The organism is Thalassospira tepidiphila MCCC 1A03514, from assembly GCF_001662875.1.
Classification (GTDB): Bacteria; Pseudomonadota; Alphaproteobacteria; order Rhodospirillales; family Thalassospiraceae; genus Thalassospira; species Thalassospira tepidiphila.
Window position 1 is genome coordinate 749,132 of sequence record NZ_JPVZ01000001.1, and the last position, 57,671, is coordinate 806,802.

Annotated in this window: 44 protein-coding genes, 1 tRNA gene and 1 riboswitch (2 of these 46 running past the window's edge); of the genes, 24 read left to right on the top strand and 21 right to left on the bottom strand. The window is 55.0% G+C overall.

What is annotated here, in order from left to right:
* From TH4_RS03360 to TH4_RS03375, 4 genes are all read left to right on the top strand, one after another.
* Nucleotides 1–684 carry the end of an ABC transporter substrate-binding protein gene (locus TH4_RS03360; protein WP_083996956.1) on the top strand. The gene continues 1,221 nt to the left of window position 1, outside the view, so 684 of the gene's 1,905 nt are visible here — the last part of the coding sequence; the start codon falls outside the window, past its left edge; it ends in the stop codon at nt 682–684.
* 45 nt (nt 685–729) lie between these two features.
* Entirely contained in the window at nt 730–3,090 is a 2,361-nt protein-coding gene (locus TH4_RS03365) for an ATP-binding protein (protein ID WP_064779895.1), read from the top strand.
* Between the two features lie 271 nt (nt 3,091–3,361).
* Nucleotides 3,362–3,586: a hypothetical protein gene (locus tag TH4_RS03370; RefSeq protein WP_008888352.1), complete on the top strand. Its 225-nt coding sequence runs from the start codon at nt 3,362–3,364 to the stop codon at nt 3,584–3,586.
* A gap of 156 nt (nt 3,587–3,742) precedes the next feature.
* On the top strand, nt 3,743–3,970 hold the full coding sequence (locus TH4_RS03375; protein ID WP_008888353.1) for a hypothetical protein: 228 nt from the start codon (nt 3,743–3,745) through the stop codon (nt 3,968–3,970).
* A 181-nt stretch (nt 3,971–4,151) separates the two neighbouring features.
* Here TH4_RS03375 and gltB read toward each other — a convergent pair whose 3' ends face one another.
* Nucleotides 4,152–8,717, bottom strand: coding sequence for a glutamate synthase large subunit (gene gltB / locus TH4_RS03380; protein WP_008888354.1), 4,566 nt, complete (start codon nt 8,715–8,717; stop codon nt 4,152–4,154).
* 29 nt (nt 8,718–8,746) lie between these two features.
* Entirely contained in the window at nt 8,747–10,177 is a 1,431-nt protein-coding gene (locus TH4_RS03385; protein WP_008888355.1) for an NAD(P)-dependent oxidoreductase, read from the bottom strand.
* 265 nt (nt 10,178–10,442) lie between these two features.
* Here TH4_RS03385 and TH4_RS03390 point away from each other — a divergent pair, with 265 nt between their 5' ends.
* Nucleotides 10,443–11,273 carry an undecaprenyl-diphosphate phosphatase gene (locus TH4_RS03390; RefSeq protein WP_008888356.1) on the top strand — a complete coding sequence of 277 codons (831 nt, stop codon included), beginning with the start codon at nt 10,443–10,445 and terminating at the stop codon, nt 11,271–11,273.
* A 41-nt stretch (nt 11,274–11,314) separates the two neighbouring features.
* Nucleotides 11,315–11,854, top strand: coding sequence for a GNAT family N-acetyltransferase (locus tag TH4_RS03395; RefSeq protein WP_064779896.1), 540 nt, complete (start codon nt 11,315–11,317; stop codon nt 11,852–11,854).
* A 23-nt stretch (nt 11,855–11,877) separates the two neighbouring features.
* Here TH4_RS03395 and TH4_RS03400 read toward each other — a convergent pair whose 3' ends face one another.
* The 4 genes from TH4_RS03400 to TH4_RS03415 form a co-directional block, all read right to left on the bottom strand.
* Complete coding sequence (locus tag TH4_RS03400) at nt 11,878–12,153, bottom strand: DUF3572 domain-containing protein (RefSeq protein WP_008888358.1); 276 nt, start codon at nt 12,151–12,153, stop codon at nt 11,878–11,880.
* Nucleotides 12,154–12,181: 28 nt separating this feature from the next.
* A complete protein-coding gene (locus TH4_RS03405) occupies nt 12,182–12,574 on the bottom strand; it encodes a hypothetical protein (RefSeq protein WP_008888359.1) in 393 nt (130 codons plus the stop codon).
* A gap of 70 nt (nt 12,575–12,644) precedes the next feature.
* A complete protein-coding gene (locus TH4_RS03410; protein WP_064779897.1) occupies nt 12,645–15,386 on the bottom strand; it encodes a cation-transporting P-type ATPase in 2,742 nt (913 codons plus the stop codon).
* A 295-nt stretch (nt 15,387–15,681) separates the two neighbouring features.
* Nucleotides 15,682–15,768: transfer RNA gene (locus TH4_RS03415), tRNA-Leu, on the bottom strand.
* 200 nt (nt 15,769–15,968) lie between these two features.
* Between TH4_RS03415 and TH4_RS03420 the strand changes: the two genes are divergently transcribed.
* The 3 genes from TH4_RS03420 to TH4_RS03430 all read left to right on the top strand — a co-directional run bounded on the left by TH4_RS03420 (nt 15,969) and on the right by TH4_RS03430 (nt 18,485).
* Entirely contained in the window at nt 15,969–17,372 is a 1,404-nt protein-coding gene (locus tag TH4_RS03420; protein ID WP_209272099.1) for an autotransporter domain-containing protein, read from the top strand.
* 135 nt (nt 17,373–17,507) lie between these two features.
* On the top strand, nt 17,508–18,194 hold the full coding sequence (gene bluB, locus TH4_RS03425) for a 5,6-dimethylbenzimidazole synthase (RefSeq protein ID WP_082923349.1): 687 nt from the start codon (nt 17,508–17,510) through the stop codon (nt 18,192–18,194).
* A gap of 36 nt (nt 18,195–18,230) precedes the next feature.
* The gene (locus TH4_RS03430) at nt 18,231–18,485 is read left to right on the top strand and encodes a hypothetical protein (RefSeq protein WP_008888363.1); all 255 of its coding nucleotides are present in this window, start codon (nt 18,231–18,233) and stop codon (nt 18,483–18,485) included.
* Nucleotides 18,486–18,532: 47 nt separating this feature from the next.
* Here the strand turns inward: TH4_RS03430 and TH4_RS03435 are convergent, their stop codons facing one another.
* From TH4_RS03435 to TH4_RS03455, 5 genes are all read right to left on the bottom strand, one after another.
* Complete coding sequence (locus TH4_RS03435) at nt 18,533–18,877, bottom strand: hypothetical protein (protein ID WP_063088499.1); 345 nt, start codon at nt 18,875–18,877, stop codon at nt 18,533–18,535.
* Nucleotides 18,878–18,969: 92 nt separating this feature from the next.
* On the bottom strand, nt 18,970–19,731 hold the full coding sequence (locus TH4_RS03440) for a competence/damage-inducible protein A (protein ID WP_083996957.1): 762 nt from the start codon (nt 19,729–19,731) through the stop codon (nt 18,970–18,972).
* A gap of 62 nt (nt 19,732–19,793) precedes the next feature.
* Nucleotides 19,794–20,225, bottom strand: coding sequence for an 8-oxo-dGTP diphosphatase MutT (gene mutT, locus TH4_RS03445; protein ID WP_063088498.1), 432 nt, complete (start codon nt 20,223–20,225; stop codon nt 19,794–19,796).
* An 84-nt stretch (nt 20,226–20,309) separates the two neighbouring features.
* Nucleotides 20,310–22,196, bottom strand: a complete 1,887-nt coding sequence (locus TH4_RS03450) for an O-linked N-acetylglucosamine transferase, SPINDLY family protein (protein WP_064779899.1) — start codon at nt 22,194–22,196, stop codon at nt 20,310–20,312.
* 39 nt (nt 22,197–22,235) lie between these two features.
* Nucleotides 22,236–24,278, bottom strand: a complete 2,043-nt coding sequence (locus TH4_RS03455; RefSeq protein ID WP_064779900.1) for an O-linked N-acetylglucosamine transferase, SPINDLY family protein — start codon at nt 24,276–24,278, stop codon at nt 22,236–22,238.
* A 266-nt stretch (nt 24,279–24,544) separates the two neighbouring features.
* Between TH4_RS03455 and TH4_RS03460 the strand changes: the two genes are divergently transcribed.
* Entirely contained in the window at nt 24,545–25,402 is an 858-nt protein-coding gene (locus TH4_RS03460) for an alpha/beta hydrolase (RefSeq protein WP_064780029.1), read from the top strand.
* Between the two features lie 61 nt (nt 25,403–25,463).
* On the opposite strand, the gene secA is transcribed toward TH4_RS03460, so the two are convergent.
* Complete coding sequence (secA, locus tag TH4_RS03465) at nt 25,464–28,172, bottom strand: preprotein translocase subunit SecA (protein WP_064779901.1); 2,709 nt, start codon at nt 28,170–28,172, stop codon at nt 25,464–25,466.
* Nucleotides 28,173–28,507: 335 nt separating this feature from the next.
* Here secA and TH4_RS03470 point away from each other — a divergent pair, with 335 nt between their 5' ends.
* From TH4_RS03470 to argJ, 4 genes are all read left to right on the top strand, one after another.
* Nucleotides 28,508–29,614, top strand: coding sequence for a hypothetical protein (locus tag TH4_RS03470; RefSeq protein WP_064779902.1), 1,107 nt, complete (start codon nt 28,508–28,510; stop codon nt 29,612–29,614).
* Nucleotides 29,615–29,669: 55 nt separating this feature from the next.
* A complete protein-coding gene (locus TH4_RS03475; RefSeq protein WP_064779903.1) occupies nt 29,670–30,782 on the top strand; it encodes a hypothetical protein in 1,113 nt (370 codons plus the stop codon).
* Nucleotides 30,783–31,040: 258 nt separating this feature from the next.
* Nucleotides 31,041–31,907, top strand: coding sequence for a peptidylprolyl isomerase (locus TH4_RS03480; RefSeq protein ID WP_008888374.1), 867 nt, complete (start codon nt 31,041–31,043; stop codon nt 31,905–31,907).
* 188 nt (nt 31,908–32,095) lie between these two features.
* Nucleotides 32,096–33,325: a bifunctional glutamate N-acetyltransferase/amino-acid acetyltransferase ArgJ gene (gene argJ / locus TH4_RS03485; RefSeq protein ID WP_064779904.1), complete on the top strand. Its 1,230-nt coding sequence runs from the start codon at nt 32,096–32,098 to the stop codon at nt 33,323–33,325.
* An 83-nt stretch (nt 33,326–33,408) separates the two neighbouring features.
* Here the strand turns inward: argJ and TH4_RS03490 are convergent, their stop codons facing one another.
* Together TH4_RS03490 and TH4_RS03495 are read right to left on the bottom strand one after the other, a co-directional pair.
* Nucleotides 33,409–34,683, bottom strand: coding sequence for a pentapeptide repeat-containing protein (locus TH4_RS03490; protein WP_064779905.1), 1,275 nt, complete (start codon nt 34,681–34,683; stop codon nt 33,409–33,411).
* Nucleotides 34,684–34,866: 183 nt separating this feature from the next.
* Nucleotides 34,867–36,138: a pentapeptide repeat-containing protein gene (locus tag TH4_RS03495; RefSeq protein ID WP_064780030.1), complete on the bottom strand. Its 1,272-nt coding sequence runs from the start codon at nt 36,136–36,138 to the stop codon at nt 34,867–34,869.
* 355 nt (nt 36,139–36,493) lie between these two features.
* Here TH4_RS03495 and TH4_RS03500 point away from each other — a divergent pair, with 355 nt between their 5' ends.
* From TH4_RS03500 to TH4_RS03515, 4 genes are all read left to right on the top strand, one after another.
* Nucleotides 36,494–37,717, top strand: a complete 1,224-nt coding sequence (locus TH4_RS03500) for a response regulator (protein ID WP_064779906.1) — start codon at nt 36,494–36,496, stop codon at nt 37,715–37,717.
* Between the two features lie 131 nt (nt 37,718–37,848).
* Nucleotides 37,849–39,072, top strand: coding sequence for a response regulator (locus tag TH4_RS03505; RefSeq protein ID WP_064780031.1), 1,224 nt, complete (start codon nt 37,849–37,851; stop codon nt 39,070–39,072).
* 12 nt (nt 39,073–39,084) lie between these two features.
* Complete coding sequence (locus TH4_RS03510) at nt 39,085–40,287, top strand: HD domain-containing phosphohydrolase (RefSeq protein ID WP_064780032.1); 1,203 nt, start codon at nt 39,085–39,087, stop codon at nt 40,285–40,287.
* Nucleotides 40,287–41,708, top strand: coding sequence for a two-component system sensor histidine kinase NtrB (locus TH4_RS03515; protein WP_064779907.1), 1,422 nt, complete (start codon nt 40,287–40,289; stop codon nt 41,706–41,708). The genes TH4_RS03510 and TH4_RS03515 overlap by 1 nt, the downstream gene beginning before the upstream one ends.
* Here the strand turns inward: TH4_RS03515 and TH4_RS03520 are convergent.
* The 3 genes from TH4_RS03520 to TH4_RS03530 form a co-directional block, all read right to left on the bottom strand.
* Nucleotides 41,705–42,025, bottom strand: coding sequence for a YnfA family protein (locus TH4_RS03520; protein ID WP_064779908.1), 321 nt, complete (start codon nt 42,023–42,025; stop codon nt 41,705–41,707). The genes TH4_RS03515 and TH4_RS03520 overlap by 4 nt on opposite strands.
* Nucleotides 42,026–42,041: 16 nt before the next feature.
* On the bottom strand, nt 42,042–43,052 hold the full coding sequence (locus TH4_RS03525; protein ID WP_064779909.1) for an asparaginase: 1,011 nt from the start codon (nt 43,050–43,052) through the stop codon (nt 42,042–42,044).
* Between the two features lie 111 nt (nt 43,053–43,163).
* The gene (locus TH4_RS03530) at nt 43,164–43,643 is read right to left on the bottom strand and encodes an Lrp/AsnC family transcriptional regulator (protein ID WP_064779910.1); all 480 of its coding nucleotides are present in this window, start codon (nt 43,641–43,643) and stop codon (nt 43,164–43,166) included.
* Between the two features lie 140 nt (nt 43,644–43,783).
* Here TH4_RS03530 and phhA point away from each other — a divergent pair, with 140 nt between their 5' ends.
* Nucleotides 43,784–44,683 (top strand): phenylalanine 4-monooxygenase, encoded by a 900-nt coding sequence (gene phhA, locus TH4_RS03535; protein WP_064779911.1) that lies wholly within the window; start codon nt 43,784–43,786, stop codon nt 44,681–44,683.
* 58 nt (nt 44,684–44,741) lie between these two features.
* Here the strand turns inward: phhA and TH4_RS03540 are convergent, their stop codons facing one another.
* Complete coding sequence (locus TH4_RS03540) at nt 44,742–45,164, bottom strand: response regulator (protein ID WP_008888386.1); 423 nt, start codon at nt 45,162–45,164, stop codon at nt 44,742–44,744.
* Nucleotides 45,165–45,450: 286 nt separating this feature from the next.
* Nucleotides 45,451–45,629: riboswitch (cobalamin riboswitch) on the top strand.
* A 136-nt stretch (nt 45,630–45,765) separates the two neighbouring features.
* Here TH4_RS03540 and TH4_RS03545 point away from each other — a divergent pair.
* From TH4_RS03545 to TH4_RS03560, 4 genes are all read left to right on the top strand, one after another.
* On the top strand, nt 45,766–47,814 hold the full coding sequence (locus TH4_RS03545; protein WP_064779912.1) for a methylmalonyl-CoA mutase family protein: 2,049 nt from the start codon (nt 45,766–45,768) through the stop codon (nt 47,812–47,814).
* 2 nt (nt 47,815–47,816) lie between these two features.
* A complete protein-coding gene (scpA, locus tag TH4_RS03550) occupies nt 47,817–49,970 on the top strand; it encodes a methylmalonyl-CoA mutase (protein ID WP_064779913.1) in 2,154 nt (717 codons plus the stop codon).
* Between the two features lie 69 nt (nt 49,971–50,039).
* Entirely contained in the window at nt 50,040–51,089 is a 1,050-nt protein-coding gene (meaB, locus tag TH4_RS03555) for a methylmalonyl Co-A mutase-associated GTPase MeaB (protein WP_083996966.1), read from the top strand.
* A gap of 104 nt (nt 51,090–51,193) precedes the next feature.
* On the top strand, nt 51,194–52,354 hold the full coding sequence (locus TH4_RS03560) for a protein kinase family protein (RefSeq protein ID WP_064779914.1): 1,161 nt from the start codon (nt 51,194–51,196) through the stop codon (nt 52,352–52,354).
* Between the two features lie 53 nt (nt 52,355–52,407).
* On the opposite strand, the gene TH4_RS20605 is transcribed toward TH4_RS03560, so the two are convergent.
* Both TH4_RS20605 and TH4_RS20610 read right to left on the bottom strand, forming a co-directional pair.
* A complete protein-coding gene (locus tag TH4_RS20605; RefSeq protein ID WP_157097701.1) occupies nt 52,408–52,560 on the bottom strand; it encodes a hypothetical protein in 153 nt (50 codons plus the stop codon).
* A gap of 144 nt (nt 52,561–52,704) precedes the next feature.
* Nucleotides 52,705–52,854, bottom strand: a complete 150-nt coding sequence (locus TH4_RS20610; RefSeq protein ID WP_157097702.1) for a hypothetical protein — start codon at nt 52,852–52,854, stop codon at nt 52,705–52,707.
* A 203-nt stretch (nt 52,855–53,057) separates the two neighbouring features.
* Between TH4_RS20610 and TH4_RS03565 the strand changes: the two genes are divergently transcribed.
* On the top strand, nt 53,058–54,056 hold the full coding sequence (locus tag TH4_RS03565; protein ID WP_064779915.1) for a tRNA dihydrouridine synthase: 999 nt from the start codon (nt 53,058–53,060) through the stop codon (nt 54,054–54,056).
* A gap of 86 nt (nt 54,057–54,142) precedes the next feature.
* Here the strand turns inward: TH4_RS03565 and TH4_RS03570 are convergent, their stop codons facing one another.
* On the bottom strand, nt 54,143–57,671 hold the end of the coding sequence (locus TH4_RS03570; protein ID WP_064779916.1) for a M10 family metallopeptidase C-terminal domain-containing protein. It continues 18,332 nt past the right edge of the window; only the last 3,529 of its 21,861 coding nucleotides appear in the window; its start codon lies beyond the right edge, outside the window; the stop codon is at nt 54,143–54,145.

The window sequence follows — 57,671 nt, forward strand, 5'->3', positions numbered from 1 at the left end:
CAATATCACACGGTGCTGGCGCGACAGTTCATGGCATATAATGTCGAACTGGCGCGGAGCTATATTGCGAAAGCGGGACTGACCACCATCAATGATGACGGCATCCTGTTGCGTCCGGATGGCAAGCCGCTTTCATTCACGATTGATACCGAGGGTGCGGAACGCTTTCAGATGCTCGATGCGGTCATGGGGTATTGGCGCGAACTTGGCATCGATGTCAGGGCCCGGAACCTTGCACGTGACGAGTTTGTCGCGTTGCGCGAACGCAATGAACACAATGCCAGTGCGTGGGGCGGTGACGGCGGCCTTGATGCGATGCTCATCCCGATCAATTACCTGCCGATGTCTTCTGAATCGTCCTGGTTTGCAACCGGATGGGCCAACTGGTACCTGAACCCGGAAAGCCCCGATGCCATCACCCCGCCCCAGGATGTTCAGGATCAGCTTGCGCTTTATGACCAGCTGAAAGCGACAGCAAATGCGGAAAAACAAAATCAACTGATGCGCGATATTCTCGACATCAGTGCAAATCAGTTTTACCTTATGGGAATTGCATTACCGCCAAACAGAAAAGGCGTGGTGGCACGGGACTTCCACAACGTTCCCAAGGTCATGCCTGCCGCCTGGAGTTATGCGACACCTGCACCGACCAATCCAAGTCAGTATTTTATTCAGCCCGAGTAAAATCCACGACAAACACGCATCATTCTGAATGGGGGCAGAATTAACTTGAGGACGCTGTTTGACCGACTGATCGGCAGTCTGGTTTTCAAGATCGCATTTGCGATCATTGTTGTGGAAACCATCCTTTTTGGTCTGTTTGGCGGTTATTATGTGAACTATTTCGGGGCCGAAATTGACCGCAGGATTGCGGAACAGATCAGCACACCCGGACGGCTTATTCAGCAGGAACAACTCAAGGTCTCTATTCTGAGCGACCCCGAGCAGATGGAACTTCTGCTTGGACGGCATTTGCAGCAAGCGCTGGCTGTCGGTTTTGACGGCACCATTTATCATTCAACCGACCCTTTGATGATCGGCGCATCGATCAGCTCGTTACCCGACTTCCCGACCGAACAGCTTCGCGCCGACATGAGAGAGCAGACCCTGTTCACGGTTGATGACGATACCGGGTCCAGCATGGTCAGCATCACGCCGATCTTTGCCCTGAATGCCAATCAGCCCTTCATGTATGTCTATCTCAAGGTGTCGACCAAGGGCCTTGAAGAAAGCCAGCGCCAGATGCAGTCGGTGCTTGTGATCGGTTCCATCCTTTGTGTGTTGCTGACCTCCGCGCTGATTTTCCTGTTTACCCAGCACACGGTGCTTAAGCGCCTGATCACAGCCGCACAGTTTGTTAACAAGATCCAGGTCGGCAAGCTGAGTTCACGGCTGACACCGATGGGACGTGACGAAATCGGCATTCTCGAGCGCGGCCTGAACGCCATGGCCGAAAGTCTGGAACGCCGCACCCAGCAACATCAGGCGGCCCAGAATGCCTTGCGCGACAGTGAAGAGCGTTTCCGCGACTTTACCCTGTCTTCCGCCGACTGGTACTGGGAGATGGGCAGCGATTTCAAAATCGCCTTTGCGTCGTACAAGTTTTATCAGCTGATCGAGGAAATCAACGGCTCCCCGCAGGGGCAGTCGTTTGACAAACTTGGGCTTCATCCGGAACACCCGGAGGGGTGGCAATATCTGCAACGCCATCTTGATGAACATACCGCGTTCTATAACGTCGAATTCTCCTGGACATCGCGGGATGGTGAAAAGCAGTTCGGGCGGATCAATGGCGTGCCGGTCTTTGCGCTGGATGGCAGTTTCAACGGCTATCGCGGGACGGGCAGCAACATTACCGAACAGCATCGCGCCGCCGAGGAACAACAAGCCTTGCAGCGCCAGCTTGCCACATCGCAAAAGCTTGAGGCGGTTGGCCAGATGGCCGGTGGTGTCGCCCATGAATTCAACAATTGCCTTGCTGGTATCCTGAGTTTCGCCGAAGTGGCACGTGCCAAGATTGATGATCCCGAACGGGTCAAAGAATATATCGATCACGTCATTTCGCTTGGCGAACGCGCGACCGGTGTTGCCGATCAGCTTTTGATGTTCTCGCGCCGCAGGATCGATCAGCCGAAAAATGTCCGGGTTGAAAGCATCTTTGCGGAGATGGAAAAGCTGCTGGTGACCTTGCTTGAGCACCGGATTGATTTGCAAATCTGGGCCGATGAGGCCGACCTTCATACAAGGGTGGATCCGACGCAATTGTCGGCCTGTATCCTTAACCTCGCGATCAATGCGCGCGATGCGATGCCCGATGGCGGCACGCTTCAGATTTCATGCAGCAGTGCCGATATTCCGCCACTGGCACAGCGCGACGCCGATGAGGACGAGGATATCTATCCGCCAGAGGTGGAAGGCCAGTTTGTTGTCATCACCGTGCAGGATACCGGCACCGGGATTCCCGAGGATGTGATCGATCATATCTTCGAGCCCTTCTTCTCGACCAAGGAACCGGGCAAGGGTACCGGACTTGGGCTTTCGATTGTTCATAGCTGGGTCGAAGAGGCCCACGGCTTTATCAATCTTGAAAGTGTCGAGGGCGAAGGCACGACGTTCTCGATCTATCTGCCGCGTTCGGAACCGGGTGCGGAGCCGGAGGACGAAGTTGACGAGATCGGCGTGTTCCCCGGCAATGGCGAGCGTGTTCTGATTGTCGATGATGAACAGGCCCTGCGCACCACTGCCCAAATCATCCTCGAAGATGCCGGTTATCGCACCGAGATCGCGAAAAGCACCGAAGAAGCGTTGGTGATCCTGCAAACCAACACGGGTGATGCGGCATTTGATGTGATTGTGACCGACGTCGTGTTGCCCGGTCGCAGTGGCCCGCAACTGATCATCGAAGCATTGCGCCAGAACCCGCGCTATGGCGTGGTGTTCATGTCCGGTTACCCGGCGCGATCGCGCAAGGAACTGGATAATCTTTTGGGCAATTACGTGTTTGTCAAAAAGCCGTTCCGCCCCGGCAAGTTGCAAAAAGCGGTTCATGATGCGCTCAAACTCGCATCCGAACGGGCGCAGTCGAGCTGACATCGCTGCTCAACTGGTCGAGTCCCCAACCCTGACCATCGCGAAATCGCGGAATTTTCGCCAAATGGTTAAAAAAATCTTACCCGCCTATATTAGTTAAAATGCTTGCAAACCAAGCAATTGGCGGGGTTTGGATTGCGACGGCACTGGATAGTGTGACAACCATCACTTATATCAACCTAACAAGCCCATACCGTGAACTTCAGACAGATTTGAAGAACCCGGTAAAGAGTGATGGGCATCGCCCACCCGGACAGATAAAGAGGTCAGGATGATCGGCTCAGTTCAAGGTTCAGGACTTGGTTCAGCGGCACAGGCCGTGAATGATGCAATTACGCCCAAAGGTGGTGCAGACCCGTCTTTGCCTTTCGCAGCCGCAGAAGGCGCGATCAAAAAGGCAACCGGTCTTGCCAAGGTGATCGGCTCGATCGTCACCGAACACCAGCCGCTTGAAACCAGCGGCAATCGTGGCACCAAGGTTAATATCCTAACGTGATTTTTCCCTCTCGTTAGCTTCCTCCGGGGTGGTCTTGTATGGCCACCCTTCTTTCTGTCTGGATCACGGATTGCGCTTTAATGCTGCCGTCACGCGATCATGACAAACGTCTGACCACGTGCTAGGGTAAGCCCAACATCAATCGTGGACGATCAGATGACCACCAACAGAATTGGCACAGGCTCCTCCCAGACAGGCCTTCAGGATGCGCGCGCGCGTCCGCAGGGCGGTATGGTTTCGCGGGGTCGGGTTGGTGCCAATTCCGATCAGCCGTCATCGGACAGTTTCATCGCATCCCAGCTTGCCCGCCTGCGCAACCTGATCGCCACCGATCAGATTGACCATAATGCGCGGCGCGGGACTTACCTGAACATCGTACTTTAACCAGCAGTGCCGCAGATCGTTACGTCCTGACGTTCCCTTAAGGAACGCGGGCATTTGACGTGCCTTTGCGGGTTCAACCATGGCAACTTCCCCAAAAGAAAAAAGCCCCGTACCGAAGTACGGGGCGAGTTCGTTTGTCCAGGTGTGTTGGACAAGGGAGCTTGCGCAAAAGCGTGAGGGATCACGCAGTTGCCTGGTTTTCGCTCTCGGAGCGAATGGGGTGTTCCAGCTTGTCGACGATTTCCTTTGGCACGATCTGCCAGAAGTTGCCGCGTTCACGGTCCCAGTTATCGAGGATGGTGCGCGCGAAACCACTTTCGGTTTCGGCCACATGTTCTTCGATCAGAGAACGGCAATGTTCGTCCCAATGCTGGGTTTCAATGCGCTGATACAGGATCGAGCCATCATTGACGACATCGGCAAAGGTATTGTCGCGGTCATAGATGAAGGCCATGCCACCGGTCATGCCGGCACCGAAGTTTTCACCAACGGAGCCAAGAATGACAGCCGTGCCACCGGTCATATATTCACAACCGTTCGAGCCACAGCCTTCGACCACAACGGTCGCACCGGAGTTACGCACACAGAAACGTTCACCGGCCTGACCCGCGGCAAACAGCTTGCCGGCGGTCGCACCATACAAAATGGTGTTGCCGATGATGGTGTTTTCGTTGGTCTTAAGCGAGCTGCTTGGGCGCGGACGCAGAACAATCGTTCCGCCAGAAAGGCCCTTGCCGACATAGTCGTTGGCATCGCCCTGGACTTCGATCTTGAGCCCCTGCACAGCAAAGGCACCAAGCGACTGACCAGCCGAGCCCCGCAGACGGACATGGAGATGGCCCGGTTTCAGGCCGGTCATGCCGTATTTCTGCGTGATCAGTGACGACATCCGGGTCCCAATCGCACGCTGGGTGTTCTGGATGTTGTACTGCAGCTGCATCTTTTCGCCGTCTTCCAGAAGCGGACGGGCATCCTTGATCATCTGGGCATCAAGGGTATCCGGTACTTCGTTACGGCCTTCGATGGTGCAGAAGCGGGCATGATCGCCAGCATCTGCCTGTGCCAGAAGCGGGTTAAGGTCAAGGTCAACAAGGTCCTTGGCACCACGGTGAACCTGCTGAAGCAGGTCTGATCGGCCAATAACCTCTTCGAGGCGGGTGTAGCCAAGCTCGGCCAGAACGTCTTTGACTTCCTCGGCCATGAAGGTGAACAGGTTTACCAGCTTGTCTGCGGTACCAACGAACTTGGCACGCAGTGCCGGATCCTGGGTACAGACACCCACCGGACAGGTGTTCGAATGGCACTGACGGACCATGATGCAGCCAAGTGCGATCAGGGATGCGGTGCCGATACCGAATTCCTCGGCACCGAGCATGGCACCGATCACCACGTCGCGGCCGGTTTTGAAACCACCGTCAACGCGCAGCTTGACCTTGTCACGCAGGTTGTTGAGCGTGAGCACCTGGTTGACTTCCGACAGGCCCATTTCCCATGGAACGCCGGCATATTTGATCGAGGTCTGCGGGCTTGCGCCCGTACCACCGTCATAACCGGAAATCAGGATCACGTCGGCTTTTGCCTTGGCAACACCAGCGGCAATCGTCCCGACACCCGAACGCGACACCAGCTTGACGCAGACGCGGCAACGCGGGTTGATCTGTTTGAGGTCATAGATCAGCTGTGCCAGATCTTCGATCGAGTAGATGTCATGGTGCGGCGGCGGCGAAATCAGGGTCACACCCGGCGTTGCATGACGCAGCTGGGCGATTTCCACCGTGACCTTGAAGCCCGGCAGCTGACCACCTTCGCCCGGTTTTGCACCCTGGGCGACCTTGATCTGGATTTCTTCGCAGTTGTTGAGGTATTCGGCGGTGACACCGAAACGCCCCGATGCGACCTGCTTGATCGAGGAACGCGCATTGTCACCGTTCGCACGCGGACGGAAACGTTCACGCGATTCACCACCTTCACCGGAGTTCGATTTCGCACCGATGCGGTTCATGGCAATCGCCAGAGCTTCGTGCGCCTCGGTCGAGAGCGCCCCGTGGGACATGCCCGGGGTTACGAAACGCTTGCGGATTTCGGTGATGCTTTCGACCTTGTCCTGATGAACAGGGCTATGGTCACTGCGGAAATCAAGAAGATCGCGCAGATGAAGCGGTTCACGCGACCGCAGACCTTCGGAGAACTTGCGGAAGGTGTTGTAGCTGCCAGACGTCACAGCGGACTGCAAGGTATGGATCAGCGGACCCGTCCAGACGTGACGTTCGCCACTGCGACGGTATTTATACAGACCACCCACCGGAAGCGTCACGACATTGCCGTTGAAGGCTTCCTTGTGCTGGGCGATGGTGCGGCGCTGAATACCCTGAAGGCCGATCCCCGAAATGCGCGACGGCATGCCCGGGAAGAATTCAGCCACCAGCGACCGCGACAGACCGATGCTTTCGAAGTTATAGCCACCACGATAGGAGCTGATGATCGAGATGCCCATTTTCGACATGATCTTGAGCAAACCGGCATCAATTGCGGCCTTGAAGCGCTGCATGACTTCGGCGGTGCTGTTCACATTCGGGAACAGGCCACGCGCATAACGATCCAGCAGACCTTCCTGTGCGAGATAGGCGTTGACCGTCGTTGCACCGACACCGATCAGAACGGCAAAGTAATGCACATCCATACATTCAGCCGAGCGCACGTTCAGCGAGATATAGGTGCGCAGCGACGTCTTAACCAGGTAGCTGTGAACGCCACCGGTCGCAAGAATCATCGGGATCGCGGCACGGGTTTCGGAAATGCCTTCGTCGGTCAGGATGATGTGCAGGGCACCGCCGCGCACAGCTTCCTCGGCTTCGCGCTGGATGCGGGTGATCGCATCACGCAGGGCCGTCTGCCCACCACTGATGTCAAAGGTGGTGTCGATTTCAACAGCACTGTCGCCCATATAGCCGCGCATGGCGTCATATTCGGCGTTGGTCAGAACCGGGCTTTCGAGCTGCAGCAAGTCACACTGGCTTTCATCCTCGTCCAGGATGTTGCCAAGGTTGCCCAGACGGGTTTTCAGGCTCATGACGCGCGCTTCACGAAGACTGTCGATCGGCGGGTTGGTGACCTGCGAGAAGTTCTGACGGAAGAAGTGATGCAATCCACGATAACGGTCCGACAGGATCGCAAGCGGGGTGTCATCACCCATCGAGCCGATGGCTTCCTTGCCGTCCTCACCCATCGGGTGGAGGATCAGTTCAAGGTCTTCGTGGGAAAGTCCCATCGCCTTTTGCATACGCAGCAGACGTTCTTTTTCGAAATGGGCCGGTTCGGCATGTTCCGGAGAAATCAGATCATCGAGCACCTTGGTGCGGCCAACCCATTTCGACCAGTCGCGACGTGCTGCGAGCTGATCTTTAAGCTCGGCATCATGCAGCAGTTTGCCTTCTGCAAGGTTGACGGCAATCATCTGGCCCGGGCCGAGGCGGCCTTTTTCGACGCAGGCTTCTTCGTCGATATGAACCATACCGGCCTCGGAACCGGCGATCAGAAGACCATTGCCCGTCACCGCATAACGCAGCGGACGCAGACCGTTACGGTCGGTGCCACCCATCAGCCATTTGCCGCCATAGGCTGCAAGGGCGGCCGGGCCGTCCCACGGTTCCATCACAGCGTTGCAATAGGCATAGAGGTTTTTATAGCTGTCTGGCGTGGAGGCCTTTTTCGACCAGGCTTCAGGCACCATCATGGTTTTGACCATCGGAAGGTCACGACCCGAACGCACCATCAGTTCGAACACGGCATCAAGGGCGGCCGAGTCAGACGAGCCCGGCTGGATCACCGGTTTGAGGTCATCGATGCTGTCGGCATAGGCATCATGTGCCATGCGTGCTTCGTGGCTTTTCATCCAGTTGACGTTACCGCGCAGCGTGTTGATTTCGCCGTTATGGGCGAGAACACGGAACGGCTGCGCCAACGGCCAGCTCGGGAAGGTGTTGGTCGAGTAGCGCTGATGATAGACGCAGAAGTTCGAGATGAAGCGATCATCACGCAGATCGGGATAGAAGGTATCGACGTCTTCGGCCAGGAACATGCCCTTGTAGATCACCGAACGGCACGACATCGAGCAGATGTAGAAATCCTTGATCGCCTCGGAAAGAACGGCCTTCTCGATACGGCGACGGATGGCATAAAGGTCGATCTCGAATTTTTCTTCGTCGACGTCATCACGGACACCGATCAGAACCTGTTCGATTTCCGGGCGGGTCTGGTTGGCTTTTTCGCCGATGACCGATACATCAACCGGCACCTGACGCCAGCCGAGAATGCCGTAACCCTGTTTGAGGATTTCGGTTTCAACAATCGCGCGGCAACGTTCCTGTGCGGCCATGTCGATACGCGGCAGGAAGACCTGACCAACAGCGATCAGGCTGTCCGGGGCTTCCTGGTTGATGACCTTGAGATATGCCTTGAAGAAATCCTGCGGGATCTGAAGGTGGATACCTGCGCCATCACCGGTCTTGCCGTCGGCATCAACAGCACCACGGTGCCAGATGGCTTTCAGCGCCTCGATACCGGCTTCGACAACTTCGCGACGCGGTTTGCCGTCGATGGCGCCGACCAGACCCACACCACAGTTGGCGTGTTCTTCGGCCGGGTCATACATGCCACTGGCTTCAAGATGTGCTGCGTTCTTTTCAAAACGGGCGATGTCGGCAGCGCCACGGTTCTGATCCATTTTATCCTGAACGATCTTGTTCATATCGTCTCTCTCCTAATGCGGCAGCGGGCTTAAGCAGCAGCTTCTTTGCGCGCCAGCAAATACTCATCAATCCGGTCAGCCGCATCACGGCCATCGCGAATTGCCCAGACCACAAGCGAAGCACCACGGGCAATATCACCCGCAGCAAACACGCCATCGAGATTGGTCATCATGGTGCGGAAGTCGATCTTGACCGTGCCCCAGCGCGACACACCCAGTTCCGGTGCATCAAACAGGGTCGGCAGGTCTTCGGGTTCGAAACCAAGCGCCAGGATGACCATGTCGGCATCCATGGTGTAGCTGGAACCTTCGATGATTTCCGGGCTCTGACGGCCACCGGCATCCGGGGCACCAAGGCGCATCTTGACCGCACGCACACCGGTTACCTTGTCATCGCCGACAAAGGCTTCGGGGTTGGTCAGCCAAACAAACTCGACACCTTCTTCCTCGGCATTGGCCACTTCGCGCTGCGAGCCCGGCATGTTTGCACGGTCACGGCGATAGAGACACTTAACCGATTTGGCACCCTGACGGATCGCGGTACGGACACAGTCCATGGCGGTATCACCACCACCGATCACGACAACATTCTTGTCCTTGGCGTTCAGCGTTCCGTCTTCGTAAGCCGGAACCGTGTCACCCAGGCCGTGGCGATTGGACGTGGTCAGGTATTCAAGTGCCGGATAGACGTTGCCAAGACCGGCACCGGGCAGCTTCAATTCGCGGGCCTTGTAAACGCCGGTTGCGATCAGAACGCTGTCATGTTTCTTGCGCAGGTCATCAAGGGTCGCATCGCGGCCAACCTCGAATTCGGTGTGCATGACAACACCACCTTCTTCGAGAAGCTTCACACGGCGTTCGACGACATCCTTTTCAAGCTTGAAGCCCGGAATACCATAAACCAGCAGCCCGCCCATGCGGTCATAACGGTCATAGATATGGACTTCATATCCTTTGAGGCGCAGCTGTTCGGCCGCGGCCATACCACCCGGACCACCGCCGATGATGCCAACCGACATGCCATTTTCCTTGGCCGGTTTCGGCGGTTTCACCCAGCCATTCGCAAAGGCGGTGTCGGTGATGTATTTTTCAACAGACCCGATGGTAACAGCGCCGTGGGTCGACTGTTCGATCACACAGTTGCCTTCACACAGGCGGTCCTGCGGGCAGATGCGGCCGGTGACTTCCGGCATGTTGTTGGTTGCAGCCGAGATGGCATAAGCCTCTTCAAGGCGACCTTCGGTGGTCAGGCGCAGCCAATCGGGGATGTTATTATAAAGCGGGCAATGCGCCTGGCAGAACGGCACACCACACTGCGAGCAGCGCGATGACTGATCGGCGGCACTATTGTCATCAAACGGTGCATAAATTTCGTTGAAATCCGTGCGGCGCTCGGACGCTTCTCTTTTGTGCGGATATTTTTGTTCAAGATGAACAAATGTCAGCATCTTTTCTGTCATGACGGCCCTCTGGAAGGGTTTTATGTTGCGGGTTTTGCTCTGTATACGTGTCGAACAGGCAAGAATCCAGCACAAAATATCATTTAGGTCAATATTGCTGACTTAAATATCCGGACAAATTTTCCGGTTTTTCAAAGAGAGCCTCGGAAAATGACCGCAATATTGTTTCAATAGTACCATAATGGTACTATTTATGCGTTTCGCCAAAATGGGCTAAACTGCTATAAGCGATCAGTTTTTGCAGCGAACAGCCACAGAGGCGGGCGTGACCCTACAGCACATTATTCTTCTGGCGATCGTTCAAGGGATCACCGAATTTCTCCCGATCAGTTCATCTGGCCACCTTGTCCTGGCCCCTGCCCTTACCGGCAGCGCGGATCAGGGTTTGTTGGTAGACGTTGCGGTGCATGTCGGTACTTTGGCTGCTGTTTTGATCTATTTCTGGCGTGATGTGTTTGCCATGCTTGGCGGATTCGTCCGGCTGTTTACCGGGCGAATCAACCCCGGTGCCCGTCTTGCCCTTCATATCGTGCTTGCCACCATCCCGGTGATTGCCGTCGGATTCTATTTCAAGGTTTCCGGGATCGAGGAACAGCTGCGCTCTGTTGAAATCATTGCCTGGACCACGCTTGGCTTTGGCATCTTGCTTTGGCTTGCCGACAAGGTGGGTATGACGATCAACCGTCTTGAACATATGCGCTGGGGCGGTGCCCTGTTTATCGGGCTTGCACAGGTTCTGGCCCTTGTGCCGGGTACCAGCCGGTCGGGCATCACCATGACGGCTGCGCGCTTCATGGGGTATGAACGATCGGACGCAGCACAGTTTTCAATGCTGATGTCGATCCCGGTCATTCTCGGTGCCGGGTTGCTGGCAGGGATCGATTTGCATCAGACGGGTGACATCAACCTGACCGAAGACGTTCTGCTTGCAGCGGGTCTGTCATTTATCACCGCCCTGATTGCCATTGCCCTTCTGATGAGCTGGCTGAAACGATCCAGCTTCACGCCATTTGCGATCTATCGCATTTTGCTGGGTGGCGGACTTCTGGTGTGGATTTACGTCTATGGCGGTGCGCCCCTTCCGTTCCTGAGCTGATCAACGACCACCACCGTCCAACGCAGACCCAAGAGCCCCACATGTTTTTACGTCCCCTTGACCCGGCGGCAGATGGCGCCGCATTGCACCGCATTTTTGGTGATCCGGATTGCTGCCTGTGGCTCCCAGAACCAGCTACCCCGGACATTGAAACCACCGTCGCGAAGCTTAAGGAATGGTACGCCGGGTTTAAAGATACTTCATGGGTCGTTTGCGAAACGCCCGATGGACCGGCCCTTGGCGTTATTGCCTTTTATAACACCGGGCGGGATGCGGATATCTGGGAAGCGGCCTGCATGGTGACCCCGGCCGCGCGCGGTCGGAATTACGCCGCACGTGGTCTTTATGCCGCGATCCGGTATCTGTTTGAAAATACCACTGCACGCCGGGTGTTTGCCGATATCGATCCGGACAATCACGCGTCAATCAGAACATTTGAAAAGCTGGGCTTCACCCGCGAGGGTGTTCTGCGCGGCGAGTGGCAAACCCATATCGGCATTCGTGATTCTGTGATTTTCGGGCTGCTGCGTACTGACAGCCTGACCGATATTGCCAACCCGCCTGAATTGATCACCGCCTAGACTGGTGTTTTTCCGGGCCGGGCTCAGTCCTGCCAGATCGGACCGCCGGACAAAACGATCTGGGCGCGCGCCGGATCTTCGGGGGCATAATCCGACTCCTCGACAAAGCGCATCAGAAACGGTTCGTGCGACAGCAGGAATTCAAGCGCACCACACTGCACCTCGTTCGAGGCGATCCCGGCTTTGAGATCATCAAGCCCCATGCCGGTTTGCGCGATCAACCCCTGAAGCAATTCGTCATCGCCGGCGATATGAGCGATGGCGCGAATGGCGAGAGTTTCGGCTGCTTCCTTGTTCATATGTACGAATGCCTGCGTGATAGAACTGTTATTTAAACCATTTTGCCTTGGACAAGGCGCGCCAGACAACAAGACCGGCAATCACGATGACGCCAGCGGCAATTGCGCCCAAGCCATTGCCCGCCACCAGCACCAGCCCCCAGAAGCCAACCGTACCAAAGCCAATTGCCAAACTGAGGAAGGCGGACTTGGTCAGGGTGTCCTGATTTTTCTGGGCCATTTCGGCGCGCTTGATTTCATCGACGATCTCATACCAGGCCAGTTGCTGCCAACGGGAATATTTCAGCCCCTTGCTCGGCCCCTTGCGGAGGAATTCATCAAGCTGTTTGACGATATTGGCTGCGCGCTCTTCGGGGGCAACATATTTGCCAATCCGTTCCTTCTTGCGCGGGCCTTCGTCTTCTTGGTCTGGTAACGGCATAGGGCAGCCTGACACGTGATTGCGGCGATGCGTTATGGATAGGCGGCATCTGCTTTACATCCGGTAAACATTACCCGGTCTGGCGTTTCTGCCAGTGTCGCAGGCAAGCCTTTTCAATCTCGACCAGCACAAAGACGCTGAACCCGACCCCGACGGCCATCGCCCAGCCAAGCGGCGGGATGGCGACACTTTCAAACAGATACTGCATCGGCGGGGCATAGGTGTAGATCAGCTGGAAAAGCACGACCAGTGCCACCGCAATCAATACCGGTCGACTGCCCAAAAGCCCTTGTCTGTTGAATGCCGATGCGGTCAGGAAACGCGCGTTGAACAGATAGAACAGTTCAAACATCACAAGCGTGTTGACCGCGACCGTGCGCGACACTTCAAGATCGGCCCCGCGGTTCTGGGACCAGACAAACACGCCGTACACACCGGCCACAAGAATGAGCGAGACAAAAATCGTCCGCCAGATCAGAAAGCCCGATAGCAACGGCGCTTCGCGCCTGCGCGGTTGACGCTTCATGACATTGTCTTCAGCGGGCTCAAAGGCAAGGGCGAGGGCGAGCGTCACCGCGGTGATCATATTAACCCACAGGATTTGCGGGGCGGTGATCGGCAACAATTGGCCCAGGGCCAGCGCCATAACAATGGTCAGGGCCTCCCCACCGCTGCTGGGCAGGATGAACAGGATCGATTTGACCAAATTGTCGTAAACCGTTCGGCCTTCTTCGACCGCGGCGGCGATCGAGGCAAAATTGTCATCCACCAACACCATTTCGGCGGCTTCCTTGGCCGCCTCGTTGCCCTTTTGGCCCATGGCGACGCCAACATCGGCGCGCTTGAGCGCCGGGGCGTCATTCACCCCGTCGCCGGTCATGGCAACGACATGGCCCTCTGCCTGCAGGGCCTTGACCAGACGCAGTTTATGTTCGGGACTGGTGCGGGCGAAAACATGGGACTTTTGGGCGACGGCGCGCAATGCGTCGTCATCAAGCCCATCCAGTTCATGGCCGCTGACCACAGGTTCACCATCGCCAAGGCCGAGTTGCCGGGCAATGGCCCCCGCCGTGATCGCATGGTCGCCCGTGATCATTTTAACGGCAATCCCGGCAGCACGGCATTTGGCAACAGCAGCAATGGCTTCGTCACGCGGCGGATCAACCAAACCATAAAGGCCGATCAACACCAGATCCTGTTTGACGTCATCAAACACCAGCTGGTGATGGCCGTTATGAGTCGGGCGGAAGGCAAGTGCCAGCACCCGTTGACCATTTTCGGCCATTTCCTGCATGCGGGCTTCCCAATAGGGACGATCAAGGACTTCCTGATAATCCGGTCCGCCCTGAGAGTTGCACATGGCAAGGATACGTTCGGGCGCGCCTTTGACATAGATGAAGCCATGCCCCTTTGCATGGTGATGCAGGGTCGCCATGAAACGATGTTCGGATTCAAACGGGATGACGTCATGACGCGGCAGTTGACGGTTTTCGGTGCCGGGTTCCAGTTCCGCCTTCATGGCAAGGGCCACCAGCGCGCCTTCGGTCGGGTCGCCATCAACCGACCATTGACCGTCACTTTCATGCAGACCGGCATCACTGCACAAAAGTGCCCCACGTGCCATTTCGGTCAGGCCCGGATGGTCATCCGGTTTGACCGGCTTGCCATCAAGTTCAAAACCACCTTCGGGTCTGTATCCGGTGCCGGTGACGGCATAAAGATGCTTGCCGGTGGCGAGCGACTGCACCGTCATTTCGTTGCGCGTCAGTGTGCCGGTCTTGTCCGAGCAGATGACGCTGACCGATCCCAATGCCTCCACCACTGGCAGGCGGCGAATAATAGCGCGCCGTGCGGCCATGCGCTGCACGCCGGTGGCAAGGGCGATGGTCATGATGGCAGGCAGACCTTCGGGGATGGCGGCGACGGCGAGCGCGACCGCACCGACAAACATGTCAGCCGCCCCGCGCCCATGCACCCAGACACCAATGGCAAAGGTCACAAAGGCCACCGCCATGATGGCGGCACTGAGTTTACGCCCGAAGGTCGACATTTGCCGCAGAAGTGGCGTGGTAAGCGTGCTGACCTCGGACAGAAGCGCACTGATGCGGCCGATTTCGGTTTTTGCCCCGGTGGCAACAACCACGCCGCAGCCCTGCCCATGGGTAACCATGGTACCGGAATAGGCCATGGAAAAACGATCACCAAGCGCCGCGTCCGCGGCCACGGGGGAAACCGCCTTATCGACGGGGACAGATTCGCCCGTCAGGATGGCTTCCTGAATTTGCAGACCCTTGACCCGGATCAGGCGCAAATCCGCCGGAACCTTGTCACCCGATTGCAAATGGATGATATCGCCGGGTACGACGTCTTCGGCGAGGATTTCGATTTTACGCCCGGCCCGCTCGACGATGGCGGCAAGCGACAGCATATTTCGGATTGCTTCAAGCGCGCTTTCGGCCCGGCCTTCCTGCACAAAGCCGATGATGGCATTAATCACGACCACCGCCAGAATGACCGACGTGTCGACCCAATGCGCCAGTGCCGCCGTGACGACAGCTGCCAGCAGCAGGACATAAATCAGCACATTGTTGAATTGGGCCAGAAACCGGATCAGCGGCCCACGCCGACGCGGCGGATCAAGCCGGTTGGGGCCATATTGCGCCAGACGTTCGGATGCTTGGTCTGGATCAAGGCCTTGCGGGTTTGTTTGGAAATCTTCAAGGGCCTGATCGGCGGGTAGTGCGTGCCATGCGCCGTCCTGCTGGATCGGGGCACCCGAAAGTTCTGTGGCTTTGGCAGCGACTTTGTTCATGGCAATGCTGGCCTGTTGATGGCGTGAATACGCACACCACAGATCCTATCGCACTGCAGCATCTCATACAAGAAGTCACCGATTGATCATCAGGTTACGACCAGTGCGGCGGCGGCAATGACACCAATGGCGATCAAGTGAACCATCTTCATTCTCCTGCATTGGGGATGAAATAACATCCACAGCAAACCTGTGCCGGGATGTTCGCAGGATGAAATACAAAGCAGAGGATTTGATGACAGGAATTCGGCAATTTGGTGCCGGGACCGTAAACAGGGTCCGTTTGCCGATGCGCTGGTGCGGGCGGCCGGACTTGAACCGGCAAAGCCTTAGGGCTGACGGATTTTAAGTCCGCTGCGTTTACCAATTTCGCCACGCCCGCGACGCGCGTTAGGACCGGCCAAAGCCGGTGCAAAGCGTTCTAGCGCGGCTTGGTTTTTGACGCAACATTCTATTGGCGCTAATCGGCACCTTTGCGCGGCTAAACAGCAATGGGGCAGAACTGCCCGTGTTTCTCCATATTCCGTGCATTTTCGTCTGTCATGCTGGACCACTGACCCAAACAGTCACGTTTAAAGTCAGATGCACAGGCGTTTTCAAGCTGCCGTGATTGCCACGGTCTGTCTGGCGGCCGTTACCTATATCCTTCGACGGGAGATAAGCCAGCCGCCCATAATACCGCAGGCCTTTGCCCGCGATGATGCCGCGCGGCCTGATGCACCGGTATTGCGCAACAAGACAACCACCCGGACCGAAAATCAGCAGCGCCACATGAACCGCCTGTATGACAAGATGGACGAAGATCTTTATGACAGCCGGGTGGCGCCCTTGTTGTTTGATGGCTTCCTTTCTCCACCTCAACAGGCCACCGAACATCTGCAATTTGGCATGGGCACACCAACACCCAGCGAGATTCTGGCCGGGCGTAATGCGCTTTCATCGCTTGCGCGCAAGCTTGACCTTGATAGTGCGGCGGGGACGTTCCCGACCCAATCGCGCAGCGTGCATGCGCCGATCAGTATCTGGCTTGCGGGCAACCATTCAGAGCTTGAAAACCGTATCACCGGGTCGGGCTATGATCCGGGCTTGAGTGGCGACACCATCTCGATTGATAGCGGTGTGGATTATCTGATTGATGACGGGCTTGTCCTTGGCATCGGGGTTGGCTGGGGCAGCACGGTTGGCGAATCCGGCACCCGGCAATTGGGCTATCGCGAGAACAATCTTGCCCTGTCGCCCTATTTCGTCTCGCGGGTGACAGACTGGTTTAACCTGCGCGGCAGCATCAGCGTTGGTCAAAGCACAATCCGCCAATCCCCGATTGGACCGGTGCCAGATAACCTGCGCTATGCCGAACGGCTTGATAGTACCAGCATTTCAAACAGCATCGGTTTTGGCACCGACTATGAATTCGGGGCGGTGCCGCTGCGCATCCAGCTTGATGGCGACATCACGACTGCGCGGGAATATGTCGATGCGGCGCGCGCCACCAGTGGCGGACTTGTACCGGGAAGCATCGCAACCACACAGCTTTTTGATGCCTCGGTCGAGGCGCGCTATCGCCTTGGTTTTGGCAATCATGAAATCATTCCGTTTGCCGGACAGGACGAAACCATATCGCTTCTGAACCAGAATTACGGGCGCAGCGGATCAACGCGCTATTATGCAGGTGCCGATTATGCCTATGACCCGCTGAGTTTTGATCTCAGCATTCAGGGGTTTCGCGATATCGCCACCGGGACTGAGGACATTACCGGCATTCGATCGGAGTTTTCCCTGATCCATGATGTCGCACAATCATCGATGACGCTTGAGCCGTTTGTCAGCATTGAAAGCACCAATCTTTATCTTGATACCGGGGGCGGCATTACGCAGCAATGGGGCAGTTTCCCGGCCAGTGTCAGTTTCGAGCTGCGGCGAAAACTGAGTTATGAAGTGTCGCACGGCAACTATACCGGTTTTCTGACCATAGATGTGCCTTTCTAGGCTTACGCAGGCGCATGGTGCGCAAAAATCGGCTGTGATGGATCGATGTGATCATCTTGCTATTGGCGATAGCGACGCTGACAGGTAGGGTGCAAAACAATTGAGATTTACCTCGCATTTCATCAGGCCCGCGCCATGACCAAACCAGATCAGATTGCCACAAACAGCGCCCCGGAAACGGACCTGACGCCGCCGGTTTTTGACCAGGCCTTTCAAAAGCAGTTCATCAATCTTTTGCTGTGGCGGCGCGATGTCCGGCGTTTTCGCACCGACCCGATCCCCAAGGGCGATATCGATGATCTGATCAAGGAAGCCTGCCTGGCGCCGTCTGTCGGCAATTGCCAGCCATGGCGCTTTGTGAAGGTCAATGACCCGAAACGCCGCAAATCAATTCGCGACAGTTTCGAGCGTGCCAATAACGAAGCACTTAATGACTATCACGGTGAGCGCGCCAAGCTTTATGCGTCGCTGAAGCTTCAGGGCATGGATCAGGCCCCGGTACAGTTGGCCGTGTTTGCCGATGAAGAAACCGAAGCCGGTATGGGCCTTGGGCGCAAGACCATGCCCGAGATGCTTGATTATTCTGCGGTCGCCGCCGTGCAGTTGCTGTGGCTGGCCGCACGTGTGAAGGGCATCGGGGTTGGCTGGGTTTCGATCCTTGAGCCGGATGTGGTTGGCAAGACGCTTGATGTGCCCGACCATTGGCGGCTGATTGCCTATCTTTGTATCGGATATCCGGAAGAAGATCACGTCGTGCCCGAACTGGTGCGCGAAGGCTGGCAGGATCGCATTGATCCCGACGCGCTGACACTTGAACGCTGATTGCCAAACCATATTTCAGAACGCAAGGAATACCGAATGTCTGGCGAACCAAGCCAACCAAACAACCCCGAACAGCCGCCGCAAAAAAAGGGGCTGTCGAACGGGGTCTATTTCAAGATCATGGGCTATCTTCTGACCGCGGGTTGGGTCGGGATCATTTTGGCCGCGTCGGGCGGGGATTCGAGCCACCCGTTATTTGATTACATTTTCATCGTGCCGTTGGCGGGCTGGATCATCGGGATGCTTGTTGCCCGCGTGATCGCCAAGAAATCCGGTGCAGACCGGCCATAAGGCAGGTTTTCATAATCCCAGAAAGGCACCCTTGATCGGCGCCTTTCTTATTTTCTGTCATCTGAATTGCGGTTGCGGGTGCGTTCATCGCGATAGCGGTCATCATCGGAAAAGCCGCCAAGCGTCATGATCCCGATGCCCAGACTAATGCTGCCAAAGGTCACAAACAGGCCGAAAAACAGCAGGAAGATAAAGATCGGCGCATCGCGCGATGACGTCGCAAGACTGTAAATCCCGCCAATATCGAAATACAGAACCAACGCCCCGAACACCAGCGCGCCAAACCCGCCATAAGCTGTGTGTTCGATCATGAATTTCACAATCGACCGGGCTTCGCGGGCGGCCTGACTGTTGCGCGCGTCATTGTGCGGATCATGGTTCTGATCGGTCATGTTGTCTTCCCGTAAAAGGTCAGAACAATTCTAGACACAGCCCGAAGACATTACCTTGATCAAACGCAATTCAAGGCCACCGCCTAAGGCGATCAGACAGCACCGGTATCTTCGATCACATCCTTGCCGCCGTCGATGATGGCCAGACGAATACGATCTGATGCCTGATTGACGTCATCGGGCTTCTCACCACGCACCACCAATGTGGTGCCAAGCTTGCCTTCACGTAAAAACGGATAGGACCCGATGTCGGTTTGCGGGAAATCGCCCTGAATTTCGCCCAGAACCTTGGCGATTGAACCTTCGGGGATGTAGCCGCCGACAGAACGCGACACCATCGGCTTGCCGCCGATCAATTGATGTTTGATGCCCTGGAACATGGCCTGCATGATCATGGGTACACCGGCCATGACATAGACGTTTTCCATGCGAAATCCCGGTGCCTTGGAAATCGGGTTTTCGATCAGTTCCGCCCCGACCGGAATGCGCGCCATACGCAGGCGGGCTTCATTGAGGTCTTCGGGGTTTTCATAATGGCTTTTAAGCAAGTCGTGGGCGTCTGCATTCAGTTCGATCGCCACCCCGAATGCCTTGGCGACACATTCCGACGTGATGTCATCATGGGTCGGGCCGATGCCGCCGGTGGTGAAGACATAATCAAATTTTGCCCGGCATTCATTGACCGTGGCAATGATGGTGTCTTCGATATCGGGGATGACGCGGGTTTCGGCCAGGCGCACACCCAGCGTGTTCAGTTCTTCGGCCAGACAGGGCAGGTTCTTGTCATGGGTGCGGCCAGACAGGATTTCATTGCCGATAATAATCAGACAGGCACGGACCGGATCAGACATCATATCCCCACAACATCGTTCAAACTTCAATGCGCGATCTCATACGCCACAAACGGGCAGATGGCTCACAGAAAATCGCGTAGCATTGCCACAAGCGGCACATCAGCCGGCGGCATCGGATAATCGCCCAGACGGACCGGGCGCACCCATTTCACCTGCTGACCTTCCATCGGGGTGATTTCACCCTTCCAGACGCGACACAGATAAAGCGGCATCATCAGATGGAAATCATCATAAGTGAAGGATGCAAAGGTAAAGGGTGCCAGGCAGCTTTCGGTGATATCAATGCCAAGCTCTTCCTTGAGCTCGCGCACCAGCGCCATTTCGGGGGTTTCACCCGCCTCGACCTTGCCGCCGGGGAATTCCCACAGGCCCGCCATGGATTTGCCTTCCGGGCGCTGAGCGATCAGCACACGATGATCGATATCGACCAGTGCGACCGCACTGACGAACACGGTTTTTTCCGGGATTTTGCCCTGACGCAGGTCAACCGACATGCAGCCTTTATCTGGTTGTTGTATTGTCATGGCACTGTTTTATCGCGCCATCAAACCTTCGCCAAGTGCAGAAAGCATCGACGGTCACTTTGCGCTGGTAAGATCAATGTCATCCGGAGCAAGGCCCTGCAGGTATCGGTCATATGCGGCTTCGAATGCAGCTTCGATGTCTCGTGTATAGGTGACCGTATCAAACAGCGGACAGGTCTTGATCTGTTCCTGTAATTTCTGCTTCAAGGCCGCGGTCTTTTCGGGATGAAGCGCCAGATCCAGTGCAATGGCTTCATAGTCCGCTTCATCCTTGGCAATCAGCTCAGGCAGATTGGCTGCCGTCAAAATGCTGGCCGCCACACGAGCGGCAAATTGCTCTCCGGGCAAGGTCACAAGTGGCAAGCCTGCCCAAAGCGCATCACTCGCCGTCGTGTGCGCGTTGACATTAAAGGTATCAAGCAACAGGTCGGCATGCTTGTGCCGTGCGAGATGTTCCGGTTCCGGCATCTTGTCGGCAAAGACCAAACGATCGGGATCAATGCCGCGCTTTTGCGCTTCCTTGCGCAGGTTTTCGGCGGCGTAATCGTTGCCCTTGAACAACCAAAGAACCGAGCCCTCAACCTTACTCAGAAGCCGCATCCAGATATCAAATTCCCGCGGGGTTATCTTGTAGGTGTTGTTGAAACTACAGAATACAAAGCCGGTTTCTGGAAGGCCGAAATCCTTGCGCGTTGTGTTCGTCGTCGGAATTCGGCGCTGATCATCATTGGGCTGATAGCAATTTGGCAGATAGATCGGCTTTTCAGACAAATACTTTTTGTGCGTTTCAGGCACTGTGACCTTATCAATAATCATATATTCGATGAAGTCAGCCCCGATGGAGCCCGGATTGCCAAGATAATTGATCTGAACCGGGGCGATGCGCCGGGCAAAGATACCAATCCGCCCCATCCGCGTGTGGCCCTTAAGGTCGATGGCAATATCGATATTCTTTTCACGCGCGAGCTGCACAATCGCCTCGTCCGAGGAACCCGAGACATCTGAGAAACTATCAAAATAGTTTATCGCCTCATCAAGGCTCCGGCTTTCCTTCACCACCCCATATGAGAAGCCATGAATTTCGAATTTGTCGTGATCATGATTTCGGAGAAGCCCCATCATCAGCGATAGTGTCGCATGGTCATGGAAGTCGGCTGAAAAATAGCCGATACGCAACTTCGCCGGGCGCGCTGATGGAACGCCCCCTTGCCACGTCGCCCCTTGCCCGAATTTGGCCGAGACAAATTTTTGACATCGGGCCAATTGCCTTTCCGGCGCGTCTTCAAGGGGTAGCAGCGAAAATGGTGTTACTTCTTCGCCCTCGATTCCCAGTGTCTTGGCGACACGCGAAAAGGCATCAAGCCAGGACCAATCGCACATCATCGCCAAACTATAGAACCGGTTTGCCACGGCACTTTTCAGATCCGGGTTCAGAGCATTGGCCTCGGCGTAGCTTTGGGCTGCTGCGGGTAATTGTCCCTTGCTAAAAAACACATGGGCCAAGTTGCTATAGGCGTCGGCGAATTGCGGGTCGAGCTGAAGCGCCTTGGCAAAATACTGCTGGGCAGTATCAAGCTGCCCAACTGTCATCAGGACAATGCCGGCTCCATTATAGGCCGGGGCATAGTTGGCGTCGCAACTTGCCGCGCGCTGATAGCATTGAAGTGCTTCGTTGAACTTGCCGATGCTTTGATAAAACACGCCAAGATTTTGATGAGACTTGGGGTTTTGCGGCGCAAGTTCGACAACCTTCTCGAAACATATTGCTGCCTGCCCATTATCCTTTTTGAGGAAATGGGCGTTTGCCAAAACATCCCAGAGCACAACTGCGTCGGGTTCGGTTTGCAGATGTTCTGTGCACATGGAAATGGCCAGATCCGGCTGATTATTCGCCATCGCCTTTTTTGCAAGTGACACCACCTGTTCCACCGCAATGCTCAAAGCTTCTTCCTCATTCCCGGTGCAAAATTTGCCATCACGTTATTGGCTGACAAGCTCAATGTCCCCCGGCGCCTGTTGGCAGAGATAGCGCTCATAAGCTGCGTCATAGCCTCGTTCCAGATCACGGGTATATGACTTGGTATCAAACAGCGGACAGGCTTTGACGTTATCTTTGACCTTTGCCTTCATTGAAGCGGTCTTTTCCGGGTGCAAAGCCAGGTCAAGGGCAATTGCTTCATACTCTTCTTCGGATTTGGCAATCAGTTCGGGCAGGTTTGCCGCCTTTAGAACACTTGCGGCGACCCGGGCGGCAAATTGTTTTCCGGGAAGAGTTACAAGCGGCAACCCGGTCCAAAGCGCGTCACTTGCCGTGGTATGAGCATTCACATTAAAGGTATCCAGGAACAGGTCGGCATGTTTGTGACGGGCGAGGTGTTGTTCCTCGGGCAGATAGCCTGCAAAGACAAGGCGGGCTGGGTCTACGCCGCGATTTCCGGCTTCCTTGCGAAGGTTGAGCATCGCGTCCTCGCTGCCTTCGAACAGCCACAGGACAGAACCATCTACCTTCTTAAGCAAGCGCATCCAGATATCGAACTCACGCGGCGAAATCTTGTAATTGGCATTGAACGAACAGAACACGAAGCCATTTTCCGGCAAGCCCAACTCCGTGCGTGCTTGGGTGTTTTCCGGGAACTCTCGACCGCCGTCATTGGGCTGATAGCAATGCGGCATGTAGATGATTTTTTCGCTATAGGCATTCTTGTATTCGTCGGGGATGATGGTGTGATCTGCGATCAGATAGTCGATGTAGTCGGCCCCCAAAGTCCCCGGATAACCAACATAGTTGATCTGGATCGGCGCCATCCGATAGGCAAATAGCTGCGGCCGCCCTGATTGGGTGTAGCCCTTTAGATCAATCGCAATATCGATCCCTTGGTCACGTGCATGCTGAACGATTTCCCGGTCCGAAAAACTACGGACATCCCAGTTTTTATCGACCAGTTTTTGCAGCTGAGCGCGACGCCAGCCATCTGTAACGCCGCCATAACTGTAGGTGTGTATTTCAAAGCGGCTTTTATCGTGGTCCCCGAAAAGCCCCATCATCAGGGAAAGCGTCGCATGATTGTGAAAGTCCGCCGAAAAATAACCGATTTTCAGTTTCTGTGGACGGGACCCCGGTCGCCGGAATTGCGGGAAACTGTCGCGTACGGCCAGTTCCCCAGCTCTGTTCTCTGAACGCTTTTTCTGCGCGTATGGGTCGTCTTCAAAATGCAATAAGGAAAACGGCGAAACACAGTTCCCCGGATTGCCGATCGCCTTTACGTTTTGAAATTCGGGCGCAAGAAGAGACCAGTCACAAATTTGCGCACGTGCATACAAAAAGTCAGACAGTGCCGACATACTATTTGGATGAAGTTTAGCAACTTTTTCAAATGCTTGTTTAGCAGCAGCACGTTTTTTGTTTCGATATAGAATGACGGCAAGATTATGGTATGCATCGGCAAAATTTGGGTCGTTGGTAATCGCCTGCACGCAGAATCTTTCGGCCTCGTCAAAACGCTGCATTTCCATCAGAACGGTCGCGCAGCTATTCAAGATGTTGGCGTTTTTGGCCTGAAGATAGCTGGCGTTTTGATAGGCTTGCAGCGCTAGGCCTAATTTCTTCTGGGATGAAAACAGGTTTCCAATATTAACCCAAGCGGTCGCAAAGTTTTTGTCGAGCTCAATTGCCTTACGCAGGCATTTTTCTGCTTCTACCGGCTTTTGATCCCGAGCGTAGGCAAACCCCAACAGGTTCCAAACCTGAGCACTTTCCGGAGCACTTTCGACAAGTTGCTTTGCCAGTTCAATCGCCCTTGCAAACGCGCCCTGCTCAATCAGCTGCGAGGTTTTCATGAAAGCCTGTTGCGCGGAAATACCATTTCCGGATGCGGAATCACGCAATTTCTCAAGAGCGGCTTTCGCGCGTGTGTTTTTCGGGTAGTCCTGAAGAAACTGTTCGTACAGCTTGATCGCTTCGTCAATCTGGCCCTGATTTTCGAGCTTTTTTGCGCGTTTGGACAGTTGATCGAATGTGGACACTTTGACGGGATCTCCGAATTTGAACTTTGCCCGGAAAGTCTAGGGAGCAGGCAATTAAGGACTGATAAACACATCTCAACAATACACATGCGACGTGCTGCGTTACAGGTCTGGATTGCCAAAATCCGGGGACATTGCCGGTGTCGTCAGCGCAAACATCCTTTTGATTGTTTTAAACGGAATTCAGTGCGCTAACGTATTGACTATATAAACGATAATTTTTGCATAGATCGGCACCCCGAATGTTTCCCAAAAAGTTTCTGAGCATGACGACCAACTCCGTTGTCGCAATGGTGCTTCTGGCCGGATGTGACAAGCTTGGTGCTTACAATCATTGGCAGGCGGGTGATTTAGAACCCGATATCGCGGCACTTTCCTATGGACCGGATGAGCGGCAGGTTATGGATCTTTATCTGCCCGATCCATCACTTCTGCCGGCCCCACTTGTGATCTGGTTTTATGGCGGGTCCTGGGATTCTGGTGATCGCGGCAAGTACGCCTTTATTGCCAAACGTTTTACCGAATTTGGCTATGCGGTCGCGATCCATGATTACCGATTGGTCCCCGATGTTCGTTTTCCGGACTTTATCGAGGACGGGGCGTCTGCGATTGCCTTTATGAAAAGCTATGCTGGGCAAAACCCCGGGCAGATCAAGGATGTGCCGATTATGTTGGCCGGTCATTCCGCCGGGGCCTATAACGCCGTTCAACTGGTTGCAGACCAACAATATCTGCAAGCTGTCGGGCTTGATGCCGATGACATTGCCGGCATCATCGGGCTTTCGGGCCCGTATGATTTTTATCCCTATGATGTTGCGGCCACCCGGAATGCGTTTGGCGAGACACCGGCCAATCAAAGCCAGCCGGTCAAGATGGATCTGGCGCATATGCCACCGCTTTTGTTGATTACGGGCACCCGTGACCACACAGTCTTTCCGCGCAATTCGAGGAAGCTTGCAGAACTTGCCCCGAGCGCGGAACTTGTCGAAGTCCCCGAAACGGGTCATGCCGGAACCCTGATTGCACTTGGGTTCTATCTGACAACCGATGATGCGGTGTTGGGTCCGGTCAAAGAGTTCCTGCAAAGCCATCTGCCAGCCAAGGCCCTGACGGCAAGCAACTGACAAACAAAAAGCGCGCATCCCGAAGGAGCGCGCTTTTTGTTTCAATTCATGGCCAATACGATCAGTTCAACTGACCGTGGCAATGCTTGTATTTCTTGCCAGATCCGCACGGGCAGGCCTGGTTCCGGGCAACACGACCCCAGGTCGACGGATCATTGGGATCGAAATTGCCCGGCTGACGCGACTGAACGGTTGCGGTATCGACACCCTGCTCGGTTGCGTCAAGTTCGTCGCGGTTTTCACGCATTTCCTGTTGCGGACGCCGCGGTGCTTCGAGGTCTTCGGGACGCGGGGTCGATTGCAGTTCGACATGCGACAGCATCTGGGTCACGCGTTCGCGCAAGGATACCAGCATGGCTTCGAACATGTTGAAGGCTTCGCGCTTGAACTCGTTGAGCGGATCGCGCTGACCATAGGCGCGAAGGCCGATGCCCTGACGCAGGTGATCAAGGGCAAGAAGATGCTCTTTCCAAGACTGATCAAGGAGCTGCAGCACGAGGCTTTTTTCGACCTGGCGCATGATATCGGCACCATAGTTGGCAACCTTGGCCGCCATTTTCGCATCTGCGGCCTTTTCCAGGCGTTCGCGCATGACTTCCTGATCGATGCCTTCTTCCTTGACCCAATCAGAAATCGGCAGATCAAGACCCAGAAGACGGGTAACTTCTTCGTGCAGGCTGGCGGCTTCCCACTGCTCCGGATAGACCTTGGCCGGGCAATATTTGTCGACCATGTCTTCGATGACTTCGGCGCGCATGTCGGCAACGTCTTCGGCAACGTTCTTGGCCTGCATCAGATCACGGCGCTGTTCATAGACGACCTTACGCTGGTCGTTCATGACATCGTCAAATTTCAGAACGTTCTTACGAATGTCGAAGTTGCGTGCCTCGACTTTCTGCTGGGCTTTCTCAAGCGCCTTGTTGATCCACGGATGGTAAATTGCTTCACCTTCCTGCAGACCAAGTTTCTGCAGCATGCCGTCCATGCGCTCGGAACCAAAGATGCGCATCAGGTCATCTTCAAGCGAAAGATAGAATTTCGATCCACCCGGGTCACCCTGACGACCGGAACGACCACGCAGCTGATTATCCACACGACGTGATTCGTGGCGTTCTGTCCCGATCACAAACAGGCCTCCAGCCGCCAGAACTTTTTCCTGATCAGCTTTGACTTCGGCTTTGATCTTTTCAATTGCGGCCGCACGTTTGGCTTCGTCAGTGACATTGGCCAGTTCATGTTCAACGCGCATTTCAACGTTGCCACCAAGTTTGATGTCGGTACCACGACCGGCCATGTTGGTGGCAATCGTGATCGCACCTGGCGCACCGGCCTGGGCCACGATCAAGGCTTCGCGTTCATGCTGCTTGGCGTTGAGAACTTCGTGCGGGATTTTCTTCTTTTTCAGAAGATCGGACAGAATTTCCGATTTCTCGATCGAGACCGTTCCGACAAGTGCCGGCTGGCCGCGCTTGTGGCAATCTTCAAGCTGTTCGGAGATCGCAATCCACTTTTCGTTGGCGGTGCGATAGATCTCGTCATCGGCATCTTTACGGGCAATCGGGCGATGGGTCGGGATTTCGACAACCTGAAGGTTGTAGATTTCCTCGAATTCTTCGGCTTCGGTCATTGCCGTACCGGTCATCCCGGCAAGGGTCGGATAAAGACGGAAATAGTTCTGGAAGGTGATCGAGGCCAGAGTCTGGTTTTCGTTCTGGATCTTGACCTTTTCCTTGGCTTCCAGCGCCTGGTGCAGGCCATCGGAATAACGGCGGCCTTCCATCATACGACCGGTAAATTCATCAATGATGACGACCTTGTCGTCCTTGACGATATAGTCGGTGTCTTTCTGGAACAGCTTGTGCGCACGCAGAGCCTGATTGACGTGATGGACCAGATGAACGTTGGCAACGTCATAAAGCGTGCCTTCGGTCAGGATGCCCATTTCCATCAGAAGCTGTTCGGCATGTTCGGTGCCTTCTTCGGTCAGGGTAACCGCGCGCGCCTTTTCGTCCTTTTCGAAGTCTTCTTCGATCAGTTTCGGGATCAGCGCATCAATCGAGCGGTAAAGTTCTGAGCTGTCTTCGGCAGGGCCTGAAATGATCAGCGGGGTACGGGCTTCGTCAATCAGGATCGAGTCGACTTCATCGACGATCGCAAAGTTGAACGGTCGCTGCACCATATCTTCGAGACGGAACTTCATGTTATCGCGCAGATAATCAAAGCCGAGCTCGTTATTCGTCGCATAGGTGATGTCACAGGCATAAGCCGCACGGCGCTGATCATCGGTCATACCATGCATGATCACGCCCACGGTCAGACCAAGGAAGCCATAGACCTCGCCCATCCATTCCGCGTCACGACTTGCCAGATAGTCGTTGACCGTCACCACATGAACGCCCTTGCCTTCAAGCGCATTCAGATAAACCGGCAAGGTCGAAACCAGGGTTTTACCTTCACCGGTTTTCATCTCGGCAATTTTGCCGGATGTCAGAACCATGCCACCCAGAAGCTGCACATCATAATGACGTTCACCACGGACACGTTTGGACGCCTCGCGGATGGTGGCAAAGGTATCAGGAAGGATGTCGGTCAAAGTCTCGCCATTCTTGAGACGTTCGCGCAGCCAATCGGTCCGGGCGCGCAGTTCGTCATCAGTAAGCTTTTCGACTTCGGGTTCCAGGGCATTGATTTGCTCGACCGTGGCCCGCAGGGCTTTGACTTCACGATCGTTAGCTGAACCGAAAATTTTCCGGGCAATAGCGCCGAGCATTAATACGTTCCTGAACAAATAAATTAAGACACAATGAGGCCCGACAGAAAGCGGAGCCCGATCACAGATAGAACCCTGCCTGCCATCTGTCAACGGAACGAGCCAATATCGCTAATGTTGGGCTGAAAATTACCGGTTTTCGCCGCAGTCCCCCGACACATCCGGACGGTTTCACGTTTTCGTTTTTGGTTGTTGATCCCTTCTTGCTTGAGAAATGCGAGAAATCGGCGTACCATTCGCCTAATAGTTTTAAACCCTAACAGAGCATGTAGCTCGTTTTGGCACGCAGGGTTGCCCCGAAAGCGCTGCCAAATCACATCCTCAGGAGGAGGATTATGGTCGATTTCTCAGCGCTTAATCCATTTCGTCAGGGCCAATCCGCCCTTCAGGATGCGCGTCAGCCCATTTCAAAAAGTAGTCCCGATGCCGGTGACAGTGCCGCACAGGCGCGAACTGATGCCCGCAATCAGGTTGATCCGGTTGCGTTGTCAGACAATGCGCTTGCCGCACATAATGACAGCCAGAAGCTTGCCCCGGCGGCAGGCAAGTCGCTGTCGAACAAGTCCCTGACAACCGTAGAACTGTTTGAACGCGCCCTTGATGCGTCGCTTGAGATGATTCGCGGCAGTGTCGAGGAAATGTTCGCACTGTCGGGTATGTCCGAACAAGAAGCGATTGTCGCGACCGAGGCCATGTTCACTGGCATTCGCGATGCTGCCAGCGGGCAGGACCAATTTGAATTTTCCTTTGATCAGGCGATCGCCAGCCACAGCAAGACCGCCATTTCCTATGCCGGGGCCAATGGTAGCGCGGTTGGCGTATCGGAATCCGCCATGATGGCGGTCCAGTCGCTTGATATCAGCATCAACAACGAAACCGGCGAGTTCTCGTTTAATTACGAGGCTGCCAAGATCGAAGTTGTAAAGACCCAAGCCATCGCAATTGGCAACAGCGCCGGTGCAGCCCTTGGCGCACTTGGTGCGGTGATGGATGGACTGGGTGGCGGGTCGCTTGTGGATATGCTGGGCAACCCGGCCAGTGCCGAGAATGGCGGTCTTCTGTTTGATATCAATGACAACGGAGTCGCTGAATTCATTCGTGAATTGATGAATGCAACAGTCGGTTCTGATGATACATCCGAAGAGGGTGAATCGGCCGTTGCTGCGCAGACCAATGGTCAGGCGCTTGCGGCGGAACGGATGGCGGCCCTGAACGCCCAGATCACCGAACATTTCATGGAACAGGCAACCCTGATCGTACGCAGCATCAATCAGCCGGTTGACGGTGCTGGCGAGGCTGCCGGTCCGCTTCAGCTGACCGTTGATATGATGATGCCGATGGGCCTCTTTGGTCAGGATGATGGCAAGGCCACCTTCACGTTCCCGAATGGTGAAACCGTGTCCGTCATTGACCCGACACAGGAACAGGATGTTCTGATTTAACTGCGACGGGATGTCGTGACCGGCATCCCGCAGCCCTTCAGGAAGGAGGTGCTGTATGTTTGATTCCTCGACACTCTCAAATCCGACCGCCGCCCAGAATGCAGCGGCCCTTGCCGCTTCACGTGCCGCGACAAATGGTGCCGTCAGTTCGGATACCGATGGAAATCACGATGGCGAACTGTCCCAGCAACGCGCCATCATCGACCAGATTGATCTTAGTATCGAAGCCAACCAACGCATCGAACAAGCAATGGGTTCATTCCAGCACCCGGTTCTGGAATTCGAGACCGATGTGCTTGAGATCTATAAGGGGCTGAAACCCGCATTAGATGATGCACAGACGCGCCTGAACCGCGAAGCTTTCATCGTTCTTGCCATGATGGGCATTCCGCCAGCCAAGGCGCGCGCGATGGCCAATGCCATGACGGGTGGTGATCCGGGTGATCTGAAACTTGCCAATACCACTGGCAGCGGCGGAGTTGACTCCGTTCATGATCTGGCGGTCAGCATGTCGCACGGCAAGGCCAAGGTTAATCTTGGGCAGGTGTCGGTTAGTTCCCGCCAGGTCGAGATCGATTTCTCATCGATTGAAACCCGGTTTGCCAAGACCGCCGGGAAAATCGATATTTCCGTCTCCGAGTTCAAGGCCCATATCGAAATGATCCGGGTTGAAATCGCGCAAGCGTTTCAGAAGGATCCACTGATCCTTGATCTGGATGGCAGTGGCATCGACATCACCAGTCTTGAAGATGGCGCAACGTTTGACATTGATGGTGATGGATCGCTTGACCAAACCGCCTGGGTCAGTGGCGGGGATGCGTTGTTGGCACTTGATCGCAACGGGGATGGTAAAATTAACGACGGCACTGAACTGTTTGGCGATCAAAACGGGGCCAAAGACGGCTTTGCCGAATTGGCCAAATATGATGACAACCAGGATGGCGTGATTGATGAAAGTGATGCTGTGTTCAGCTCGCTCGTTTTGCTGCGCGCAAATGGAAGCCAGACAAATCTGGCAAGCGAGGGGATCAAATCAATCTCGCTGACCCTGATCACACCATTGGACGAACGGCTGATCGGTGGGGATTTGGTGGCCAAATCGGGTTTCACCCGCACAGACGGGTCACAAGGGACGGTCGGTGAAGTGCTGTTTGATGTTCGGGCCTGAACAGCCCCAACTCTGTCAGAATTTCACATAACTGTCGTCCAAGTATTGCCCGCCTTGCGGGTGATGCGCGCGTGGATGCACAGATACACACCACAACATGCTGACAGGCAAATTTAGCTTCTTCACATTTTAGACAGAAAGCTTTGCCAAAAGGTGCGACACCCACGGCGAAGCCTTGTGCAGGCACAACTTATGTGTTTTACCCGTGGGCAGAGGCATTGGGCATAAGCCCATCTGAAATTACAGTCTGGAGAAACTATGCTGCGCAAATCCCTTCTTGCTGCGTCCCTGGCAACCGTCATTTTCGCATCCCCTGCCATGGCACAGGACGCTGCACCGGCAGAAGACCCGGTGCTGGCGACGGTCAATGGTGAGGACATTCTTGAATCAGAAGTCCGCGCAACCCAGCAGGGCCTGCCGCAACAGTATCGCCAGCTTCCGTTTGACATGCTTAAGGCGGATCTTCTGACCCGTGAAATCAATCAGCGCCTGCTGATGGATGCCGGTAGCGAAGCTGGTCTTGCTGATGACGAGGAAGTCAAAGCACAGATCGCAGCGCTTGAGCGCCGCCTGATCGCGGAAACCTATCTGGATCGTGCGCTCAGTGACGCGATCACCGATGATGCGATCGAAGCAAAATACGAAGAATTCATCAAAACCAACGAGCCGGAGCCGCAGGTCCACGCCCGCCATATCCTGCTTGAAAGCGAAGAAGACGCGAAAGCCATCATCGCAGAACTTGACGATGGTGCCGACTTCGTCGAACTCGCCAAAGAAAAATCGACCGGCCCGTCCGGCCCGAATGGCGGTGATCTTGGCTTCTTTAACCGTGCCGACATGGTTGCACCGTTCGCCGAGGCAGCCTTTGCCATGGAACCGGGCACCTATTCAAGCGAGCCGGTTCAGACCCAGTTCGGCTGGCACGTGATCAAGGTTGAAGAGAAAAAAGAAGGCACCCAGCCGTCGCTTGACGAAGTCCGTCAGCAGCTGGTGGCCGAAATCAGCCGTGATGCGTTTAACGCACTTGTCGAAGACCTGCGTTCTGATGCCGAAATCGTCAACTATGTCGAAATCGAAGCCGCGAAGGCAGCAGAAGAAGCCGCCAAGGAAAAGCCGGCGGAATAATCCCGCAAACGTCGCGGTCAGTATCAATTGATCGCGTCTGGCTTCAGAGAATTCGAAAACGGGGTGCAGCCATTGGCTTCGCCCCGTTTTTTACACATCATTTGATCGCGTAAATTCATTCTGCCGCTTGCTTTTCGTCGCCATTGCGGCAGGATGGACCGACTTATCCAATAAAGGAAACTGCACTGATGGTTGCGACTGCCATTTCACCGCTTGCCCCCGCGGCATTCCCAGACCTTCCGGCGATTGCTGGCGTTAAACTGCATACCGCAACCCTTGGCATTCGCTATAAGGGGCGCCCGGATGTGCTGTTGGCCGAACTCGCGCCAGGCACGCAGGTTGCCGGTGTCTTCACCACGTCGACCACTGCATCGGCGGCGGTCCGCTGGGGACGTGAGGCGCTTAAGGGGGGTACGGCACGTGCCTTTTTTGTCAATGCAGGTAACTCGGTCGCCTTTACCGGCAAGGCTGGTGAAAAGTTCGTTGCTGACAAGGTCGAAGCCGCGTCCAAGGCACTTGGTTGTGCAAAAACCGAAATCTTTACCGCATCGACCGGTGTGATTGGCGAGCCGACCACGGCAAACCGCATCACCGATGCACTGGGTGACCTTCTGGCCAATGAGGCCGACTGGCTTGATGCCGCCAAGGCCATCATGACCACCGATACCTTCCCCAAGGGCGCGTCAGCCACCGCGACCATCAATGGCAAGACCGTGACCATTGCCGGTATCGCCAAGGGATCGGGCATGATCGAGCCGAACATGGCAACCATGTTAAGCTTTGTGTTTACCGATGCCGCCCTGCCGCACAATGTGCTGCAGGCCATTCTGGCCGATTGCAACAATCGCAGCTTCAACGCGATCACGGTTGATAGCGATACGTCGACGTCTGACACGCTTCTGGTGGCTGCCACCGGCAAGGCGGGCAATGACGCGATCAGTGATGTCAACGACCCGCAACTTTCCACGTTCAAAGCGGCATTTGAAGATGTGCTGCGAGATCTTGCCCATCAGATCGTCCGCGATGGCGAAGGTGCTTCGAAATTCATCACCGTCAAGGTCACCGGTGCCGTGAACGAAAAAGAAGCCAAGACTGCCGCCAAGGCCATTGCCAACTCCCCGCTTGTCAAAACCGCGATTGCCGGTGAAGACGCCAACTGGGGCCGTATCGTCATGGCGGTTGGCAAATGCGGTGTGACGGCAGACCCGAACAAGCTGAGCGTTGCAATCGGTGGCATTACATTGGCCAAGAACGGTGAACGTGTTGCCGATTATGACGAGGGCCCTGTCGAAGCCCACATCAAAGGCCAGTATATCGACATTGATGCCGATCTTGGCTTTGGCGATGGTGCAGCCACGGTTTGGACCTGTGACCTGACGCATGGCTATATCTCGATCAATGCGGATTACCGCAGCTAAGCGATCATAGTGCTGCAAACTAAAAAAAACGCCGCCTTCGATGAGGGCGGCGTTTTACGTTTTCGGGCTGTGACTGGCAGAGGTTATCTCTTGCCGGGAATATAGCCATTGAGGATCAGGCCGACATTGGCACCTTCAAGTTCGGTTTCGCTCAGATCCGTGGCGCCAAAGGCGACGCCGGCAACGTTTGCCTTCGTCAGATTGGCGCCCTTCATCTTGGCTTCGTCAAATACCGAGTTACGCAAATCGGCCTGTTCGAAATTGACATCAGAAAGATCCGCGTTCCAGACGACGCCGGTCTTTTCACCCTTCTTGTCGCGCTGATCGACACCGCCAAAGTGAACGCCCTGAAACACACCCTCGCTACAGTCCGATCCCGCCATACGCACACCATCGAGCACAGCACCATTCATGCGGATTTTCTGCATGTCGGCTTCACGCATCGAACACATGGCAAGAATGGTATCGACAAAAAGCGTGCCGCGCAGAATGCATTTGTCAAAGACGGCGCCCGACAGGTCCATGCCCGAAAAGTCCATGCCCGACAAATCGCGACCGGCTGCAATCATTGGCATGCCAGTTTTGCCGCCGGTCGCTAGCCAAGTGCTATGGCCGTTTACAAGTTCGCGAATGTCATCAACCAGCGGGGCCGTCGGTGTACCGCCACCGATTGAGTAGGATGTGTTGGCCTGCGACAAATCGACATCCTGCAAGTCGACATTGCGCAGGTTCGCACCACTCAAATCCGCCCCGACAAGTTCCGTCCCGGCAAGCTTCGCCCCCTTGAGGTTGGCATTGCGAAGCTTTGCGCCGTTCATCTTGCACCCGGTCAGATCGGCGCCTTCGAGGTTGACGGCAAACATGTTGGCGTCACTCATATCGGTATGCGCGAGGCGCGATCCCGACATGTTGGCACCGGCCATATTGGCCCCCCACATCATCGCACCTTCGAGGTCGGTATTAGACATGTCGGTTTCGCGTTTGACCGTGCGTTCACGAGCCCCTTCAAGAACCACCATGATGCCTGCGCGCAAATCAATGCCGTTCAGGTTGGCATTGCGCAAACTGGACCGTGCCATATTGGCTCCGCGCAGATCGGCGCGTTCAAAGGTCGAATTTTCGAGGTCAGCCTCAACAAAGTTCGCGCCAAACAGGTCACAGAAATCGAAACAAACATCGCGCGCCGATGCCTGAATGAAGTTTGCACCGGGTAAGACCGCCTCTTTCAGGCTGATCTTGCTCATTTTGATGCGGGAAAGATTGCAGTTGCGCTTTTGCATGCGCACGCCGCCCGGCTTTTGATTGAGATAAAGTTGATGCTTCTTGATTGAATCAATCAATTCCGAACGCGATGACATTCAGTAGAAAACCCCAGAGATTCTAAATTAGATTCTTATTATTCTGGATTATAGAATGACGCAGTTTCCCCGCAACGCAATTTGTTTAAGACATTGCGCGACATTGGGACGGTTTAAGTCTTTAAAAAGTGGCGAAAAACTATCCGAACGCTTAGTTAACCTGCACCATGACAGGGTTGGACCTTAAACCTTACCGGGGATGATTCCGGTCAGAATCGAGCCGGTGTTGGTACCGTCAAGATCGACGTCGCTTAAGTCCGTTTCACCAAAGGCAACACCGGAAATATTGGCCTTGCAAAGCTTGGCCCCCTTCATGTGGGGCTCATCGAAAACCGAGTTTCGAAGGTCAGCGTGTGAAAAGTCCGTCGCATGAAGGTCTGCGCGCCAGACCTCGCCCGTTTTTTGTCCCTTGGCATCGCGCTGTTCGACGCCACCGAACTTGACGCCCTGAAGCACGGCCTTGGTGCAGTTTGCATAGGACATCCGCACACCGTTCATGATCGACCCACTCAGTCGGGCGCGGGACAAATCGGCATTGCGCATCGATGCCATGACCAGAATGGTATCGACCAACAAAACACCGCGCAGGATGCAATCATCAAAACATGCCGCTGAAAGATCAAACCCGGTGAAATCAAGTTCGGTCAGATCACGACCGGTCACATCAAGGCGTGCGCCCGAAATGCCGCCACTTGTCAGCCACTCGGTGTGGGCATTAAGCAAGATGCGGATATCATCGGGGAGCGGCGTTGCAGCCTTGCTGCCAATCGAGTTTGACGTATTGGCCTGCGACAGATCAACGTTCGCCAAATCAACATTGCGCAGATTGGCACCAGACAAGTCCGTGCCCAGCAAAAGCGTATCCTTGAGCTTTGCACCCTTGAGGTTGGCGTTTTTGAGCTTTGCACCCGACAGGTTGCAGCCTGAAAGATCCGCGCCGGCAAGGTTGACGGCAAACATGTTGGCGTCGCTCAGGTCCGCATCGGCAAGCCGGGCACCGGACATGTTGCTTTCGGCCAGGTTGGCACCAGACATCACCGATCCCTGAAGGTCTGCATTGGTCAGATCTGTTTGTCGTTTGACCTTTTTTTCGCGTCCGGCATCGACAATCACCATCACACCGGATCGAAGATCGGCCCCCGTCAGGTTGGCATTACGCAGTTTGGCACGCGCCATGTTGGCGCCGCGCAAGTCGGCGCGCATGAAGCTTGAACCTTCGAGATTGGCCTCGACAAAGTTGGTTCCGAACAGATCACAGAAATCAAATTTGACATCCTGGATCTGGGCCTGGATGAAATTGGCACCAGGAAGCACCGCATCTTCAAGACTGATCTTGCTCATCTTGATGCGCGACAGGTTGCCATTGCGGAGCTGCAATCGCCGACCGCCGGGCTGCTTCATGACAAAGAGCTGATGCTTTTTGATCGCATCAACCAGTTCGGTGCGTGTTGTCATCTGGTGGGTGGTACCCCCGATCAATCGGAAACAGCGCATGGACGCCGCGGTTCCAAGAATTCTTATAAAGTATACCCGTCAATGACAGTGAACATTCTGACAAAACATGACAATTAAGCCCCCTGTTTCACTGGCATAAATATATGATTACACAATACTTATCGCGTTGCATGGTTTTCTTGCGGCCTGTTGCGGATATGACAATCGTGCGATCGATATTGCGGAGCAATGTGTTTGCAACGGCAGCGCCATATATGGGCCGGACCGCGCAGGGAACCGGCCTGTGATATTGCGATCTTGTATGGGGTTCCGCCCGCCCCCATCTGCAAAATGTATTTAAGAAGAAGCGGGTAAAATGCACCACATTCTGTTTGTTGATGATGATGCCAACATCCTGAACGGATTGCGCCGACGTCTGCGCAGCACCCGTCCCGAGTGGAACCTTTATTTCGCCAATAGCGGGTCTGAGGCCATCGAACTTGCCGAAAACAAGGATCTGGACGTCATCGTTTCAGACATCCAGATGCCTGGCATGGACGGTGTGACCTTGCTTGAAACCTTGCAGAAAACCCATCCAGATGCCGTACGCATCATTCTGACAGGTCATGCCGACAACGCATCCTATCTGCGCACCATCGGCCCGGCACACCAGTTTCTGAGCAAACCCTGCGATCATGAAACCCTGGTCGACAGTATTGAAAACGCACTGGGTCTGCGTCAGTTATTGCGAAGCCCCGAACTTAGAACCCTTGTCGCTGGTTCCAAGAGCCTCGCCTCGCCACCCGACACCTATATGCGTCTGGAAACGGCCTTTTCGAACCCGAACTACGCGCTTGATACCATCAGCAAAATTGTTGAGTCCGATATCGCGCTGACCACCGAAGTTTTGAAACTGACCAACTCGTCCTATTTCGCAGTGACGCAGAATGTTTCGTCGGTTGCGCATGCGGTCAGGATGCTGGGGATGGAAACGCTTAAGGCACTGGCTCTTTTTGTCGGGCTGTATCGCGGCTTTGACGGCCCGGCCAGTCAGGCAGCCAATCTTAAACGCCTGTGCCATCGCTCCCAGCAGATTGGCGTTACCGCGGCCCTGATTGCCGAATATGAACGGCTTCCGCGTGAAATTTGCCATGCTGTGCCATCCATCGGGATGCTTAGTCACATCGGCACGTTGATCCTTTATACCAAGCGCCCCGATGAGATGCAGGCGGTCATTGACCGTGTTGAAAAAGAAGGCATTTCAATTGATCAGGCGGAGGCCGAACAGTTCGGGGCCGGACATGCCGAAATCGGTGCCTATTTGTTGGGATTGTGGGGGTTTCCGGCACCTGTCATTCAGGCGGTTGCCTATCACCATCGGCCAATGGATTTACCGCACCGGGAAATGACCGCCCTGACCGCGATCTATGTTGCGCAACATCTGACACGTGAAATTGCCGATCGTGATGCCGGACGGACGGTCGAAAGCACGATCGATCAGGAATATCTCGCCCAGATCGGCAAGCAGAGCCACATTGAAGAATGGACCAATATTGCGGCTGTTGTGTCCGGCAAATACCGCGAACTGACCAACAACTAGATCACGTGTCCTGATGTGCTCCGTCTTCACGAAAAAGGGGCAAAAAGGACACGACCCTCCACATATGCGGACTATCAAAGATCCTTTGCAGGCCCCATGTATAGACCATGGAGCACACGCATGAGGTGAAAATGAGCGTCATCCTTTTTGTCGATGATGACAAAAATATTCTGGATGGTTTGCGTCGCCGGTTACGCTCGGTCCGGTCCGGCTGGGAGCTGCATTTCGCGCATGACGCGGAAAGCGCCTTGGCGAAGGCTGCCGAAATGGAACCGGATGTCGTCGTTTCCGACATGCGCATGCCCGGAACCGATGGCGCAGAACTTTTGACCATGATGCAGGAAAAACACCCGCATAGCGCGCGTATCATTCTTTCGGGTTTTGCCGAGGAAGAGGCAATCCTGCGCACGGTTGGCCCGGCGCATCAGTATCTGGCCAAACCGTGTGATGATCAGATGCTGGTCGAAACCATCGAGAATGCGCTTGATCTGCGAAACCTTCTGACCAATCCGGACCTGCGTGCGCTTGTTGGCGGGATTGATGCACTTGCCTCCCCGCCGATAACCTATACCAACCTTGTCAAGGCACTGGAAAACCCACTGACCAGCAACGAGCAGCTTACGGCCATCGTTGCCTCGGACATTGCGTTGACCGCCGAAATCCTGAAGCTGACCAACTCGGCCTATTTTGCGGTCAGCCAGAAAATCACATCTGTCTCGCAAGCCATCCGCATGATTGGCGTCGATACGCTTAAGGCGCTTGCCCTGTTTATTGGTCTGTTTCGTAGTTTTGACGGCCCTAAGCCGGCGGTCACGCGGATGATGCAACTGTGCAAACGCAGCCAGCAGCTTGGCGTTGTCGCCACCTTGATCGCCGAGCAGGAAAAGCTTCCGAAGGAAGTGATCAGTGTCATGGCCGCTGTAGGCATGCTGAGCCATACCGGCAGCCTGATCCTTTATGCCTATCGCGCTAATGAAATGGCCGAGGTCATCAAGCGGGTCGAAACCGAAGACATTCCGATCAACGTTGCCGAACGTGACCAGTTTGGCGCGGCCCACCCGGAAATCGGTGCGTACCTTTTGGGTCTGTGGGGCTTTCCAAGCGCCATGGTGCAGACGGTTGCGTATCACCATCGCCCGCAAGACACGCGGCATACCGAAATGAACGCGCTTAGCGCAATCTATATTGCCCAGCATCTGGCACGCGAAGTCGCCATTGAAAGCCGTACCGGCCAGGCGCCTGAAAGCCGCATTGATCTTGAATATCTTGAACGTTTGGGAAAAGCCGACCGGTTGCCGGTCTGGCGCGAAATTGCCCACGTGGTCGAAGAAAAATACCGCGAAATGGACGCGTAAGGGAGAGAGATGATGACACAGAATCCCCCTGTACTCTTCGTTGATGACGATGAAAACCTGTTGATGGGACTTAAGCGAAAGCTGCGCGGCAAGTTCGATTTCGAAACAGCGGTCGGCCCGCTTCAGGCGCTTGAGAAATTCAAGGCGGGCAACAAATATGCGGTTTGTGTTGCCGACATGCGCATGCCCGACATGGACGGTGTGAAGTTGCTGGCCGAGGTTGCCAAACTCAGCCCCGACACAGTCAACATGATGCTGACCGGCAATGCCGACCAGCATACCGCGGTCGAAGCAATCAATCGGGGGCATATTTTCCGCTTTTTCAACAAGCCGTGCGAGGACGAGGACCTGATTGCCGGTGTCAAGGCGGGCCTGCGACAATATCAGTTGATCACCGCGGAAAAGGCGCTGATCGAACAGACTCTGGCGGGCAGTGTAAAGGTCCTGACCGAGGTGCTGGCACAGCTTAACCCGGCGATTTTTGGCAAGGCGATGCGCGCCAAGCTTTGGTGCGATACCATTGCCAAACAGATCGGCTACCCGCATCCGTGGGAATTGGGGTTGGCCGCGTTACTGGCGCCCATTGGCTATGTCTCCCTGCCGCCGGAAATCCTTGCCCGCCTTGGCGATGAAAAGCCGCTTCAACCGCTTGAACGTGACGTGGTCCGACGCACGCCCGAAGTGGCGCGCAAACTGATTTCCAATATCCCGCGTCTGGAACAAGTTGCCGGCATTGTCTATCTGCAGAACCGCAATTTTGACGGATCGGGCTTCCCGGCCGAAGGCCCGCTTGGCACGGAAATTCCGTTGGGTGCGCGGGTCCTTCGGATTTTTAACGACCTTGGCAAAATTGTCGAAAGTGATCTTGTCGTCAAACAGCACTTCGACGAGTTGCGCCACAAGCCTGAACGCTATGACCCCGAACTGCTGAACCAGATCGAGGCGATCCTTGCCCAGGAAGACCCGTCCTATGACAAAGTCGCCTATCCGACCGGGACGGAGCATGACATTTACCTCAAGAACCTGCGGATCGGAGATTTCCTGCTGACCGATATCGAAACGCGCGATGGGCATATCTTGCTGACCCATGGCAACTACGTTTCCGAAATTCAGATCCAGCGGCTGCGCGTTTTTCAGGAACTTCACCAGTTTCATGAGCCCATTCGTGTTCGCCGCGGCGGGCATGACCAGGTTGCCGGGAGCGGAGGGGCCTGATGTCTGAAAAGATTGAAAACCTGCACGACACCAAGATCCTGAGTGGCACGTCCGATCTGACATCGGGGGCGGACCTTCTTGAGGCCGCCAAGGAAATTGATGCGCCAGAGGACGTTCGCGCCCATTTCCTGGCACTGATGGGCGAGCAAAAGCGCCGCAAGCTCGAAACCATGCAGCGGCTCAAGACCATTCTTGATAGCGTTGTCGAGGGGATCCTGATCATTGATGCCACCGGCATGATCCAGGACTTCAACAAATCAGCCGCCGAAATCCTGCGCGCAACCGGTGATGAGTTGCTGGGCACTTCGGTCGATGTGATGTTCATTGATCGCAAGGCAACGGTGCGCCACAAGCTTTTGAATCGCTGCATTAATATCAGCAGTGGTGTGCTGAAATATGACTATACCGAAACAATGGCGCAGCGCCTTGATGGCGACAGCTTTCCGATGGAAATCATCGTAAGTCCGGCCAATTTCGCATCCGAGATGAGTTATCTTTACATTTTCCGCGACATCACCCGACGCAAGAATGCGGAAGTCGCGCAAAAGAAGCTTGAAGAAGACCTGCGCGAGGCGCTTAAGCTTGAGGCGATTGGCCATCTGGCGGGCGGCATTGCGCATGAAATCAATACGCCCAGCCAGTATATCCGCGATAACCTGAAGTTCCTCAATGACAGTTACGGGGCGCTTTCGCGCATGCTTGGTCTGGCCTTGCAGACCTTGTGGAAAAATCGCGCAAATTTGCCGCCCAATACGTTTGAGGATTTCGCCCGACAAATGCGTGATTCCGATCTTGAATTCCTGCTTGAGGAAATCCCGCATGCCACCCAGCAATCCCTTGATGGCATCAATCAGGTGGCACGCATCGTCCTGTCGATGAAGGAGTTCTCCCACCCCGGCGGGACGGAAAAAACCACCACCGACATTAACCGGGTCCTGTCGAACGTGATTGTGATTTCACGCAATGAATGGAAACACAATGCCGACATCACCGAAGAATTCGATCCGGAGATCCCGCATATTCCGTGCCACATCAACGAGGTCAATCAGGTCTTCCTCAACCTGATCGTCAACGCGGCACAGGCCATTCAGGCCGCCGGTCGCAAACCCGATGAAGGGCACATTACGGTCAAGACCACATCGCTTGATGACAGTATCCTGATTTCGATTTCCGACAACGGAACCGGCATTGCCAAGGAAAACCGGTCAAAGGTGTTCAATCCGTTCTTTACCACCAAGGAAGTTGGCAAGGGCACGGGACAGGGACTTTCTATCACCCATGACATCGTCACGGTGCGCCACGGCGGGCGTATCTGGTTTGAAACCGAAATGGGGAAGGGAACGACATTCCGCGTTCTTCTGCCCGCCGAAGACCGCACCGGCAAAAAGTCCGACGAAAAACCCGAGAAAACCAAGACCTAACGCGGGGCAAACAGGATGATCCCGGCACCCAAAAGGCAAACCAGCAATCCGGTTACATCCCAGCGGTCGGGGGTGGTGCGCTCAACCACCCACATCCAGAAGATCGATGCCGTGATGTAAACACCGCCATAGGCCGCATAAGCCCGCCCGGCAAAGTCGGCCTCAACCCGGGTCAGAAGCCAGGCAAAGACAATCAGGGATACCACGCCCGGCACGACCCAAAGGACCGACTTTCCGGACCGAAGCCAGGCCCAGAAGGCAAAACACCCGGCAATTTCGGCAATCGCCGCAAAGATATAGGCCGCAATGCTTTGCATCTGTTCCCCGTTTTGATCAGAAGGCCGGGCGCAAGTCCCCGGCATATTTGCCCGCCCAGTTGGTCAGAACCGGGGTCAGGTATTTTTTAAGGATCTCGGCCTTGGCGTCATCAATCACGCCATGTTTGCGCAGGATCGCGCCCATCGCAACCTCTGCCCCGCGCTGGGTGCCATCATCGATCTTAAGCGCCACACCAAGCCCCTGTTTGGGGAAGGCTGCGCAATAAACACCCTCTGCGCCGACTTTGACCAGTGCATCTTCACCGCATTCTTCCATGATCCCGGTGCAAAAGCGCCCGGTTCCGGCGACCATGAAGGGCGCATTTGCACAGCCCTTGCGGATACGCTTGATCGCATCAATGCGTTTGGCATCAAGGCCAACTGGGTCGGCCATGCGCGCCATCGCAAGGCCGAGATCACGCAACCGCATGCCAATCACCGGAATACCGCAACCATCAATACCGCGCGGCGTCGAAGACAGATCGCAATCCCCCATTTCTTCCAACACCTTGATCAGGCGTTGCTGAACTGGATGGGATTCTTCGATATAGCCAACCGGGTCTTCGCCAAGCTGCTGTGCGGTCGACAGGAAGCCTGAATGTTTGCCAGAGCAATTATTGTGCGCCTTGGTCAGGCTCACATGATCAGACGCCTGTTTAATCGCGGCATTCAGGCTGAGTGAATAATGCGGGGCGCATTCCAGTGTATCGACCGAAAGGCCGATCTTCTCCAGCCATGCTTTGACGGTTTGCGCGTGTTCTTCCTCGCCATTATGTGATGAACAGGCAAGTGCAATGTGTTTGTCTTCAAGCCCGAAGGCCTCGACCGCGCCGCTTTCAACGAACGGAATGGCCAGAAGCGGCTTGATCGCAGATCGCGGATACATCAGCGCATCAATATCGCCCCCCTGATCAACCACCGTCCCGTCAGACGTCATCACGACGTAACGACCGCGATGGAAACTTTCGACCATATCGCCGCGTGTGGCTTCGACAAGGATCGGGTTGGCAGCGATTGACTGAGGCATTTTAAAGCTCCGGCTTTGGTGGGTTGATCAGTCTATGCCTGAAACACCGGTGGAAAATCAAGTATGGCAAATCTTGCAACTGCGAAGGTGACCGCCATCTGACGGCCGCCTTCAAACACCTTTTGGCAACGGTATGGCCGTCAGGTTCTTGTATTCCTTCAAAACCAGACTGGATTGCACATCGCGCACATTGGGCATTGAAAGCAACTGATGGGTGACAAAATCGCCAAAGCTTTCGATATCGCGCGCCACGGACACCAGCAGAAAATCCTGCCGTCCCGTCATCGCCCAGCAGGACAGAATTTCCGGAAGATCATTCATCGCGCGGGCGAAATCCTCCGCCCCCTGTTCGGTATGGCTTTGCAAGCGGACCTGAATGGTCGCCAGCACCCCAAAGCCAAGTTTCTTGCGGTCCAGAAGGGCGACCTGGCGTTTGATCACCCCGGATGCCTCAAGCTGTTTGACCCGACGCAAACACGGTGATGGGGACATGCCGACCATTTCAGCCAGTTGGACATTGCTGATGGCGGCGTCCTTTTGCAGGGCCTGCAATATCCGGATATCAGTCGCGCTTAGCGTCACGTCGGTCATTTTAAACCCCAAATCAAACCAACAAGGTCACAATATGCACATCATAACTGATTTAGACGCCTTATTGGCCAGAAAATGACATTAGAGTTGATGTAAAATGATCCTTGTAAATCGGCAATAGAACCCGAAAGAGGACGGCCATGAATCAGGGAAACGATCTGCGTGGCGATTACAGTCACATCAATGACGACTACACCATCGATCAGGACTGGAGCACATATACCGAGGCCGAGCACGAACTATGGCGCAAACTTTATGACCGCCAGTCGCGCATTTTGCCCGGTTATGCCGCCGAGGATTACATTCGCAATCTGATGAAACTTGATGCGGCGGATCAGATTCCGCATTTCGGCCGGGTCAGCGAGAAACTTCATGCGGCGACCGGCTGGCATCTTGTCGCTGTTCCGGGGCTGGTGCCAGATGATGTGTTTTTTGACCACCTTGCCAATCGTCGGTTCCCGGTCACGGTGTGGCTGCGCAAGCCCGAGGAAATGGACTATCTGGTCGAACCCGACATCTTCCATGACTTTTTTGGTCATGTGCCGATGCTCTATGACCCGACCTTTGCCGATTATCTGGCAGCCTATGGCGCCAAGGGTCCAGAGGCCGTTGCAAAGGGTGGCCTGAAACAGCTGGCGCGGATGTATTGGTACATGGTCGAGTTTGGCCTGATCATGACCCCCCATGGTTTGCGCGCTTATGGTGCGGGCATGTTGTCATCGCAAACCGAAACCATCTATTCGGTCACCGATCCCACGCCAAACCGGGTGGCGTTCGAGCTTGAACGCGTCATGGGCACGGATTATGCGATTAATGATTTCCAGAAAACCTATTTCGTTCTGGAAAGTTACGATCAGTTGTTTGACGCGATGAATGTGCCGCTGGCGCCGATCTATGATCGGCTCGCCAAGAAGCCTGCGATTGATCCGGCAACCACCTTGCCGACAGACTGGCTTTATCATGTGCATGGGGCCGCAGACAGCATCATTTCCCTGGGCGAGGAGACGCACAGAACCCACAGACAACAACGCCCTGCGTAAGGCAGGGCGTGGCGGTCCGTTCAGGATTGATCAAGGCAGAGCCGGTCTGACAGCACCGCTAGCAGGCACTGATGGAATGGCCCAGCACCCGATTGAGTTGCTCAAGCACCACTTTCGGGCTGGCGTCCTTGCTGATGAAATCGGCCGCCCCAAGCGCATCGGCTTGTGCGCGGGTGTCGGCATCATAATGGGCCGAGAAGAAGAAAACCGGCACGTTTTGGCTGTTGGGATAGCGGCGGCGAATTTCGCAGAACGCTTCAAAGCCGCTCATACCCGGCATTTCAATATCAAGGATGATGGCACGGGGATAAAGCCCGTCCAGCTGATCAATCAGATCATCGGCACAATCAAAACCGGCCACGTCATATCCTGCCCGACGCAACACTGTTTCAAGGGCTGCCTTGGCGCTGGGACTGTCGTCGGCGAACGCAACCAGTCCATCAGGACAGAATTGCGACGGCATGGCGCTGAGCGCGTTCATAGATGGCGATACTCCGAGTTTTGGGACAAGTCCAAACTGACAGACGAAAATGTCAAATTGGTTAAACCCGCCAAATTTTTGCCACGCAATGTTCCGGCTTCACCCCGATCTTGCACCCGTGCCGCGAAAGTATAAGGCCGCAATGATCGAAACCATGTGACGCGCAAACCACGAACAGACCGGCAAAACCCCAATGTTTCCGCCAACATAACGTTACGGAAACCTGATTTGTCGGGATCGATATCCGTCTAAATAGGTATTTCCATGCCTATTTACGGAATTAGGGACAGGTGCTATAAACCGCCATGTCGCGAATGTGACCGGAAAATAGGATCGGGAATCCGGTGCGGCCGTGCCTTAGCGCACTTTGGCCAAGCCCGGAACTGCCCCCGCAACTGTAAGCGTGACGGCCTTTTTGCAGGCTTTCTCGCGAGTCAGAATACCGATGGTGTTTTCTTGGCATGAAATGGGCCGGGCGGGGTGTACCGGGTACTGGGAATCCGTAGTAGAATAGAATTTGGCAACGTTCCGTGCCCGACGCCATATAAAGACCCCATATGGAGTCGCATCAAGGACGGGACACACCAAGCCGGGAGAAACCATGTCCGACCCGCTAAAGCTCGCATCCGAATTTCCATCTGCTGATTATGCAAGTTGGCGCAAGCTTGCCGAAGAGGCCCTTAAAGGGGCACCGTACGAGAAGAAGCTTGTCACCAACACCCTTGATGGCTTTTCCATTCAGCCGATCTATACAAATGATGATCAGGATGACGCGACCCGGCTGATCCACGAAGTTCTTAATGCCACGGTCGAGCCGCGCGAAACCGTCACCGGCTGGGATATCCGACAGCTTCATACCCATCCCGATCCCACGGCGACCAATGCCGCGATCCTTGAGGATCTTGAAAATGGGGCGACCTCAATCACGCTAAGGCTTGATGCCGCTGCCCGCGCCGGGCGCGAAATCAGTTCTGCCGAGGTCGGTGTTGACGGGATTGCCATTCATTGCCTGGCCGATCTTGATGCCGCGCTTGAGGATGTTTACACCAACCTTGCCACCGTCGGGCTTGATGCCGGGGCGGCAGGTGTTCCGGCCGCGGCCCTTTTGGCCGCGCATATTGCAAATACCGATGGTGCCGACGAAGCCGCACCGGCCTTTAACATCGATCCGATCGGCACGCTGGCATCCACCGGCACCCTGCCCTGCGGGGCGCAGGACGCGGTTGATCATGCAGCAAGCGTTGCGGTCGAGCTGATTGATCTGTTCCCGCTGGCGACTGCAATTTCGGTCAATGGCGCACCTTATTATAATGCTGGCGCCACCGATGGTCAGGAACTGGCCTGCCTGCTGGCAAGCGGGGTCACCTATTTGCGCGCCCTGACCGATGCCGGAATGGCGGTTGATCAGGCCGCGGGTGCGATGGTGTTTAATGTCGCCATCGGCACTGACTTCTTTGCCGGGATCGCAAAGCTGCGTGCCCTTCGCATGATGTGGAGCCGCGTTCTTTCGGCATCGGGTGCCGAGGATGCGACCATCACCATCAATGCGGTTTCGGCCGAAATGGCCCTGACCAAAGTTGATCCGTGGGTCAATATGCTGCGCACCACCGTTACCAGCTTTGCCGCCGGTCTGGGTGGTGCGGATAGTGTGACCTGCCTGCCTTATGATCATCTGATTGGCCTGCCTGATGGCTTTGCGCGTCGTATTGCGCGCAACACCCAACTGATTTTGCAGGAAGAAAGCAACGTCCACCGGGTCATCGATCCGGCGGGTGGTTCATGGTTTATTGAAAACCTGACCAAGGAGCTGGCGAAGGCCGCCTGGTCGAAGTTCCAATCGCTTGAGGCATCGGGTGGCATTCTAAGTGCCCTTGCCAATGGCAGCCTGAAGACCGAGATCGAGACCGTCTGGAACGCGCGTGAAAAACGGCTGTCCACCCGTCGTGATCCGCTGACCGGTGTGTCGGAATTCCCCAACATCACAGAAGCCAAGGTCACCTGCGAAAAGCCGGACCTTGACGCGATTGTTGCAAATGCCAAGGCCCGCCAGACCAAATTTGACGGCACGGTCGGCAACAGCCTTAATGCGATGATTGAGGCCGCCCGCGCAGGCGCCACCATCGGGCACATGTTTACCGATCTTTATGGCACCAGCGCCGCGACATGTGTCGGTGCCCTGCCTGCCCATCGCCTTGCCGAACGTTACGAGGCACTTCGCAAACGTTCAGATGCGCATAAGGCAAAGACCGGCTCCTTCCCGCAGGTCTTCCTGGCCAATCTTGGCAAGGTCGCCCAGCACACGGCACGCGCGACCTTTGCGCGTAACTTCTTTGAAGCCGGCGGGATCGAGGCGATCACCAATAACGGCTTTGCCAATGCGGATGATGTTGCAACCGCCTTTGGCGACAGCGGGGCGAAAATCGCCATTATTTGCGGATCGGACCCACAATATGCCGACATGGCAGCGGATGTTGCCAAGGCGCTGAAATCCAAAGGTGCCAGCATGGTTTATCTTGCTGGCCAGCCGGGCGATGCGCGGTCGGCTTACGAAGCTGCGGGCATTGACGAGTTTGTTTTTGTCGGGGCCGATGTCCTTGCCATTTGTGGTGCCGCACTTGATCATCTTCTTGGCAAACAGGGGGAGAAATAACCATGACCCGCATTCCTGATTTCTCCGACCTTCCGCTGTTTGATGGCGCGTCCGCAGGTGCCAAGGACCCGTTTGAAAGCACGCCCTGGACCACGCCAGAAGGGATTGATGTCAAATCATCCTACGGGCCCAAGGATCTGGACGGTATTGATCATTTAAATACCATGCCGGGCATGCCGCCGTTTTTGCGTGGCCCCTACCCGACCATGTATGTGCAGCGTCCCTGGACGATCCGCCAATATGCCGGTTTCTCCACCGCCGAGGAATCGAACGCGTTCTATCGCCGCAACCTTGCCGCCGGGCAAAAGGGGCTTTCGATTGCCTTCGATCTGGCGACCCACCGGGGCTATGACAGTGATCATCCGCGCGTCGCAGGTGACGTTGGCATGGCCGGTGTGGCGATTGACAGCATCTATGACATGCGCACCCTTTTTGATGGCATCCCGCTTGATGAGATGTCGGTTTCCATGACCATGAATGGTGCGGTTCTGCCGGTGATGGCTCTTTATATCGCGGCCGCCGAAGAACAGGGTGTGAAGCACGAACAGCTTTCGGGCACCATTCAGAACGACATTCTGAAAGAGTTCATGGTGCGCAACACCTATATCTATCCGCCGAAACCATCGATGCGCATCATTTCGGATATCTTTGCCTTTACCTCGCAAAACATGCCGAAATTCAACTCGATCTCGATTTCCGGCTATCACATGCAGGAAGCCGGTGCGACGGCCGATCTGGAGTTGGCCTATACCCTGGCCGATGGCATCGAATATGCCCGTGCCGGTCAGGCGGCGGGATTGCCGATTGATAAATTCGCGCCGCGTCTGTCGTTCTTCTGGGCGATCGGCATGAACTTCTTCATGGAAATTGCCAAGATGCGCGCGGCTCGCATGATCTGGGCCAAGCTGATCAAACAGTTCGATCCGCAAAACCCCAAATCGCTGTCGCTGCGCACCCACAGCCAGACATCGGGTTGGTCATTGACAGCCCAAGACGTGTTTAACAACGTCATCCGTACCTGTGTTGAGGCGATGGCATCCACCCAAGGCCACACCCAGTCGTTGCATACCAATGCACTGGACGAGGCATTGGCGCTACCGACCGATTTCTCGGCCCGGATTGCGCGTAACACCCAGTTGTTCCTGCAACAGGAAAGCGGCACCACCAATGTTATCGATCCGTGGGGTGGTTCATACTATGTCGAACGCCTGACGCGCGATTTGGCCGAAAAGGCATGGGCGCATATCGCCGAGGTCGAAGAACAGGGCGGCATGGCCAAGGCGATTGAAGCCGGCATTCCGAAAATGCGCATCGAAGAAGCCGCAGCCCGCACGCAGGCCCGCATTGATAGCGGCCGTCAAACTTTGGTGGGTGTGAACAAATACCGTGTCACCGATGATCGCCCGGTCGATGTGCTTCAGGTCGATAACGCCGAAGTCCGCCGTCAGCAGATCGCAAAACTCGAACGTCTGCGGGCTGAACGTGACAACGCGGCTGTTGAAAGTGCGCTGACCGCGCTGACCAATGCCGCCGATGCTGGCAATGGTAACCTGCTTGAACTCGCTGTCGAGGCGGCGCGTGCGAAATGTACGGTGGGCGAGATTTCCGATGCGCTTGAAAAGGTCTATGGCCGTCATCAGGCGGTGATCCGGTCGATCTCGGGCGTTTATAAAACCGAAGTCGGCGCTGATAACGAGGCACTGGCCAAGGTTGATCGCCTGATCACGAAGTTCGAGGCCAATGAAGGCCGCCGTCCGCGGATCCTGATCGCCAAGATGGGCCAGGATGGTCATGACCGGGGGCAAAAGGTGATTGCAACGGCCTTTGCCGATCTTGGCTTTGATGTCGATATCGGGCCGTTGTTCCAGACCCCGGAAGAAGCCGCCAAACAGGCTGTTGAAAACGATGTTCATATCGTTGGCGCCAGTTCGCTTGCCGCCGGGCACCTGACCCTTGTGCCGCAGTTGCGCGCAGAGCTCGACAAGCTTGGTCGTGAAGACATTATGATTGTTGCTGGCGGCGTGATCCCGCCGCAGGACTTCGACAAACTGTTCGAAGCCGGGGCCGAGGCGATCTTCCCGCCCGGAACGGTCATTGCCGAAGCGGCTGGCGACCTGCTAGAAAAGCTTAATCAGTCTGGCGAGGAAGCGGCCTGATCGCCGCTTCCTTCCAACTCGACGTAACGCTTTGCTGGCGTGAAACGCGCCGAATTCAAGGAATGCCTGGTGAAAGAAACGCTGCGCACCATACCTGCAGGCTCGGGCGGCACGGTCAGCCCGCGCAAGGCCGTGCGCAGACGCGTGCTTTCAACCGATGAAATCGTTAAGGGTGTTCTGGCCGGTGATCGCACCATTCTGTCACGTGCGATTACGCTGGTTGAAAGCCGCAATCCCAAACATTTCGAACAGGCGCAGGCGGTTCTGGCCGAACTCATGCCCAACACGGGCGGGTCGCAGCGCATCGGCATTACTGGTGTGCCCGGTGTCGGTAAATCGACCTTTATCGAGGCGTTTGGCAAAAACCTGACCAAGGCGGGTAAAAAGGTTGCCGTGCTGGCCGTTGATCCGACCAGTGCACGGTCGGGCGGATCCATTCTGGGGGATAAAACCCGGATGAACGAGCTTTCGATTGATCCCAATGCCTATATCCGCCCATCGCCCAGCAGTGGGTATCTGGGCGGGGTCAATCGCATGACGCGCGAAACCATCCTTCTGTGCGAGGCCGCCGGGTTTGATGTGGTTCTGGTCGAAACTGTGGGTGCGGGACAAAGCGAAACCATGGTCGCGCAGATGACCGACTTCTTCCTTGTTCTGATGTTGCCCGGCGCGGGTGATGAACTTCAGGGCATCAAGAAGGGTGTGCTTGAAATTGCCGATCTGATTGCGGTGAACAAGGCCGATGCCGACCCAGCCAAGGCGCGCGAAGCAAAACGTGAGTATTCCTCAGCTTTGCGAATCATGCAGCCCACCAGCAAACATTGGCGGCCGCAATCGGTGATGGTTTCAGCGCTGATCAATGACGGGCTTGATAACATCTGGGATCTGATCAACCAGCACCGCGCCGTGATGGAAAAGGAAGGCGAGTTCACCGCCAAGCGTGCCCGCCAGCAACATGACTGGATGTGGACGATGCTGCGCGACCGGTTGCTTGAAACCTTCACCGCGCGCGATGACGTGGCAAGCAGACTTCAGACGCTTGAGACCGATGTTATATCGGGCACCACCAACCCGACCGCCGCGGTCGAGGAATTGCTGGGTCTGATCAAGACCGGCTAGTTGAGCGAACTATCAAAGAGGTCATTGGCGATATGCCAAAGGGTACTAAAAGTAGTAAAAAGTGATAAACTAGCACCTCTCAGAGTTAGTTAGGTGCACTAAAAATGAAGACCTCGCGTGTTAAGGAACTAATCGAGTTCAATCGCCCCCAAAAGTACAAATTCGTAAAGAGCTTAGGGAACGGCGCATGCGGAGAAACCATTTTAATGCGTGACGAAGAGATGGGCATTGATCTCGTCGCAAAAAAATACAAGCCTATTATAGAAAAACGCAAAAACCCGGATCTATTTAGAGAGCTACTTGATAGATTCCGCAGAGAAGCGAAAATACTTTTCCAAATCAACCACCTGAATATCGTCAGAGTTTATAGCTACTTCGATTATAATGAATCTGACACATCATACATAACCATGGAGTATATTCAGGGAGACAATATAATAAAGCACATAAAATCCAACCCAACAAGAATAGGTGCAATTTTTGAGAAAACAATAAATGGATTTTCTTACTTAGAAGAAAAGAAAATACTTCACAGGGACATTAGACCGGACAATATATTGATTGACATCAATGGAGAACCAAAAATAATAGACTTCGGTTTTGGGAAAGAATCTTCAGGATTAGAAACCAATATTGATAAAAGCATATCTTTGAATTGGTGGTGCGAGAAACCATTGGAGTTTAACAAAGGGCAATATGATACCAGAACGGAAATCTACTTTGTTGGTCAGCTCTTTGCGAAAGCAGCAAATGATGCACACATATCCGAGTATGATTACGCTAAAATCATCGCAGAGATGTGCGATCTCAATGCAGAAAAACGACCAAAATCGTTCTCTGATATAAAGTTAGAAATAGCTAAAACAGAATACGCAGAAACAGAGTTCACAGACGAAGAAATTCAGACCTACCGCCTGTTCTCGGAAAGCTTGTGCGAGGCTATTTCAGAAATCGGGACCTCATCGAAATACGTTACAGATACGACCGAAATCATTGAGGGACTGGAAGAAGTATACAAAAAGAACATGCTTGAGGAGCGCATTCATGCTCCGGAAAAGATAATAGGTATATTCGTCGAAGGCGGTTTCAAATTCTGGAAAAATGAAGTTTTCTACACATCAACACTAGAGGTTTTCCTAAAATTTCTGCGAAAACTCTCTACCGAAAAGCAATGGCTAGTTCTCGCAAACCTAACATCTCGACTTGACGGGATTAAGAGGTATCAAGAGAAAAACGCTGGCTGGGACGATGAAATACCGTTCTAATAGAAAGGCCGCACAAAACGCGCGGCCTCTTAAACCATTTAGCTGTGGCTGGATTACTTGTTTTCAGCCGCTTTCAGCTTTTCTTTCAGGATTTTAAGCTTCTCGACCGCATCGTTGATTTCCTGATCAAGATGCTTGAGGCCTTCGCGCTTTTCGGTCGGTACGGATTCGAGCTCATCCAGGGCTTTTTCTACGATATACAGCATCCTGCAATCCTCCTTGTTTTGGTATCGGCGGCGTTACTTTGGCACTTTGGGCACCGGCAACATTCACGCTGGTTAACATAACACCCAGCATGGACCAACCGATGTGTCGTTTCAAAGACATGGATCAAGAATGATCCGAAACTATCAACCGGCTGTCTGTTCAAGACGTTCCTGAAGGACCCGGATGCTTTCGGAGGTTGATTGCAAAACCTGTTCAAGACCGGAGAGTTTTTCACGGGCCTCGCGCGAGACCGCTTCGACTTCATCAAGCGCGCTTTCAAAGATATAGAGCATGTTTATGCCCTTTCATTGTTGTTTTTGATGATTCAAAGCTAGCCCCCAAATTCGCTGAAACCGTGTCAGCAATGCGCTATTTCTGCCGTATTTCGGCGCGAGAGCGCGCAGGACGGCAAGGCTGATCTGTGATTTTTCACCGGCAGGTTTGGGCGGTTTGTGGTAAAAGCCGCCAACTGATTTTCTGAAACTGGGTAAACCCGATGACGCACTTGGTGCTGGCACCGATGGAAGGACTTGTTGACTGGCGCGTTCGGCAATTGCTGAGTGCTGCCGGCGGGTTCGACCTGTGCGTGACCGAGTTTATCCGCGTGTCGCAAAACCTGTTTCCAGCACACGTGTTTCATCGTTATTGCCCGGAACTTTTGAACGGTGGCAAGACGCTTTCGGGGGTGCCGGTTCTGGTCCAGCTGATGGGCCATGACCCGGAACTGATGGGCGAAAACGCGGTTGTCGCGGTTGAGCTTGGCGCGCCGGGCATTGATATCAATTTCGGCTGCCCGTCCAAGACCGTGAACAAGCGCGAAGCCGGTGCGTCGCTGTTGAAATGCCCGGAAAATCTGTATGAAATCGTCTCGGCTGTGCGCCGTGCGGTTCCGGATCACATCCCGGTCAGTGCCAAGGTCCGGCTTGGCTATTCCGACAAGGAAATGTTCCTTGATATCGCGCGTGCGGTTGAGGCCGGTGGCGCGCAGCACCTGACCGTGCATGCGCGTACCAAGATGGAAGGCTACAAACCGCCAGCGCATTGGGAGTATCTTGCGCGCATTCGCGAAGCCATTTCCATTGGCATGACCGGCAATGGCGAAATCTGGGATGTCGCGGATTATCAGAAATGCCGCGATATATCGGGCTGCGACAGCTTTATGATCGGCAGGGGTGCCATTGCCGCCCCGGACCTTGCCAACCGGATCAAGGCATTTGAAGGCGGATCACACCTGCCCAAGGAAAGCTGGGCCGATGTTCTGTCCATGTTGCTGGCCTATTGCGATCTGATGGCGGCCGACGGCGCATCGGAAAATCATCAGGCCGGTCGCATCAAGCAATGGATGGCCCTGATCCGCAAAAGCCACACCCAGGGTGAAGCCTGTTTTGACGAGATCAAACGCATCCGTTCGATTGACGAACTGCGCGCCAAGCTGCAACACGATATGGCCTTGCCGGAAAATCAACGGACAAGTGACCTTATTGCCGCGGAGTAGCAGGTCAGTCTTGCCAGATATCCAAAAAGAAAACGGGCGGTCATCACGACCGCCCGTTTTTATTCAATCAGACTTCTGATCCTTGATCAGTTGCCAAAGCCGAAGTCATCAGCATCCAGATCATCCGGATCATTGACCCCCATCAGCGTGACAGAGGCATCATTGCCCAGTTCAATGACGACATTGCCATCGGTATCGAGATGCATGTCATTGAGGACCTGGTTGAAGTTGTTGTAGTTCCACTCCGACAGATCGATGATGTCTTCGCCCGGCTTGAAGTCGGTAATGATGTCATGCCCATCAGCTTTGCCGATCTGGAAGGTATCCCAACCAGTCCCGCCGGTCAGCGTATCATCACCGGCACTGCCATAAAGATGGTCATCGCCCGAACCACCCAGCAACAAATCATCACCGGCATTGCCCCAAAGCGTATCGTTACCGGCACCGCCATCAAGGGTGACATCGCCATAGCTTTCGGTGTCGCTGGTCAGATCAATGATGTCGTTACCATCACCTGCCTCGATCACTTCGATCCCGCTGATGCGGACATTGGCATCACCGTCACTGACGTCATCATCGAGGAACAGGGCGTCATTGCCGCTGGTCATTTTCAGGGTGTCGACACCCTCACCACCGGTGAAGACATCGTTCGACTGGTTATAGCCACCCAGATTGACCGTCTCGCCAGTACCAGTGTCGCCACCCTCATTATGGCCCCAGCCATTGCCATGGAAATGGTGATGACCCCAGCCACTGTCGTTCTGATGACCATCTTCGCCGGGTGACCCGTTGTTCACGGCATACCAGTTGTTATCCCAAACGCCATCGGCGTTGTATTGCAGGACATCATCACCGGCCCCGCCATTGAGAACATCCTGACCGGCACCGCCCGTGATCGTATCAGCACCCGAACCACCCCACAGGGTGTCGTTCCCAGTACCGCCATCAATCACGTCATCGCCGGCGTTGCTCCAGACGATGTCATCGCCAGTGCCACCAAGGATGGTTACATCACCATAAGACAGCGTATCACTGGTCAGATCGATGATGTCATCGCCGTTACCGGCATCGATCACTTCGATATTGGAGATGCGCGGGCTGGTGCCCGGATCGGTCAGGCGATCTTCAAGGAACAGGGCGTCGTTGCCGCTGGTCATTGCCAGGGTATCGGTGCCCGAACCGCCATCAATGATGTCTTCGGAACGGTTATAGCCCGAAAGATTGATCTGTTCGTTGGTGCCATCCATCCCCGGATCGCCAACGTTTTTCGCAGCATAACTGCCGGTCCAGCTCGCATCCTTCTGGTATTCGATGTAATCGTCGCCAGCACCGGCATCGATCAGGTCCGAACCGCGGCCACCATTGATGCTGTCATTGCCATTGCCGCCCCAGATGGTGTCATCCCCGTCGTCACCGCCAAGGATGTCATTGCCATCAAGACCCGACAGCAGGTTCGCGCCATCGTCACCAAACAGGTAATCGTTGAAGTTCGAACCAATCAGGTCTTCGATCGAGCTTAGCTTGTCATTCCCAACGCTGCTGCTTGCGGTGCCGCTTTCAAGATTTGCGGCAACTGCTGTGGTCGAGTTGGCATAGCTTGCGGTATCGCGACCGGTACCCCCGACAAGGCTGTCATGACCAGCACCACCCATCAGGGTGTCATTGCCGGCATCGCCATACAGTTTGTCGTCGCCATTGCCGCCTTCGATGGTGTCATCGCCTTCGCCGCCATAGAGACGGTCGTTATTTTCACCGCCATCAATAACGTCGTTACCGTCACCACCAAGGATGCTGTCATCGCCGGTACCGCCATTGATGGTGTCATTGCCAGCTTCGCCATACAGCTTGTCCTGACCCTGACCACCGGTGATGGTATCAGCACCGTCACCACCCCAGACGCGGTCATCGCCCGAGCCACCATCAAGAGTGTCGTCGCCGGTGCCGCCCGTAATGCTGTCCTGGCCACTGCCGCCTTCGATCAGGTCGTTGCCGTCATCACCCGAAAGCGTGTCATCGCCGTCACCACCATACAGGCTGTCATTGCCTTCCATGCCGGAAATCGTGTCCTGACCATTCAGGCCATAGACGGTGTCATCGCCGGCAAGGGCAGCAATCGTGTCGTTGTTGCTGGTGCCATAAAGCAGATCATCATACGGCGTCGGGCCGGAGGCCTGTTCTACACCGACAAACATATCCGCCTTAAGCTGGCTCATCGAGATGCCAACAAGCGTCAGCGTGCCCTGACCATTGAGGTTGATGACGATGTCGTTGCCGACCTGGCTCATCTGTTCTTGTAGATCACCCCAGTCATCAATGTCGAGCGACGCCAGATTGATCTTGTCTTCATTAATGCTGAAGTCGGTAACGACCTTATTGCCGGAATTGTTCGATACGATAATTTCATCCGCACCCGTACCGCCGGTATAGGTGTCATCACCCGCACCGCCGTCAAGCGTATCGTTACCCGAACCACCAAGAAGCGTATCGGTGCCATCGGTTCCGGTCAGGGTGTCGTTCCCGACCCCACCATCGAGAAGATCATTACCATTGCCACCCGACAGAACGTCATCACCGTCGCCACCGAGAAGCGTATCGTCACCATCACCGCCAAGGAGGGTATCGTTGCCGATGCCACCATCAAGGGTGTCATTGCCAGCATCCCCCGACAGCAGGTCATTGCCAGCACCGCCAGCGATGCTGTCATTGTCATCACCGCCATACAGAACGTCGTCGCCGCCTTCGCCATCAAGCGAATCATTACCGGCCGATCCGTAAATGGTGTCGGTTTCATCGCCACCGGTGATGGTGTCGTCACCTTCCATGCCGTCGATGTAATCATCCCCGCCGCCGCCATCCATGACGTCGTTACCGGCATGACCGATCAGGGTATCGTCACCGGCATTGCCTTCGATGACGTCATCGCCTTCATTGCCTTCGAGACTGTCGTTACCCGAACCACCGGAAATCACATCATTGCCGCTGCCGCCGGTGATGGTGTCATTACCATCGCCACCCGAAAGAGTATCGTTGCCTTCCATGCCATTGAGCGTGTCATTGCCCGCACCGCCATCGACGGTGTCATCTCCGGCAAGGGCGTCGATATAATCATCCTCGCTGGTGCCCAGCAGGACATCGTCAAACTGAGTCGGGCCACCATCATTTTCGATACCGACAAACATGTCGGATGAAACATCATTCAGGCGGACACCGCGCAGCGTGACAGAGCCCTGATCGCCAAGATCAATGACCGTGTTGCCATTCACTTCGGACAGAAGCGGGGCCAGTTCCGACCAGGTACTGATATCGAGCGCATCGAGCGAGATCTGATCGACGCTGGTATTGAAGTCAATGACGACCTTGTTACCGATCAGGCTGGTGACCTGAACAACGTCGGCCCCCGAACCGGTATGGATGACGTCATCGCCGGCACCGCCATCGATGGTATCGTTGCCCTGATCGCCATAAAGCGTGTCGTTGCCCGCACCACCGTCAAGGTAGTCGTCGCCACGTTCGCCATGCAGCGTATCATTACCTTCGCCGCCGATCAGGGTATCGGCACCATCGCCAGTCCAGATGACATCGTTGCCGGCGCCGCCATCGACGGTGTCTTCGCTG

Bases quoted from the DNA above. Each gene is read 5' to 3' on its own strand.
- TH4_RS03545 (WP_064779912.1), top strand. From the start codon at position 45,766: ATGTCCGACCCGCTAAAGCTCGCATCCGAATTTCCATCTGCTGATTAT.
- TH4_RS03430 (WP_008888363.1), top strand. From the start codon at position 18,231: ATGTCTGGCGAACCAAGCCAACCAAACAACCCCGAACAGCCGCCGCAA.
- TH4_RS03500 (WP_064779906.1), top strand. From the start codon at position 36,494: ATGCACCACATTCTGTTTGTTGATGATGATGCCAACATCCTGAACGGA.
- TH4_RS03405 (WP_008888359.1), bottom strand. From the start codon at position 12,574: ATGCCGTTACCAGACCAAGAAGACGAAGGCCCGCGCAAGAAGGAACGG.
- TH4_RS03375 (WP_008888353.1), top strand. From the start codon at position 3,743: ATGACCACCAACAGAATTGGCACAGGCTCCTCCCAGACAGGCCTTCAG.
- mutT (WP_063088498.1), bottom strand. From the start codon at position 20,225: ATGTCGGTTGACCTGCGTCAGGGCAAAATCCCGGAAAAAACCGTGTTC.
- TH4_RS03470 (WP_064779902.1), top strand. From the start codon at position 28,508: ATGGTCGATTTCTCAGCGCTTAATCCATTTCGTCAGGGCCAATCCGCC.
- TH4_RS03530 (WP_064779910.1), bottom strand. From the start codon at position 43,643: ATGACCGACGTGACGCTAAGCGCGACTGATATCCGGATATTGCAGGCC.
- TH4_RS03565 (WP_064779915.1), top strand. From the start codon at position 53,058: ATGACGCACTTGGTGCTGGCACCGATGGAAGGACTTGTTGACTGGCGC.
- TH4_RS03490 (WP_064779905.1), bottom strand. From the start codon at position 34,683: ATGTCATCGCGTTCGGAATTGATTGATTCAATCAAGAAGCATCAACTT.
- TH4_RS03475 (WP_064779903.1), top strand. From the start codon at position 29,670: ATGTTTGATTCCTCGACACTCTCAAATCCGACCGCCGCCCAGAATGCA.
- bluB (WP_082923349.1), top strand. From the start codon at position 17,508: ATGACCAAACCAGATCAGATTGCCACAAACAGCGCCCCGGAAACGGAC.
- TH4_RS03385 (WP_008888355.1), bottom strand. From the start codon at position 10,177: ATGACAGAAAAGATGCTGACATTTGTTCATCTTGAACAAAAATATCCG.
- TH4_RS03510 (WP_064780032.1), top strand. From the start codon at position 39,085: ATGACACAGAATCCCCCTGTACTCTTCGTTGATGACGATGAAAACCTG.
- secA (WP_064779901.1), bottom strand. From the start codon at position 28,172: ATGCTCGGCGCTATTGCCCGGAAAATTTTCGGTTCAGCTAACGATCGT.
- TH4_RS03440 (WP_083996957.1), bottom strand. From the start codon at position 19,731: ATGATGTCTGATCCGGTCCGTGCCTGTCTGATTATTATCGGCAATGAA.
- TH4_RS03370 (WP_008888352.1), top strand. From the start codon at position 3,362: ATGATCGGCTCAGTTCAAGGTTCAGGACTTGGTTCAGCGGCACAGGCC.
- TH4_RS03460 (WP_064780029.1), top strand. From the start codon at position 24,545: ATGACGACCAACTCCGTTGTCGCAATGGTGCTTCTGGCCGGATGTGAC.
- gltB (WP_008888354.1), bottom strand. From the start codon at position 8,717: ATGAACAAGATCGTTCAGGATAAAATGGATCAGAACCGTGGCGCTGCC.
- TH4_RS03520 (WP_064779908.1), bottom strand. From the start codon at position 42,025: ATGCAAAGCATTGCGGCCTATATCTTTGCGGCGATTGCCGAAATTGCC.
- TH4_RS20605 (WP_157097701.1), bottom strand. From the start codon at position 52,560: ATGCTGTATATCGTAGAAAAAGCCCTGGATGAGCTCGAATCCGTACCG.
- TH4_RS03420 (WP_209272099.1), top strand. From the start codon at position 15,969: ATGCACAGGCGTTTTCAAGCTGCCGTGATTGCCACGGTCTGTCTGGCG.
- TH4_RS03480 (WP_008888374.1), top strand. From the start codon at position 31,041: ATGCTGCGCAAATCCCTTCTTGCTGCGTCCCTGGCAACCGTCATTTTC.
- TH4_RS03410 (WP_064779897.1), bottom strand. From the start codon at position 15,386: ATGAACAAAGTCGCTGCCAAAGCCACAGAACTTTCGGGTGCCCCGATC.
- TH4_RS03505 (WP_064780031.1), top strand. From the start codon at position 37,849: ATGAGCGTCATCCTTTTTGTCGATGATGACAAAAATATTCTGGATGGT.
- TH4_RS03495 (WP_064780030.1), bottom strand. From the start codon at position 36,138: ATGACAACACGCACCGAACTGGTTGATGCGATCAAAAAGCATCAGCTC.
- TH4_RS20610 (WP_157097702.1), bottom strand. From the start codon at position 52,854: ATGCTCTATATCTTTGAAAGCGCGCTTGATGAAGTCGAAGCGGTCTCG.
- TH4_RS03435 (WP_063088499.1), bottom strand. From the start codon at position 18,877: ATGACCGATCAGAACCATGATCCGCACAATGACGCGCGCAACAGTCAG.
- argJ (WP_064779904.1), top strand. From the start codon at position 32,096: ATGGTTGCGACTGCCATTTCACCGCTTGCCCCCGCGGCATTCCCAGAC.
- TH4_RS03560 (WP_064779914.1), top strand. From the start codon at position 51,194: ATGAAGACCTCGCGTGTTAAGGAACTAATCGAGTTCAATCGCCCCCAA.
- TH4_RS03395 (WP_064779896.1), top strand. From the start codon at position 11,315: ATGTTTTTACGTCCCCTTGACCCGGCGGCAGATGGCGCCGCATTGCAC.
- TH4_RS03525 (WP_064779909.1), bottom strand. From the start codon at position 43,052: ATGCCTCAGTCAATCGCTGCCAACCCGATCCTTGTCGAAGCCACACGC.
- scpA (WP_064779913.1), top strand. From the start codon at position 47,817: ATGACCCGCATTCCTGATTTCTCCGACCTTCCGCTGTTTGATGGCGCG.
- TH4_RS03400 (WP_008888358.1), bottom strand. From the start codon at position 12,153: ATGAACAAGGAAGCAGCCGAAACTCTCGCCATTCGCGCCATCGCTCAT.
- phhA (WP_064779911.1), top strand. From the start codon at position 43,784: ATGAATCAGGGAAACGATCTGCGTGGCGATTACAGTCACATCAATGAC.
- TH4_RS03540 (WP_008888386.1), bottom strand. From the start codon at position 45,164: ATGAACGCGCTCAGCGCCATGCCGTCGCAATTCTGTCCTGATGGACTG.
- TH4_RS03515 (WP_064779907.1), top strand. From the start codon at position 40,287: ATGTCTGAAAAGATTGAAAACCTGCACGACACCAAGATCCTGAGTGGC.